The 57,671-nt window shown below is 51.6% G+C and carries 51 protein-coding genes and 2 pseudogenes (1 of these 53 running past the window's edge); 18 read left to right on the top strand and 35 right to left on the bottom strand.

Features of this window, described 5'->3' with window-relative positions:
- Positions 1–73, bottom strand: partial view of a GNAT family N-acetyltransferase gene (locus tag IPG80_RS21040; protein ID WP_345111465.1) — the 5' portion only. It extends 806 nt beyond the left edge of the window; only the first 73 of its 879 coding nucleotides appear in the window; the start codon lies at positions 71–73; its stop codon lies beyond the left edge, outside the window.
- Between the two features lie 13 nt (positions 74–86).
- On the bottom strand, positions 87–1,028 hold the full coding sequence (locus IPG80_RS21035; RefSeq protein WP_345111464.1) for an NAD-dependent epimerase/dehydratase family protein: 942 nt from the start codon (positions 1,026–1,028) through the stop codon (positions 87–89).
- Between the two features lie 53 nt (positions 1,029–1,081).
- On the opposite strand from IPG80_RS21035, the pseudogene IPG80_RS21030 reads away from it, so the two are divergent.
- A pseudogene (locus IPG80_RS21030) lies at positions 1,082–1,974 on the top strand (FkbM family methyltransferase).
- 100 nt (positions 1,975–2,074) lie between these two features.
- On the opposite strand, the gene IPG80_RS21025 reads toward IPG80_RS21030, so the two are convergent.
- Together IPG80_RS21025 and IPG80_RS21020 are read right to left on the bottom strand one after the other, a co-directional pair.
- A complete protein-coding gene (locus IPG80_RS21025; protein WP_345111462.1) occupies positions 2,075–2,452 on the bottom strand; it encodes a phage holin family protein in 378 nt (125 codons plus the stop codon).
- A 47-nt stretch (positions 2,453–2,499) separates the two neighbouring features.
- The gene (locus tag IPG80_RS21020; protein WP_345111459.1) at positions 2,500–3,471 is read right to left on the bottom strand and encodes a GNAT family N-acetyltransferase; all 972 of its coding nucleotides are present in this window, start codon (positions 3,469–3,471) and stop codon (positions 2,500–2,502) included.
- 97 nt (positions 3,472–3,568) lie between these two features.
- On the opposite strand from IPG80_RS21020, the gene IPG80_RS21015 reads away from it, so the two are divergent.
- The 4 genes from IPG80_RS21015 (at position 3,569) to IPG80_RS21000 (ending at position 12,172) form a co-directional block, all read left to right on the top strand.
- Positions 3,569–4,054, top strand: coding sequence for an HXXEE domain-containing protein (locus IPG80_RS21015; RefSeq protein WP_345111456.1), 486 nt, complete (start codon positions 3,569–3,571; stop codon positions 4,052–4,054).
- 173 nt (positions 4,055–4,227) lie between these two features.
- Positions 4,228–6,702, top strand: coding sequence for an AAA family ATPase (locus tag IPG80_RS21010; protein WP_345112240.1), 2,475 nt, complete (start codon positions 4,228–4,230; stop codon positions 6,700–6,702).
- Between the two features lie 112 nt (positions 6,703–6,814).
- Positions 6,815–8,839 carry a hypothetical protein gene (locus tag IPG80_RS21005; RefSeq protein WP_345111454.1) on the top strand — a complete coding sequence of 675 codons (2,025 nt, stop codon included), beginning with the start codon at positions 6,815–6,817 and terminating at the stop codon, positions 8,837–8,839.
- A gap of 117 nt (positions 8,840–8,956) precedes the next feature.
- Entirely contained in the window at positions 8,957–12,172 is a 3,216-nt protein-coding gene (locus IPG80_RS21000) for a substrate-binding domain-containing protein (RefSeq protein ID WP_345111451.1), read from the top strand.
- A gap of 43 nt (positions 12,173–12,215) precedes the next feature.
- On the opposite strand, the gene IPG80_RS20995 is transcribed toward IPG80_RS21000, so the two are convergent.
- From IPG80_RS20995 to IPG80_RS20985, 3 genes are all read right to left on the bottom strand, one after another.
- The gene (locus IPG80_RS20995; RefSeq protein WP_345111448.1) at positions 12,216–13,118 is read right to left on the bottom strand and encodes a methyltransferase domain-containing protein; all 903 of its coding nucleotides are present in this window, start codon (positions 13,116–13,118) and stop codon (positions 12,216–12,218) included.
- Between the two features lie 80 nt (positions 13,119–13,198).
- Positions 13,199–14,494, bottom strand: coding sequence for a UDP-glucose/GDP-mannose dehydrogenase family protein (locus tag IPG80_RS20990; RefSeq protein WP_345111446.1), 1,296 nt, complete (start codon positions 14,492–14,494; stop codon positions 13,199–13,201).
- 99 nt (positions 14,495–14,593) lie between these two features.
- A complete protein-coding gene (locus IPG80_RS20985) occupies positions 14,594–14,962 on the bottom strand; it encodes a response regulator (RefSeq protein WP_345112238.1) in 369 nt (122 codons plus the stop codon).
- Between the two features lie 87 nt (positions 14,963–15,049).
- Between IPG80_RS20985 and IPG80_RS20980 the strand changes: the two genes are divergently transcribed.
- Entirely contained in the window at positions 15,050–16,210 is a 1,161-nt protein-coding gene (locus IPG80_RS20980) for a glycosyltransferase family 4 protein (RefSeq protein WP_345111444.1), read from the top strand.
- Position 16,211: 1 nt separating this feature from the next.
- Here IPG80_RS20980 and IPG80_RS20975 read toward each other — a convergent pair whose 3' ends face one another.
- From IPG80_RS20975 to IPG80_RS20965, 3 genes are all read right to left on the bottom strand, one after another.
- Positions 16,212–16,433: a YtxH domain-containing protein gene (locus IPG80_RS20975; RefSeq protein ID WP_345111442.1), complete on the bottom strand. Its 222-nt coding sequence runs from the start codon at positions 16,431–16,433 to the stop codon at positions 16,212–16,214.
- A 130-nt stretch (positions 16,434–16,563) separates the two neighbouring features.
- On the bottom strand, positions 16,564–17,952 hold the full coding sequence (gene cysS / locus IPG80_RS20970) for a cysteine--tRNA ligase (RefSeq protein ID WP_345111439.1): 1,389 nt from the start codon (positions 17,950–17,952) through the stop codon (positions 16,564–16,566).
- Between the two features lie 119 nt (positions 17,953–18,071).
- A complete protein-coding gene (locus tag IPG80_RS20965; RefSeq protein WP_345111437.1) occupies positions 18,072–19,151 on the bottom strand; it encodes a PIN domain-containing protein in 1,080 nt (359 codons plus the stop codon).
- A gap of 174 nt (positions 19,152–19,325) precedes the next feature.
- Here IPG80_RS20965 and moaA point away from each other — a divergent pair, with 174 nt between their 5' ends.
- The 4 genes from moaA to IPG80_RS20945 all read left to right on the top strand — a co-directional run bounded on the left by moaA (position 19,326) and on the right by IPG80_RS20945 (position 23,056).
- The gene (moaA, locus tag IPG80_RS20960) at positions 19,326–20,330 is read left to right on the top strand and encodes a GTP 3',8-cyclase MoaA (RefSeq protein WP_345111434.1); all 1,005 of its coding nucleotides are present in this window, start codon (positions 19,326–19,328) and stop codon (positions 20,328–20,330) included.
- 9 nt (positions 20,331–20,339) lie between these two features.
- Positions 20,340–21,062, top strand: coding sequence for an HAD family hydrolase (locus IPG80_RS20955; RefSeq protein WP_345111431.1), 723 nt, complete (start codon positions 20,340–20,342; stop codon positions 21,060–21,062).
- A gap of 85 nt (positions 21,063–21,147) precedes the next feature.
- Positions 21,148–22,497 carry a malic enzyme-like NAD(P)-binding protein gene (locus IPG80_RS20950; RefSeq protein ID WP_345111428.1) on the top strand — a complete coding sequence of 450 codons (1,350 nt, stop codon included), beginning with the start codon at positions 21,148–21,150 and terminating at the stop codon, positions 22,495–22,497.
- Positions 22,498–22,621: 124 nt separating this feature from the next.
- Positions 22,622–23,056 (top strand): DMT family transporter, encoded by a 435-nt coding sequence (locus IPG80_RS20945; protein WP_345111426.1) that lies wholly within the window; start codon positions 22,622–22,624, stop codon positions 23,054–23,056.
- A 94-nt stretch (positions 23,057–23,150) separates the two neighbouring features.
- On the opposite strand, the gene IPG80_RS20940 is transcribed toward IPG80_RS20945, so the two are convergent.
- On the bottom strand, positions 23,151–25,028 hold the full coding sequence (locus tag IPG80_RS20940) for an ATP-binding protein (RefSeq protein ID WP_345111423.1): 1,878 nt from the start codon (positions 25,026–25,028) through the stop codon (positions 23,151–23,153).
- Positions 25,029–25,030: 2 nt separating this feature from the next.
- Positions 25,031–26,290 carry a hypothetical protein gene (locus tag IPG80_RS20935; protein ID WP_345111421.1) on the bottom strand — a complete coding sequence of 420 codons (1,260 nt, stop codon included), beginning with the start codon at positions 26,288–26,290 and terminating at the stop codon, positions 25,031–25,033.
- Positions 26,291–26,477: 187 nt separating this feature from the next.
- On the opposite strand from IPG80_RS20935, the gene IPG80_RS20930 reads away from it, so the two are divergent.
- Entirely contained in the window at positions 26,478–27,245 is a 768-nt protein-coding gene (locus IPG80_RS20930; RefSeq protein ID WP_345111418.1) for a hypothetical protein, read from the top strand.
- A 38-nt stretch (positions 27,246–27,283) separates the two neighbouring features.
- Here IPG80_RS20930 and IPG80_RS20925 read toward each other — a convergent pair whose 3' ends face one another.
- Together IPG80_RS20925 and IPG80_RS20920 are read right to left on the bottom strand one after the other, a co-directional pair.
- Complete coding sequence (locus IPG80_RS20925; protein WP_345111416.1) at positions 27,284–28,789, bottom strand: hypothetical protein; 1,506 nt, start codon at positions 28,787–28,789, stop codon at positions 27,284–27,286.
- Between the two features lie 2 nt (positions 28,790–28,791).
- A complete protein-coding gene (locus IPG80_RS20920; RefSeq protein WP_345111414.1) occupies positions 28,792–29,331 on the bottom strand; it encodes a class I SAM-dependent methyltransferase in 540 nt (179 codons plus the stop codon).
- A gap of 136 nt (positions 29,332–29,467) precedes the next feature.
- Between IPG80_RS20920 and IPG80_RS20915 the strand changes: the two genes are divergently transcribed.
- From IPG80_RS20915 to IPG80_RS20890, 6 genes are all read left to right on the top strand, one after another.
- Complete coding sequence (locus IPG80_RS20915; protein WP_345111412.1) at positions 29,468–30,709, top strand: MFS transporter; 1,242 nt, start codon at positions 29,468–29,470, stop codon at positions 30,707–30,709.
- Positions 30,710–30,766: 57 nt separating this feature from the next.
- Complete coding sequence (gene polX, locus IPG80_RS20910) at positions 30,767–32,494, top strand: DNA polymerase/3'-5' exonuclease PolX (RefSeq protein WP_345111408.1); 1,728 nt, start codon at positions 30,767–30,769, stop codon at positions 32,492–32,494.
- A gap of 267 nt (positions 32,495–32,761) precedes the next feature.
- Entirely contained in the window at positions 32,762–33,265 is a 504-nt protein-coding gene (locus IPG80_RS20905; protein ID WP_345111406.1) for a hypothetical protein, read from the top strand.
- Between the two features lie 252 nt (positions 33,266–33,517).
- On the top strand, positions 33,518–33,793 hold the full coding sequence (locus tag IPG80_RS20900) for a GNAT family N-acetyltransferase (RefSeq protein ID WP_345111404.1): 276 nt from the start codon (positions 33,518–33,520) through the stop codon (positions 33,791–33,793).
- 121 nt (positions 33,794–33,914) lie between these two features.
- Positions 33,915–35,789, top strand: coding sequence for an ATP-binding protein (locus IPG80_RS20895; RefSeq protein ID WP_345111401.1), 1,875 nt, complete (start codon positions 33,915–33,917; stop codon positions 35,787–35,789).
- A gap of 2 nt (positions 35,790–35,791) precedes the next feature.
- Positions 35,792–36,985, top strand: a complete 1,194-nt coding sequence (locus tag IPG80_RS20890) for a hypothetical protein (protein ID WP_345111398.1) — start codon at positions 35,792–35,794, stop codon at positions 36,983–36,985.
- A 60-nt stretch (positions 36,986–37,045) separates the two neighbouring features.
- On the opposite strand, the gene IPG80_RS20885 is transcribed toward IPG80_RS20890, so the two are convergent.
- Positions 37,046–37,495, bottom strand: coding sequence for a hypothetical protein (locus tag IPG80_RS20885; protein ID WP_345111395.1), 450 nt, complete (start codon positions 37,493–37,495; stop codon positions 37,046–37,048).
- Between the two features lie 46 nt (positions 37,496–37,541).
- Entirely contained in the window at positions 37,542–38,693 is a 1,152-nt protein-coding gene (locus IPG80_RS20880) for a hypothetical protein (protein WP_345111392.1), read from the bottom strand.
- 81 nt (positions 38,694–38,774) lie between these two features.
- Between IPG80_RS20880 and radC the strand changes: the two genes are divergently transcribed.
- Positions 38,775–39,482 (top strand): DNA repair protein RadC, encoded by a 708-nt coding sequence (radC, locus tag IPG80_RS20875; RefSeq protein ID WP_345111389.1) that lies wholly within the window; start codon positions 38,775–38,777, stop codon positions 39,480–39,482.
- A 1-nt stretch (position 39,483) separates the two neighbouring features.
- On the opposite strand, the gene IPG80_RS20870 is transcribed toward radC, so the two are convergent.
- The 19 genes and pseudogenes from IPG80_RS20870 to IPG80_RS20780 all read right to left on the bottom strand — a co-directional run.
- Positions 39,484–39,786 carry an acylphosphatase gene (locus IPG80_RS20870; RefSeq protein ID WP_345111386.1) on the bottom strand — a complete coding sequence of 101 codons (303 nt, stop codon included), beginning with the start codon at positions 39,784–39,786 and terminating at the stop codon, positions 39,484–39,486.
- Positions 39,767–40,996: a peptidase MA family metallohydrolase gene (locus tag IPG80_RS20865; RefSeq protein ID WP_345111383.1), complete on the bottom strand. Its 1,230-nt coding sequence runs from the start codon at positions 40,994–40,996 to the stop codon at positions 39,767–39,769. Before IPG80_RS20865 ends, IPG80_RS20870 begins: the two co-directional genes overlap by 20 nt.
- Positions 40,997–41,001: 5 nt before the next feature.
- A complete protein-coding gene (locus IPG80_RS20860) occupies positions 41,002–41,919 on the bottom strand; it encodes an AEC family transporter (RefSeq protein ID WP_345111381.1) in 918 nt (305 codons plus the stop codon).
- 61 nt (positions 41,920–41,980) lie between these two features.
- Positions 41,981–43,321 (bottom strand): tRNA (N6-isopentenyl adenosine(37)-C2)-methylthiotransferase MiaB, encoded by a 1,341-nt coding sequence (gene miaB / locus IPG80_RS20855; RefSeq protein ID WP_345111379.1) that lies wholly within the window; start codon positions 43,319–43,321, stop codon positions 41,981–41,983.
- Between the two features lie 88 nt (positions 43,322–43,409).
- Positions 43,410–44,033: a uracil-DNA glycosylase gene (locus IPG80_RS20850; protein WP_345111376.1), complete on the bottom strand. Its 624-nt coding sequence runs from the start codon at positions 44,031–44,033 to the stop codon at positions 43,410–43,412.
- Between the two features lie 319 nt (positions 44,034–44,352).
- A complete protein-coding gene (locus IPG80_RS20845; protein WP_345111374.1) occupies positions 44,353–45,786 on the bottom strand; it encodes an aminoacyl-histidine dipeptidase in 1,434 nt (477 codons plus the stop codon).
- Positions 45,783–47,228, bottom strand: a complete 1,446-nt coding sequence (locus IPG80_RS20840) for a serine hydrolase (RefSeq protein WP_345111372.1) — start codon at positions 47,226–47,228, stop codon at positions 45,783–45,785. The genes IPG80_RS20845 and IPG80_RS20840 overlap by 4 nt, the downstream gene beginning before the upstream one ends.
- Before the next feature lie 96 nt (positions 47,229–47,324).
- Positions 47,325–48,890, bottom strand: a complete 1,566-nt coding sequence (locus tag IPG80_RS20835) for an AMP-binding protein (RefSeq protein ID WP_345111369.1) — start codon at positions 48,888–48,890, stop codon at positions 47,325–47,327.
- A gap of 82 nt (positions 48,891–48,972) precedes the next feature.
- The gene (locus IPG80_RS20830; RefSeq protein ID WP_345111367.1) at positions 48,973–49,593 is read right to left on the bottom strand and encodes a TetR/AcrR family transcriptional regulator; all 621 of its coding nucleotides are present in this window, start codon (positions 49,591–49,593) and stop codon (positions 48,973–48,975) included.
- 63 nt (positions 49,594–49,656) lie between these two features.
- On the bottom strand, positions 49,657–50,640 hold the full coding sequence (locus tag IPG80_RS20825) for a uroporphyrinogen decarboxylase family protein (protein WP_345111364.1): 984 nt from the start codon (positions 50,638–50,640) through the stop codon (positions 49,657–49,659).
- Positions 50,641–50,670: 30 nt separating this feature from the next.
- The gene (speB, locus tag IPG80_RS20820; RefSeq protein WP_345111361.1) at positions 50,671–51,510 is read right to left on the bottom strand and encodes an agmatinase; all 840 of its coding nucleotides are present in this window, start codon (positions 51,508–51,510) and stop codon (positions 50,671–50,673) included.
- A gap of 59 nt (positions 51,511–51,569) precedes the next feature.
- A complete protein-coding gene (locus tag IPG80_RS20815; RefSeq protein ID WP_345111358.1) occupies positions 51,570–52,319 on the bottom strand; it encodes a dipeptide epimerase in 750 nt (249 codons plus the stop codon).
- Positions 52,261–52,677, bottom strand: a complete 417-nt coding sequence (locus IPG80_RS20810) for a hypothetical protein (RefSeq protein ID WP_345111355.1) — start codon at positions 52,675–52,677, stop codon at positions 52,261–52,263. The genes IPG80_RS20815 and IPG80_RS20810 overlap by 59 nt, the downstream gene beginning before the upstream one ends.
- A 93-nt stretch (positions 52,678–52,770) precedes the next feature.
- Positions 52,771–53,559: an enoyl-CoA hydratase-related protein gene (locus IPG80_RS20805; RefSeq protein ID WP_345111352.1), complete on the bottom strand. Its 789-nt coding sequence runs from the start codon at positions 53,557–53,559 to the stop codon at positions 52,771–52,773.
- Between the two features lie 68 nt (positions 53,560–53,627).
- Positions 53,628–55,168, bottom strand: a pseudogene (locus IPG80_RS20800) (CocE/NonD family hydrolase); the annotation flags it as partial.
- Positions 55,169–55,295: 127 nt separating this feature from the next.
- On the bottom strand, positions 55,296–55,493 hold the full coding sequence (locus IPG80_RS20795; RefSeq protein ID WP_345111348.1) for an alpha/beta hydrolase: 198 nt from the start codon (positions 55,491–55,493) through the stop codon (positions 55,296–55,298).
- A gap of 133 nt (positions 55,494–55,626) precedes the next feature.
- Positions 55,627–56,256, bottom strand: coding sequence for an alpha/beta fold hydrolase (locus IPG80_RS20790; RefSeq protein WP_345111346.1), 630 nt, complete (start codon positions 56,254–56,256; stop codon positions 55,627–55,629).
- A gap of 61 nt (positions 56,257–56,317) precedes the next feature.
- Positions 56,318–57,223, bottom strand: coding sequence for an MFS transporter (locus tag IPG80_RS20785; RefSeq protein WP_345111344.1), 906 nt, complete (start codon positions 57,221–57,223; stop codon positions 56,318–56,320).
- On the bottom strand, positions 57,168–57,671 hold a 504-nt coding region (locus IPG80_RS20780), incomplete at its 5' end, for an MFS transporter (RefSeq protein ID WP_345111341.1). The genes IPG80_RS20780 and IPG80_RS20785, both read right to left, overlap by 56 nt.

Here is a 57,671-nt window from a genome sequence, read left to right as displayed (position 1 = left end):
CCTGGCGCTGGAGTTCTTCAACGAGGTCCATTTCTTCTGGGGTTTCGAGCAGGCGGATGTTTGGAAGGGACATATTCTGTTGTTCTCTATGAAGTTGATCTATTGGTGAGGGCGCTCCATATGCGCTGATACCAACGTTTGTAGAAAAGGTAATCGAGTCTGTACGAAAAGCGGGCAGGCATTAAACCGAAATGGCGCGGCATGGAATCCACGGCGGTGGTGCGGTTGACGGCGAAGTAATCGAGAAAGAAGGAAGAGACCGGAAAATTTGGAAGTACGCCTTCAAGGAAAACGGTGATCGCTCGCAATGTGATGGGCGAAAGCGGCACAAGCAACCGACGCCGTTTTGTGACATCCATGATGATCTCGGTGATCTGCTGGAGCGTGAAGAATTCGTTGCCGCCGATCTCATACACTTTATTGAGCGTGTCTTCGTTTTGTAGTGCCCACACGATGCAGGTGGCGAGGTCTTCGACCCACACTGGTTGAACGACGACTCGCCCGCCTTTGGAAATGGGGAAGATACCCGGTGAACTGCGGATGAGCCGGGCAATATTATTGGTGAAATGATCTTCGGGTCCGTAAACCAGGGAGGTTCGAATGACCGTATACGGTGTACTTCCGGCGCGGATTGATTCTTCGGCGATGCCCTTTGCTTTGAACGCCGGGTAGCCTGAGGCGCGCGCGGCTCCGAGGTGACTTAGGTAGATGATTCTGTCCACGCCTGCATCGGCAGCGGCATCGACCAGATTCTGCGTGCCTTGAATATCGGTGAGGAGCAGGTTACCGCGTGAGCCTTGGTTCTCTGCGCTGGCAAGGTGGATGACAGTTTCAACGTCGCGCATGGCGGCGCGTAAACCGCGTGTATCGGCGAGCGAAACCACCGCCACTTCCACAGGGACGCCCTTGGGCAGGCGCGGGGTTTTAGCTGAAGGACGGATCAGGGCGCGCAATGGATAGCCGATCGCCGAAAGTTGACGAACGAGAGTGCGCCCTATAAACCCGGTTGCGCCGGTGATGAGGATCATGGCAAAGATTATACCCAGCGTGGTGGTAAATTGTTCTTTTTCAAAACTTTAAAATGCAATGTCAGGCAGTGGTAACAGGTGTAAAATCCGAAACAGTTTTAAGTGACCATATCGCAAATCGCAGGTTTTTTGGGTATGCATCCACCCCTTCTGGAGAATTTATGGAATTTCGTTTGCTAAATCAAAACCTGTTTCGATTAGTGCGGGCATTGGCTCCGTTACTTCATTGGCGCTGGGCAGGAGAAGCAACATTCGTGCAGCAACTTGACGCGCAAACAAAATTGAAGATGCGGACAAACCTATATGACCGTTGGGCTGTCTATGAGGTTTGGGGACGGCTGGAATATAAAGATAAACAATTTGTGATCGCACCGGGCGATGTGGTCGTGGATATTGGGGCGCATATTGGGGCGTTCTCGGTGTGGGCGGCATGTCAGGCGCCGCTTGGGCGGGTGTATGCTTTTGAACCAAATGGAGAGAACCATGCCTTGCTGGTCGAAAATAAGAATATCAATAACCTGAATAATTTGGAGGCTTTCAATATTGCCGTGTCAGACCGCGACGGAGAAGCTTCTTTTTTAATTCGGATCATTCAAGCATGTCACATTCCTTCTTTGAGTCTGGCGAGGAGAATACGATCAAGGTCCGCACGATTTCTCTGGCGGGGATCCTGGCAGAGAATCAGATTGACCGGGTAAACTATCTCAAGATCGATGCGGAGGGAGCTGAGTATCTCATCATCCTGAATGCGCCAGCAGATGTGCTTGATAAAGTGGATCGAATCTTCCTGGAATTTCATGATTATCTTGACCACGGGCATCACTATCAAGATCTGGAGAGACATCTCACAGCGCATGGTTTTCAGGTGATGACCGGAAGAAATTTTATTTCGCGGTTGTTCTTCAAGATCGGGTATATCAAAGCGGTACGTAACAAGAGTATATGATCGAGGCGTAAGTAAATAAGATGCACCCGCTAAAAAGTTTAGCGGGTGCATCTTTTCTTTTTGCATTCAATGATGTTGGGGTTAAAGCGGGCAGGACTTATTAGTTATGCTTGCCTTTTAATTCATCGCGGAAGATGACGCTCATCACAATGCTGACTGCGCTCATAACGAGGCTGCCAAGCAGGGCAGACCAGAAACCGTCCACTGTGAGAGGAATACCGAGCGACTGCCCAATGTTGCTGGTGAGCAGCAACATGGCAGTGTTGATAACGAGGGTGAACAAGCCAAGCGTAAGGATGATGAGCGGGCAGGTCAGAAACTTAAGTAAAGGGCGCACCAGGGCGTTTAACAAGCCAATGATGAGAGCCAGCCAGAGAATTCCTGTCCAGTTGCCGAGATAGTCGATGCCAGGGATGATCCACACGGCGGCGTATAACGCCACAGCATTGATGACCCAGCGGATGATGAATTTTGTCATTTTGACTCCTTTCTATTAATTACGGAGAATCTTGCATAGAGTTGCGCTTAAGTTGCCTGCATCCAGATCAAGGTGCGCAAGGACTTGAACCCTGCGGCTTGGATGGCATCATCGAAGAGACCGGCGGGGAAGTCGAGCGCGATATGTGGATAGGAGTAATGCATGTCTCGCCGCGCATGCAGTAACAATGCCGTCAACGCTTCAGGGTCAGACCTTTCGCCTGCGGCGGCAAACAAGCCATCTCCACGCCCATTTGGAATCCATGAGAGCGTGGCAAGCAGGGAGTCTTTACGGGTGGCTGCCCATTGCCGGACGTTTACGTCGATGAACATAAGATACATCCAGTTGAGAAAACCCGGCTTAAGCGTGGAAAAGTTCCAGTTGGCGTGCCAGCCTAGTGCGTCGGGGTAGAGGCGTGAAAGCCACTTGTTCTGAGTCAGCCAGAAGCGCGGCTGACGACTCGTGATGGCGATATCCGTTTCGAGTTTATCCAGCCGCGGATCGGTGGAAGCTTGCCAGTTGGTGCGCCGGGTACGTTCTTGAAAGCCGAGAGTTTCATATAGATGAATGGCTTCGGAATTATCAGCGCGAACGTGCAACCAGATGTCTTGCACGTTCTTTTCGCGGGCATGTTGCATGGCACGCTCAGTGAGAATGCGGGCTATGCCGCGGCGGCGATAATCCGGGTGAACGGCGACATTGGCGATCAGGTAGAGACGGTGCTTGTTGCGTTTGAACGGTACAAGGCTGACGTTGCCAACGATGCGGTGGTCCTGCTCCCAGATGTATCCAGTAAGCGGCAGGGAAGTGGTTTCTGCCACGCGGTTTGCCCATTTGAGAAAGGAGTTGTCGTTGCCTGCGCGACGCATGTCTTGCACGTAACGCCGACCGTCACTGTCCATGGTGGCGGAGAAACACGTCTCGATGAGGTCTGCCACAGCGGGCAGATCCCGCAGAATGCTGAGCGGACGCATGTAGGGGTGGTGTTCCTCGCGTGCAGGGATGGTAATGGAGGACATGCTGAGATTATAGATGCGGAATGTAGAATAGGGAATGGGGAGTTGTATAATGTTGGGAAAGGCTTGAACTCCTATCCACTTGGAATAGTTAAATACAATGGTAGACCTATGGTTGTTCTTTCCACTTGTCATCACTTTACATAATTTGGAAGAGGCGGTCTGGCTGCCAAGATGGTCGCGCCGTGCTGGAAAACTTTACCGCCCTGTTGAGTCGGATGAGTTTTATTTTGCCGCCCTGTTTGTGACCATTCTTGCTTATGTCGTCACTTTTATGGCTGTGGAATTTCCGTCAAGCCGGATCTTGAGCGGGGTCTTTCATGGTTTTCTTGGAGCCATGATCTTGAATACGTTCGTTCCTCATCTGACGTTGACCATTCTGCTGCGTAAATATTCGCCGGGATTGTTAACGGGATTATTCCTGATGGTTCCAGTGAACTCGATGATCCTTTACCAGTCTATTGCAGCTGGTGTCATAAGCCGGTCTGACCTGTTGATTTTCACTCTTGTAGTTTCCATGGCTCTTTTGAGCCTGCTTCCTCTGCTTTTCAAGATCGGCAGGTATTTAACTGCCATGTTAAAGTGACGGGACGCATCTTGTTCTGAAATCTAACACTCCTCTTATACCCCATTGACAAAACGTCGATGCGGCGTTTGTTATAATGCGACCATTAGGTGGACGTTGGACAATGGACGATAGACCATAAAACCGTGGTCTACGGTCCGTGGCCCGTGGTTCATCTGGAGGAACCCCCTATGATGCGATTTGACCGATTTACAGAGAGAGCCCAAGAGGCAGCCCAGCGCGCCGCGGAGATCATCCAACGCTATGGGCATAACCAAATTGATACTGAACATATCCTGCTGGCGTTGATCGAACAGCCCGGCGGAGTGATTCCCCAAATTTTAGAAAAACTGAATGTCAGCGCTCAGGCACTCACCGAACGCCTCGATGCCACCCTACGTGCCAGCCCGAAGGCGAATATTTTCGGCGGCGGAGCGGGGCAGATCTTCATCACGCCGCGCGTCAAGCGGATCATTGACCTTGCCAACGAAGAAGCCAATCGTCTGAAAGACGAATACATTTCCACCGAACATATCTTTTTAGCGATCCTGACCGAACGCAACACGCCCGCGGCTCGTATCTTGGAATCTGCCGGGCTAACTCGTGACCGCGTCTATGATGCCATTCAAGACTTGCGCGGCGGACAGCGCGTCACCGATCCGCAAGCCGAGACGAAATACCGCACCCTTGAAAAATACTCGCGTGACTTAACTCAACTGGCACGTGAAGGCAAGCTTGACCCAGTTATTGGGCGTGATAAAGAAATCTTGCGCCTGATTCAGATCTTGTCCCGCCGCACCAAGAACAATCCCGTTCTCATTGGTGAAGCCGGTGTCGGTAAGACTGCAATTGCCGAAGGGCTTGCACAAAAGATCGCGACCAATGACGTGCCGGAGATCCTCTCAGGCAAACGCGTGGTGGCGCTCGACTTGGGCGCGATGATCGCCGGATCCAGGTTCCGAGGCGAGTTCGAAGAACGTCTCAAAGCCGTGATGGAAGAAGTCCAGCGTGCGAAGGGTGATGTCATCCTGATGATCGACGAGTTGCATACCGTCGTCGGTGCAGGAGCCGCTCAAGGTGCGATGGATGCGAGTAACATGCTCAAGCCTGCGCTGGCTCGCGGTGAACTGCAATGCATCGGCGCGACGACTCTGGATGAATTCCACAAGCACATTGAAAAAGATGCCGCGCTCGAACGCCGCTTCGCGCCCATCTATGTGGATGAACCCAGCGTGGAAGATACCATCAAGATGCTGCACGGCTTGCGTGACCGTTACGAGGCACATCACAAAGTGCGCTTCTCTGACGAAGCCTTATCTGCCGCTGCCCATTTGGCAGATCGCTATGTGACGGATCGCCACATGCCCGATAAAGCCATCGACCTGATGGATGAGTCTGCGGCGAAATTGCGCGTGGCACTCTATTCCATGCCGCCCGATCTCAAGGTGTTGAAAACTGAAATTGACAAACTTGCAGCTGAAGAAGAGCAGGCTGGTTTGGAACGTGACTACGAACGCGCTGCGCAAAAGAAAGCTGAACGTCTGCGCATTGACCTCGAATACACCACCAAGCGCGACCAATGGGAAGCCGAACATCACCTCGATGAAGTGGTGGATGTAAACGACATCGCCGCCGTCGTGCATCAGTGGACGGGAATTCCCGTTACGCAGATGCTCGAAACTGAATCTGAAAAACTCCTGCATATGGAAGCGCGTTTGCACGAGCGCATCATCGGTCAGGAAGAAGCCATTCACGCCATCTCCGATGCCATTCGCCGCGCGCGTTCCGGTTTGAAAGACCCTGCTCGCCCGATCGGCTCATTCATCTTCATCGGACCTTCTGGCGTGGGAAAAACGGAACTTGCCAAAGCTCTCGCCTGGTTCATGTTCGATGACGAGGATGCGATGGTGCGCGTGGATATGTCTGAGTATCGTGAACAGCACACCGTCTCGCGTCTCTTCGGCGCGCCTCCCGGATACGTCGGTTACGAAGAAGGCGGTCAACTCACTGAAGCCGTGCGCCGCCGTCCGTATCGTGTGGTGCTCTTCGATGAAATTGAAAAAGCTCACCCCGAAGTGTGGAATTCACTACTTCAAATTTTGGATGACGGACGCCTGACCGATGGTCAAGGCAACGTGGTCGACTTCCGTAACACGGTTCTGATCATGACCTCGAACCTGGGTACTGAATACGTGAGAAAAGGCGGCACCCTCGGCTTTTTATCCGGCAAAGCGGATAGCTCTGACCGCGAAGCGCACGATAAGATCGACAAGGCGCTCAAAGCCGCCTTCCGTCCTGAGTTCATCAACCGTATCGACGAGATCATCATGTTCTCGCCACTCTCGCTTGAAGAGATGGAATCCATCGTCATCTTGCAAATGAAGGAACTGCAAGACCGGCTCAACGACCACAACATTGCCGTACAGATCACCGATGCCGCACGTTCCTGGCTGGCAAAGGAAGGCTACGATCCGGCATTTGGCGCACGTCCGCTGCGCAGGGCGATCCAGAAATATGTTGAAAGTCCGCTTTCAATGGAGCTGCTTGGCGGCAAGTTCAAAGACGGCGCCGAAGTCATCGTGGATGTGGATGAAAAAGAGAATAAGATTGTCTTCAGTTCATCTGCTCCGGCAAAGAAAAAGAAATCCAAGCAGGAAGTGGAAGTATAAGCAAAACAGCGCGGGCGAAACCCCGCGCTGTTTTTTTACTCGCCCAAATATACTAATCCTCTTTTCAGAGTAAGCGGGTATTATCGGGCAATCTTTTGAAAAAGGAAACTTTATGGAAACCCCTGAAAATAACAATTCTGGCAAAACGATCGGTATAGTGGTGGGTATCGTTGTCCTGTTGGGCTGTCTCTGCCTGCTGGCGCTCGGGCTTGGCGGATATGCGGTCTATACATTCAGCCAATCTACATCCACACAGGATTCGCCGATATTTACCGACCCGATTATCCCATCAGATACAACGGAACAGGAACCGACTGAGATCCAACGTCCGCCTGTAGATGCGAGCTTTAACGAAACCATAGAGACACTGGAGAAAGCCATCGTTCCGATCAATGATCCGCGTGAACTGGCATGTCGTTTGGGTGGTACATGTGGGGTTCCGCTGGTGATGTCGGAGTCCGCGGCGCCGCGTTCGTTGGGCGAGACTCAGAAATTCTGGGTGCATGACCTGGATTCGAATGAGAACAACGAAGTTCAAGCTACCCTGCTTTACATCACTCCGCATGTTTATTTCTGGGCACAGGATGGGCTTGAGATCGATCAGGATGAAATGAAAGCGTTGGTGGATACCTTCGAAGAAAAAATGTACCCCACCAACCGCGAATTTTTCGGTAGTGAATGGGCGCCCGGTATCGATGGTGATGAGCATATCTATATTCTCTATTCGCGCGGGCTGGGTTTTTCGGTGGCTGGGTATTTCTCTTCCTCCGATTCTACTCATCCCTTGATCCAGGAATTTTCGAACGCACATGAAATGTTCCTGTTCAATGCTGATAACACGCCTTTGGGTGGCGACTATGCCTATGCCGTGCTTGCGCATGAGTTTCAGCACATGATCCATTGGAACAATGACCTGAATGAAACATCCTGGCTGAACGAAGGTTCATCTGAATTGGCGGTGTTGCTTAATGGGTATGAAACCGGCGGCTTCGACTCGCTTTACATTTCCAACCCCGACCTGCAATTGAATGACTGGCCCAATGATCAGGATGCCACGTCTCCGCACTATGGTGCGGGCTTCCTGTTCATGACCTACTTCCTCGACCGTTTTGGTGAGGAAGCTACTCAACTGTTAGTAAAAGACCCCGCCAACGGACTGGACAGTGTGGACGGCGTACTTCAGTCTGTCGGCGCAACCGATGCGTTGACTGGCAAGCCCATCACGGCAGACGATTTCTTTATGGATTGGGCGCTGACCAACCTGTTGCTTGATCCCTCTATTGACGATGGACGCTATGTTTATAACAACTATCCTGCTGCCCGGCGTGCTTCTGCCACCGAGACCATTTTCAATTGTCCGCAGGAGCCGCTGACCCGCTCCGTCCATCAATATGGTGTGGACTATATTGCCATCGAATGCGCTGGAAACTATACCCTCAACTTCACCGGCTCCACCGTGACCGGGTTACTACCCGCCGACCCTTATTCTGGTGACTACGCCTTTTGGTCAAACAAAGGTGATGAGTCGAACATGACGTTGACTCGTGAATTTGATCTCACCAATGTAAGCGGACCGGTTGAACTCTCTTATCGCACCTGGTTCGATATTGAAGAAGATTGGGACTATGTTTATCTTGAAGTGTCTGAAGATGGCAAGGCGTGGGAGGTTATTACCACGCCTTCAGGCAGAGGTACCGACCCGAGCGGAAATTCCTACGGCTGGGGCTACACCGGCGTGACGAATGATTGGATCGAAGAGAAAATCGATCTCTCGGATTATGCCGGCAAAAAAATATTCATCCGCTTTGAATACATCACCGATGCAGCGGTCAATGGTGAAGGCTTTATGCTGGATGACGTCGCGATTGATGCAGCGGGTTACAGCTCCGATCTTGAAGCGGATGATGGCGGCTGGGTCGCCGAGGGCTTTGTTCGCATTCAGAATGTTCTGCCGCAGACCTTCAAGCTGGCTCTCATCAAATCCGGCGATTCCAAAGTGACGATGATCCCCCTTAACCCCGATCAGACTGCTGAGATCCCCGTGTCATTGAACTCTGGTGAGACGGCATATCTTGTGGTTTCGGGCACAACCCGCTTCACCCGCGAGTTGGCGTCCTATCAGATTGAAATACGCTAGGTTCGTATATGCGCCGTGCCCAGTATGGATGTACTGGGCACGGTTTTACTCGGGGGAGATAGTCTTGCAAAATTGCAACTTTCCATGCAAATAACCTGACTTATAATTTGTCATTCTATGATGAAAAAACTCGTAAATCCCTCGGGTAAACGAAAAACCATTGCGGTGTTGAGTGCACAGTTAAGCCGTGTGTGGGGCAGCGAGTTCATGTCTGGTGTGCTGGATAGTGCGCGAGCTGCAGATGTTAATGTGGTTTGTTTTGTAGGTGGTAAGCCCACTGCGATCGGAATGCCAAAAAATGAGGGACATTCTTACGGGCTGTATGACTTGATCAGGCCGGGGCAGTTTGATGGGATTCTTCTTTCGGCAGATGTGGCACATGGGTTGACTGCGGAAGAGATCCAGAATTTTTGCCAATTCCTTGCACCAGTACCAATCGCATCCTTTGCGGTCCCTGTAAAAGGTATTCCGACTGTAATGGCGGACAATGACGGAGGGATGCGCTCCATTATCAAGCATCTGATCGAAGCGCATGGATATGAACGGATCGCTTTTGTGCGCGGTCCAGTGGGGCAGAGTGAAGCGGATCAACGCTACAAAGCTTTTCTTGATGAATTGAAATCACATAATATCCGCCATGATGCACATATGGTGGTAGAAGGCGATTATTCTGCCGAAAGCGGACGCGCTGCTGTGCGTACCCTTTTAGATGAGCGCGGCATGGCAGTACAGGCGATTGTCGCTTCGAACGACCGGATGGCTTTTGGTGTGCTGGAAGCGTTGCAAGGGCGCGGCATCCACGTGCCGGATAAAGTTGCTGTGACCGGTTTCGATGATGTCAGTGAGTCGCAGTCAATGGGTGTGCCGCTAACGACGGTACGGCAATCTTTTTATGATGGCGGTGCCAGGGCTTTTGCCGCTCTGATGAATAAGATCGATGCTCAGGAAAGCAGCGACCTTGACCTGCTTCCCTCCAAGCTGGTGGTACGCTGGTCGTGCGGATGTCTGCCGGAAAGTATCCATCGCGCCGTTGTCCTGCCGAGGGAAGTGGCGCATACGGGCAGGCTGGAGAATAAACGTACAGCAGCGATCAATGCCTTGCTGGCAGCCGCCGGGATAGCGGATGTTGATTCAGGACGCGAGGAATATGTTGAAATATTCGGGCGTGCGTGGGATGCCTTTCTCACCGGGCTGCGTGAAGCGGAAAATAGCGGTGGATTTTTAAAAGCGGTGCAGGGCATGGTGGAGGTCCTCCAACGGCACGGCTACGATTTCAATACCTGGCAAAATGTAATCTCTACCTTTCGCAAATATGCGCTTGGGGGGATATCCAGTAACACCACCACCCTGCGTGCGGAGAATCTTTTTCAACAGGCGCGCATGCTGGTGGGTGAGCTTTCCCAGCGGGCGCAGGCGTATAACCGACTTCAATTCGTGAAGCAGGAAGAATTGTTGAATAACTTTAGCTTCTCCATGGCTTCAGCGGTAAGTTTCAATGCCATTGGCGATGCAATTGCGCAGCATTTCCCGCTGTTCGGTATCAGCCGCTGGTATGTGATGTATTATGGCGACACAGACGCGCCAGGTTCCATTTCTTCGCCTCCGCCGCAAAGTTACCGCTTGTTGATGCAGTACGATGACAAGCAGTTTGCCATGCCGACGGATGCCAGTTCGCGCCTCGCCACCGGACGCCTGGTTCCGCGCGGCAAGACGCCTGAGAACCGTCGCTACGATTCTGTGGTGATGCCGCTTTCACTGGCGAGCAATCGCTTTGGCTTCATGTGGGTGGAAATGGGACCGGATGATTGGGATATCTATGTGCGCGTGCGCAACCTGCTTTCCAGTGCGTTGCTGCGCACCATGTTGGTCGAGCAGCGCGAACAGGCACAGCGTGAAGTGGAACGACTTTTGAGCGAAGCACGCGAGCAGGCTGGTGAACTCAGCCGTGCGCGCGATGTGGCAGAAAAAACTGCCAGCGAAAATGCACAGCTATTTGCGTCCGAACAGGAACGGCGTCGGGGAGCGGAGGCGTTGGCGCGTTCTTTGCGCCAGCTTTCCTCTTTGAAAACCGTCGAACGGTTGCCGGATGAGATCCTCGAGCAGTTGAATCAGACCCTGCCTTATGACCGTGGTGTTCTGGTTATGGAAGATGTCAACGGGGAGCCGGTAATCCAGGCACAGCGCGGCATGCCACAAGGCGCGCAGATGACCACCTTCCGGCTTGGGTTTAAGGGACACGAGTTATACAAGACCATTTCACGCAAAGGCGAAACACTGGTCATCAAGGATGTTAATGCGGTGGAGAATTGGTCACAGCCTGATTGGCTTCCGCACGACCTTTCGTGGATGGGTGTGCCTTTGTATTCCAAAGACAACGTCGTTGGGCTTTTGCTGGTCAGCCGTGCGAAGACATCCTTTACTCAAGATGATGGTTTGCTTGCCACGACCTTTGCCTTACAGGCAACCGTGGCGCTTGAGAATGCGCGCCTGTATCACGAAGTGACGGGTATCAGTCAGGTGATGGAACGCATGGTCGCGGAACGCGTGGAAGAGCTGAATAAAGCGTATACCTCCCTTGAGAAGCATGATAAGAACAAGTCCGCGTTCATTCAGGTTGCCGCACACGAACTACGTACACCGCTAACCGTGGTAAAAGGCTTCCTCGGTATGTTGAAGGCAGACCCGGGCATACAGAACAATGCCATGCTTTCCGAAGCGATCGAAGGCGTAACCCGCGGCACGAACCGCCTGCACCAGATCGTCAATAGCATGTTGGATGTGGTGCGGCTTGAGAGTCAAGTCATCATGCCGCATGTAGAATCGGTCAGCCTGGGCTTGATCCTTAGGTTGATCCATAAGGATTATGTGGATGACCTTACGGCTCGCAACCTGACCTTGACCCTGGACGAAACCATCAAAACGATCCCACCGCTGTTGGCGGATTCGGAGCTGCTGAAAAAGGCACTTGATCAAGTGATCGTAAATGCCATCAAATTCACTCCAGATGGCGGTTCTATCGACGTTTCTGCCCGGGTGGTGGAAGATGCCAAGCGTGGTCGAATGGCGGAGATCGCCATTAAAGACACGGGCATTGGTATCGATGCCGAACATCACAAGGTCATTTTCGAGAAGTTATATCAATTGGGAGAGGTGCAATTGCATTCTTCCAGCCGTACGAACTATAAAGGCGGCGGTGCAGGGTTGGGGCTCGCCATCGCTTCTGGCATTGTCCGCGCCTTGCAGGGAACCATCTGGGTGGAAAGTATCGGTAAAGATGAAGAAAAATTCCCCGGCAGTACTTTCTTCATACGCCTGCCATTGGTGAAAGACTAACATTCGAAAACAGGCTCCAATTGGAGCCTGTTTTTTTTATTTTCTATTTCATTCTTTCCCTAAAGTCATAGATCCCGTTTTGAACAGACCATTTTGCCCCGCAAGAGGGGCAGGCAACGTGTTCTGCTTTTTCTTGTAAATTGCCGCTGTTGCAATCGGGGCATTTGAATAAATCGATCACACCTGAAGGAATGGTCACATTTGAACTGCCAGGAAGGACGGCTTTAACAAACACACTTGGTGTGAGTTGAAAGAGGGCGCCTGTCGGCTGAAAGAGACCGTCTACGGCGGCGAGCAGGCTGGCAGGGACCAACCGCTTTAACAGACCAAGGCGGAAATGCGATACGGTCAATATTTTTTCGATGTTGAAGCCAAGTCCGCTCAGCCATTGGTGAATGGCTTTGGGATGAAAGTCAAAGTTGAGTTTTACAAATTCCACCGGCTCAAGCGAAAAGGGACTCCATGATTGCTTGCCGAGCCAGAAGCGCAGGATCGCTTTCAGGTTCAACTTGTTCGCAAACTCAAGGATGAAGGTCGCACCGGGTTGCAGCGTTGCTTGAATTTGTGCAAGTGCTTTGGGTGCATCTGCCATATGGTGCAGCACACGGATCATTGTAGCGGCGTCGAACAATCTGCTCTGAAAGGGGAGGCGGTATACATCTGCGGCAACATAGATGTACTTATCGGAGCGTCCAAGTCTTTCCTGTGCCTGGGCAAGCTGTGTGGTCGAATAATCCAGAACCACAATGCGTTCGAACCCGGCATAGCGCGGGGTATTGCGCCCTGCGCCAGCGCCCAGTTCGAGCATCAGCTTTCCGCTTTTTGGGAGCATGCGTTTCAGTGCAATGGCTTCGGCGCGGTCTTCATAGGCGCGCCCGCCCTGATCCCAAAAGGATTGCTGGTAATCGGAACCTTCATAGTTACAAACGGGAGGGGTGTTAGTCATATTGTCTATTAGTCAAATAGTCGGATAGCCAGTTAAACCGACTATCCGACTACCATTCTACAAATTTACCAATTCCTTAATTATCGTCCAACAGCCCGGTACGTGAAGCCCATATCCTTCATGCGACCGGGTTCGTAGATATTGCGTCCGTCGTAAACGACAGGAGACCTGAGCAAACCCTTTACCTTGTCGAGGTCGAGTTGCTTGAATTCATTCCATTCGGTGATGACCATTAATGCATCGCAACCTTCTGCCATCTTGTACACTTCTTCGAACATCTCCACAGCCGGGAGGATGGGGCGCGCTACATGCATTGCAACCGGATCATATGCGCGAACCTTTGCGCCTGATCCGATCAATTCTTCAGAGATATCGATGGCGGGTGCATCACGCATATCGTCGGTGTTGGGTTTGAACGCCAGACCCAGCAAGCCAATGGTCTTGCCTTTCAGGCTGCCACCCAGCATGACTTCCACGCTTTTAACAGCCTCTTTGCGGCGGTCATAGTTGACATCCATGACGCTGTTGAGGATCTTCGGGTTGAGTCCTTTTTCTTTTGCCATGAAGGCGAGCGCTTCCACATCTTTGGGGAAGCACGAGCCGCCCCAGCCGAGACCTGCATCCAAAAAGTGACGTCCGATGCGCGCATCGTAGCCCATGCCAGCCGCTACTTCCTTCACATCCGCGCCGACACGTTCACATAAATCAGCGAGTTCGTTGATGAAAGAGATCTTGGTGGCAAGGAAGGCATTGCTGGCGTACTTGATCATTTCTGCGGTACGCAGGTCAGTGATGACGATGGGGGCGCGCAGGGGTAAATGCAGTTGAGCTACTTTATTTGCTGCATCGCGATCCAATGAACCGATCACGGTGCGGTGCGGGCTCATGAAGTCGCCGATGGCGGAACCTTCACGCAGGAATTCAGGACACGAAACCACGGCAAAGTCGATCGGCTTGGGCTGGGCACCCTTTACGATGTCGGCAACCCAGTCGCCGGTCCCGATCGGAACCGTGGATTTGTTGATCAGCACCAGCGGTGCGGTCATGTTCTTTGCAATGGAAGTTGCTGCTGCAGCAACATATTGCAGGTCTGCCGAACCGTCTGAACCGGATGGGGTGCCCACGGCGATGAAGGCATATTCCACGCCTTTCAGCGCTTCAGCATACGAGGTGGTGAAAGTAATACGTCCCGCTTTTACATTGCGCTTGACGAGTTCATCCAACCCCGGTTCGTAAATGGGCATGATGCCCTTTTTGAGATTTGCAACACGTTCCTCGTTTACATCCAATGCAGTTACACGGTTGCCAAGGTCGGCGAAGCAGGCAGCGGTCACCAGACCGACGTATCCCACGCCGACAACACAGATTTGTTTCATAGTAGTTCCTTTTGATTGAAAGATTTGGCTCAGTTCAAAATGGCCCCGCAATTTTGCTTGTGTGCGGTTTCATGAGCCAGGAGATTGACCCAACCTGATCTATTGTTTGCTTGTCCAGGTTTTGACGGTGTCCAGCAGGTCAAGCAGATCCATGGGCTTGGTAACATATTCATCGCAGCCCGCATCGAACGCACGTTTACGGTCGCTGGGCAGGGCATGAGCGGTGAGCGCGATCAGAGGGATGGTGGAAGTTGTCGTATTACCTTTGATGAGGCGGGTTGCCGTCCAGCCATCCATTTCGGGCATGGAGAGATCCATAATGATCAGGTCGGGAAGTTGCTTGGTGGCGGCATTGACCCCATCGCGACCATTCATGGCAAGGAAAGTTTCAAACCCGTTCTTTTCCAGGATGAACCGAACCAGTTCATAGGTATCCATGTTGTCTTCAACGATAAGGATGCGTCCAATGCTCATGCCCTTAAATATACTACAAAGTAGGTGGTGTTAACTCGTTATTTTTGTTTGTTACCCAGACCCTGTGGGTATAATCACCCCATGAGACTGCTTTTTGTCACGGATGCCCGCTCGCCGATCTCCCAAAATTGGATACGTCATTTCATAGAACGCGGCGATGAGGTTTATATTGCCTCTACATTTGAATGGGATGTAACCGGAATCCCCCCCGAGCAGGCGGTTTTCACGCCAGTTGCCTTTAGCGCTGCCAAAAAGCGCACCTCTGCGCCATCCAGCGCTTCTTCCCGAACCTTGAGCCTGCGTACCAAGGTCAGACAATGGCTTGGTCCTGTAACCATTCCCGCATCCGCGCGCAAATTACGTAATTTCATTAAAGCAGTTCAACCGGATATTATCCATGCCATGCGCGTGCCGTATGAGGGCATGCTGACTGCTTCGGCTTTGCAGGGACTCGCACCCTGCCCTTCATTCCTGGTTTCCATCTGGGGTAATGACTTCACGCTACATGCTCCATCTACACCGCTGATGAAATATTACACTCGTAAGACCATGAGGTTGGTGGATGGTTTACATTCTGATGTGGAGCGCGATATTCGGTTGGCAAGAGAATGGGGTTTGGGCGAAGAGAAGCCTACATTAGTGGCACCCGGTAACGGTGGAATCAGAGGTGATGTTTTTTATCCGCCCAAAGATCTGGTCAAGAGCCCGGTCATTATCAATCCGCGTGGTGTGCGTCCGTATGTGCGCAACGACTCATTCTTCAAAGCCATTCCACTAGTGTTGGCGAAGAGACCCGATGCAAAGTTTCAATGCACAGGCATGCAAAACGAATCGCAGGCACTGAGCTGGGTGCGCGAGTTGAATATAGAAAGTGCGGTGGAGTTGTTGCCTTCGTTTCCGCATGAAAAGATGGGGGAGGTCTTTCGCGGCGCGCAGATCGTGGTTTCGCCGAGCATCCACGATGGCACGCCGAACACGCTGATCGAAGCGATGGCGTGCGGATGTTTTCCCGTGGCGGGTGATCTCGAGTCCATTCGCGAGTGGATCACACATGGGCAGAACGGTTTGTTGTTCGATTCGAATTCCCCGCAATCAATAGCAGATGCAATATTATTGGGGTTGGAAAGAGAAGACCTGCGAACCGACGCCGCAGGTCTAAATAGAAATATTATCTCCACTCGCGCAGAGTTTGAAATGAATATGAAGAGGGTGGAGGAATTCTATGAGTTGGTGACTCGATAAATTAGAACTCTTCCCTTGGTGCGCGCAGTGACTCAAGTCGTCCGCGCAGTTCGATGCGGCGGGCATCGGCGGAATGACGCACATCGTTGAGGAAGTTCTGTCCGCGATCGCGAAGCTGTCCGCGCAGGTTTTCGCCGGATTCGGGGGCAAGTAGTATTGCTATTACACCGCCAACCAGAGCGCCGGTAAAGATTCCGATCATAAAGCCGAACATTCTACGCATGGAATTTCTCCTTGAAAAAAATCGTTATGATGGTTGAATTATACATCTGAAAGTAGTCACAATTAAAAACTTCCGAGAAATGTTTCTCGGAAGTTTTTCTGTCCAATTGCTTGATGATCAAACTAAGAAACTAACTCCACTTCCAAGTGGTGCCGTCTTTGCTGTCTTCGATGGTGACGCCCATCGCTTTGAGCTGGTCGCGGATCTCGTCGGAGCGCTTCCAGTTTTTGTCTTTGCGGGCTTGGGTGCGTTCGGCGAGGAGGGTTTCCACTTCGGCTTCTTTTTCACTGGAGCCTTTTTTCTCTTCGAGCTTCAACCCGAGCACACCAGCCAATTGTTTGAAGGTTTCTTGCGCGGGTTTGAGTTGGTCTGTGTTTGCGCCGTTATCGCGAGCAGTGTTAATTGCTTTCGAGAGCTCGAACAAGGCTGCGACGGCTCCGGCGGTATTGAAGTCGTTGTCCATGGCTTCGGTGAAGTTGGCGTTTGCGGATTCGATCGAAGCGGACAAGGTATCAGCGGAGAGTCCGCTTGCGGAGGGGGAGGCAGGCTTGAGCGCGGATTTGAGGCGTTCGACGTTGCGTTCGGCGGCATCCAGTGTTTCATCGTTGAACATCAGCGGAGCGCGGTAGGTTCCATTCAAGACCAGCATGCGCATCACGTCTGAAGAACGTTTTGAGAGAAATTCTTTGATGCTGATGATGTTGCCCAAGGACTTGGACATTTTCTCGCCGCCGAGTTGCAGCATGCCATTATGGATCCAGTAGCGCGAGAATTCCTTGCCGGTGTAGCTTTCGCTTTGGGCGATCTCGTTTTCGTGGTGGGGGAAGATGAGGTCGTTGCCGCCGCCGTGGATGTCGATCTGTTCGCCGAGTTCGGCGAGGTTCATGGCGGAGCATTCGATATGCCAGCCGGGGCGACCTTTGCCCCAGGGGCTGTCCCAGGAAATTTCACCGGGCTTGGCGGCTTTCCAGAGTGCGAAGTCCATAGGGTGTTCTTTTTGTTCGCCGATTTCGATGCGCGCACCGGCTTGCATGTCTTCGAGCTTGCGACCTGAGAGGCGACCGTAATCATCGTCGCTGTTCACACGGAAGTAGACATCGCCATTTTCCGCGGCGTAGGCGTGACCTTTTTGGATCAACCCTTCGATGAATTGAATGATGAGCGGCATGGTGGTACTGACCTGCGGGTTGGAGGTAGCAGGCAAGACGTTCAGGCTTTTCAGGTCGGCGGCATAATCTGCGATATAACGTGCCGAAAGTTTGAGCGGGTCTTCGCCGAGTTGGTTGGCGCGGTTGATGATCTTGTCGTCCACATCGGTGTAGTTCATGACGTGTTTGACGGCGTATCCACGATACTCGAGGTAACGGCGGACAATGTCGAACACGATGGCAGACATGGCATGCCCAACATGCGCGTCGTTATAGACCGTGACGCCGCAGACGTACATCTTGACGAGATTGGGTTCAAGGGTTTGGAATTCTTCGGTTTTGCGAGTAAGGGTATTATAGATTTTCAACATGTTATTTACCACAAAGGGTCACCAAGATACACAAAGGATTTTTTGTAAACGGGTGTATTTTACCGCATAAAAAAACAGGGCGTCGAGAGGCGCCCTGTTCACTCGTTACTTGTTACTCATTACTTACTTTTAATGCGTTTTCCGTTCTCTTCTTCTACACGTCCGAAGATCATACGTCCGGCGGCGGTTTGCAGGACTTTGGTGATATTGACATCCATGTATTCGCCGATGTAGTCGCGTCCATTCTCGACCACAACCATCGTGCCGTCGTCCATGTAACCCACACCCTGACTGTGTTCCTTGCCTTCCTGCATGATGTTGATGCGCAGGGCTTCGCCGGGGAGAACAACAGATTTAACGGCATTCGCCAGTTCGTTGATGTTGAGCACGGTCACGCCTTGCAATTCGGCAACACGGTTAAGGTTGTAGTCGTTAGTTAGGATCGGGCTTTTGAGCTGTTTGCCGAGCACAACAAGTTTATCGTCCACTTCGCGTACACCGTCAACATTGATATCTGAAATACGTACGAGGATGTTGGGCAGTTTTTGCAGTTCAGCAAGTACTTCCATGCCGCGCCGTCCACGTTGACGTCGCATGCCATCGGGAGAGTCTGCGATGTATTGCAGTTCGTTCAGCACAAAGCGCGGAATGAGCAGTGTGCCGGGTAGAAAGCCGGTCTTGGCGATATCACCTACACGCCCATCGATGATGACACTGGTATCGAGCAGGATGTTGCGGTTGAGGTTGCTCCAGGAAGAGGAACCGCCGCCTTCCCCGCGTCCGCTTAGGGCGCTAAGCAGCCCCATGATGTCGCCCTGACGCATGACGAAGAGAGAAACCCCAAAGTAGGAGAAGATCAACACGCCAATGAAGGGCAGGATCTGACTGAACGGTTGGGGCAGCATGGATAGCGGAAATGCCAGCAGAGCGGCAATGAGCAAACCCACAACCAGACCCGTCAACCCGGCAAAGAGGCTTTCGGCGGTCATGCGCCCCAACAGGGAGCGGAAAGCTCGAGCTGGACGAGTAGTGAAGTAGGGGGTCAGAATCAAGCCTGTCAGTGCGCCAACCAGGCTGAAAATGAGGGTGGTGCGTTCAGTGTTTTCGGGAGTGAACCTGGAAAAATCAAATCCCCAGTACCCCCCAGCAACTGCAAGAACAATCATGCCAATAAGGCGAAGAATCAACTCAACACTCATAAATAACTCCTGAAAAAAAAGAATAATGACCATGCCATAATAGCATGGCTGGAACAGCCCGTCAATTGCCCGAAGATTCTCCTCATAATGTTGATATAATCGCCTGACAACTCTTCTGGTTCCTTGTATATTTTTCCCTGAAACACACAACATTTTTCAAAGAAAATTGAACCTATGACCCTATTGGATACCCTTAATCGTCCCCTGCGTGACCTGCGCATCTCGGTCACTGACCGGTGCAATTTCCGCTGTGTGTATTGTATGCCAAAGGAAGTCTTTGGACCCGATTACCAGTTCCTGCATCGTGACAAAGTGTTGACCTTTGAGGAAATCACCCGGCTGGCGCGTTTGTTCGTTTCATTCGGAGTTCGGAAGATTCGCTTGACTGGTGGTGAGCCGCTCGTGCGCAAGGATTTTCCCGACTTAATCGCCATGCTTGCACAGATCCCAGACCTTGATCTGACGATGACGACCAATGGTTCACTCCTGCCCCGGTTTGCAGAGCAGCTCAAAAAGGCGGGGTTGAAGCGGGTCACGGTCAGCCTTGATTCGCTTGACAATGCAATATTCAAATCCATGAACGATGTGGATTTCCCAGTCGAAAAAGTGCTTGAAGGCATGGATGCCGCCAAAGCCGTTGGGTTGGCGCCCATCAAGGTTAACATGGTCGTCAAGCGTGGTGTAAATGAAGACAGTATTTTGCCCATGGCGCGCTTCTTCCGTGAAAAGGGATATATTCTGCGTTTTATTGAATATATGGATGTTGGTCATACCAACGGTTGGCGAATGAATGAAGTGGTTTCTGCCAAGGAGATCGTCAAGATCATCAGCGCGGAAATGCCGCTTGAACCGGTTGACCCGAATTATCGCGGTGAAGTGGCGGAACGCTGGCGCTACAAAGATGGCAGCGGCGAAGTAGGCATGGTCGCCTCGGTGACGCAAGCCTTCTGTCGCGATTGCAATCGCGCACGCCTTTCTGCTGAAGGTTCACTTTATACGTGTCTATTTGCGGTCAAAGGACATGACTTCCGCGACCTGTTACGCAGTGGCGTCACGGATGAAGAGATCGTTCATAAGATTGAAAGCATATGGGGTAAACGCGCTGACCGATACTCCGAGATCCGCTCTGAAAATACGATCCCACTCCCGAAAGTGGAAATGTCACACATTGGCGGCTAAACATAATCCATGGACCCGAAAATAAAGAATATCAAAGCCATCCTTTTTGACCTCGATGGAACTCTGCGTCACCATATCCCCAGCGGCGGCGCAGTTTTTGTTGAATACCTAAAGAGTATAAATATTCATGCTTCTGAGGAAGATCGAACCCGCGCCGAACGCTGGGAACATTTTTATTTTGCCCACTCGCTTGAGATCCAGGCTGATATAAAGACCTTTACTCATCACTCCAGGGAATTCTGGATTAATTATTCGAGGCGGAGGCTGGTGGCGCTGGGGGTCGACCCAAAGCGGGCACAGGAACTGGCACCGGAGGTTTCTGCTCATATGGGGACGAACTATAAACCTGATGTGTACGTCCCCGAAGAAGCGCCGCGTTTGCTCGCAGGTTTGAAGCAGGCGGGGTACATACTGGGTGTTGTCTCGAACCGTGAAGAACCATATCATGAAGAATTAAAAACCCTCAAGCTTGATTCTTATTTCAAGTTTTCACTGGCGGGCGGCGAGGTGCCATCCTTTAAGCCTGAACCGCGAATCTTTCAGCGCGGTTTGGAATTGGCTGAAGTTGCTGCGCATGAGGCGATATATGTTGGCGATAATTACTTTGCCGATATCATCGGTGCGCATCGCGCCGGGCTCATGCCTGTTCTCTACGACCCAACCTCCCTCTTCCCTGAAGCCGACTGTGCCGTCATCCGTTCATTGGATGAGTTGCATGGACTGCTGATATAAATTCAACCCTGTCTGACCTTCACAATACCGCGGAGACATCTTCGCGGTATTCGCGTTAAAATGAGGAGGAGTAAAGGAGATAACCATGGCTTGGGATCAAAAGATTTTCCGCATTGTACGAGTGCGCAACTCGCAGAAAAAAGGGGTACTGGCTAAACTATTAACCGCCATCGCGGAGGCGGGGGGGAATATTGGCAGTATGGTGCTGGTAACCGAAACCTCACTGCATGTGGTACGCGACCTGACCATTACGGTCGAGAGCGAATCGATGCTCGAAACCGTACTGGAGGCAATGCGTGCCAATGAAGGTACGAAGATCATCGAAGTGCGTGATGAGGTGCTTGAACTGCACCAAAAAGGAAAGATCGCCATCCGTTCGCGCTACCCGATCGAATCATTGACCACGCTGCGGCGCGTGTATACCCCTGGGGTGGCGGAAGTCTGTTTGCGTATTGCAAAGGACCCTTCGCAGGCGCGGCTTTATACAAGCATCAGTCATATGGTTGCCATTGTTACCGATGGAACGGCGGTGTTGGGGCTGGGCGATATCGGTCCGTTGGCGGGGATGCCGGTAATGGAAGGCAAAGCCATGTTAATGGAAACCCTGGTGGGGCTTTCGGGCATTCCGATTCTATTGAACACAAAAGATACAGATGAAATTGTCAACACCGTTGCCGCGATCTCGCCGACCTTTGCCGCGATCCAGCTTGAAGATATTTCTGCGCCGCGCTGCTTTGAGATCGAAGAACGCCTGCAAGCCATGCTGGATATCCCCGTGTTGCATGATGATCAACACGGTACTGCGGTGGTTTGTACTGCGGCGCTGATGACTGCCACGCGCGAAACTGGCATGGACTTGAAGAAAGCTGTCATCGGGCAGATCGGGCTTGGGGCGGCCGGGCAGGCGATTGGTCAGATGATGATGCGTCTGACGGGCAATCCCGTTCACGGTGCGGATCTGAGTCCCGAAGCGCTGAGTCGCTTTGAGAAACTGGGCGGCATCAAATCCAACTTAAAAGATATCATGGCGAATTGCGATATCGTAGTGGCGACGACCGGTGCGCCGAACCTCATCAAACCGGAGATGGTGCGCAAGGGACAGATCATCCTCGCGCTTTCGAACCCGAATGCCGAGATCGACCCCGAGGTTGCCATGGAACACGGTGCAGCATTTGCTGCAGACGGCAAGTCAGTGAATAACGTGTTGGGTTTCCCCGGCATCTTCCGCGGCGCAGTGGATGCGAACGCCCCGCGCATTACGCAGGAGATGTTGGTGGCTGCGGCAGAGACCATTGCCAGCATGACCCCGCCCGGTGAATTGGTGCCCAGCCCCTTGAATAAAAAAGTTCATCGTGCCGTGGCGCGTGCCGTGGCTGAGATGGCGATCAAGCAGGGTATTGCCCGTGCTGATTATGTTCCGTACGTGGAAGAATAAAAAAATTATGTCACTCTGAGCGCAGCGAAGAGTCTCTTACTATGTTGGTAGAGACCCTCACCGCACTGCATCCGCAACGCGGTGCATGTGTCGCTGCCGCTCAGGGTGACAAACATAGGAAAAAATGGATACTCTCTTTATCATTATCTTGATCGGTCTTGCAGGCGGCATGGCGATCGGATTGCAAGGTCCGCTTTCGAGTATGATCACGCAAAAATTAGGCTCGTTGGAAAGTGTCTTTATCATTCACCTTGGCGGTGCGATTGCGGCATTGATCCCCATGCTGTTTTTTGGGTCAAAACTGGGTCAATGGAAAAGCGTGCCGTGGTATGCGCTCGTAGCAGGTGCCTTTGGCTTGATCGTCATCACGGCGATGGGATATATGATTCCCCGTATCGGCGCGGCGGGCGCGTTGATCACTTTATTGGCTGGGCAGATTTTGGTGGCGTCTTTCCTCGACCATTTCGGTCTGCTCGGTATGACTCCGCGGGCGATCGATCTTCAACGCATTATAGGCTTTGGTGTGGTGATGGTAGGGGTGTGGTTGACAGTAAGATAAGTTCTTAAAAGACGATGGACGATAGACCATTGACCATGATCTATCGTCCATTTTTTGTTTTCTATCGTCCATCGTCAATGGTCTATCGTCTGTACTACTCCATCGTCACGATATGCTCGTGGATCAAATGCGAGTACCTATTCTGCAAGCGGATGAAATGATTCTGGATCGCATCCGCCTCGGAGCCTTCGAGGACGAGGAAACGTCCCTTCTCGACGCCTTCGCGGGCGATCTCGCGGCACACGGCTTCAGCGACGAGTTCCGCTAAAAGCACCTGACCCGGCATGGTAGTGTCGAGGCGGTTATTCTCGTCCAAATACCGTTTTACCGAAGGCGCGTTCGTGGCGATGACGATGCTCGAATTGACGCGGTCAAAGTACACGCGCTGACGTGGGTCCATACGGTCATCGAAGCGAATGTCGTTGAAGAGTGCATTCTTGCTTCGAGTGGGTGGCGCGGGCAACGCTTCTTTTTTGGAATGCACCTGTACCATGGCTTGGGCGTGCATCTTGTTGACTCGTGCAATGATCAAGCCCTCCCCACCGACCTGACGACCCTCCACCCGCACGATCGCTTCACCCACACTCGGGTCTGCCTTGTGCGGTTTCAGTTTCACCTTGGGGGTCAGCACGATCACTTCATCGCTATTGGATTCGATCGCGACGACATCGTTTGGTTTGGCTTTCTTGGTAATGTCTGCTCGTAAAATGAGTGAAAGGGTGCGACCCGTTTGCACATAGGCACGCTCAGGGAAGAACAACATACCAGAAGCAGGCAATTGAATGCGCGACTCACCGTCCTTGCGATTGCTGAGTTCGTTCAACGCAATATGATTTAACTCATGCAAGGCGCGGTCGATCTTATTTCTTAATTGCTTGTCGAGCTTGGTTTGCTCCTCACGGATCGCATGCTTGCGTTCCTTTTCGATCAACGGTTCGATCTTGGCTTCCACGGCAAGGCGCAGTGCCTTCGCGAACGGATGTGACCAGTTGATGCCATCACGGGTGGCAGTGAGGACCGGCTCATCGTTCTTCAATAGGTCATGCAGATAATCGCATTGCATCGAGCCGTAGAAATATGCCGCCACCGGATCATTCTCGTACTTGAGCATGGTCAGCGACAAGACCATGCCCTTGCTGATAACCAGCAAGCCGCCATCGGCGTAATCGCCTTCCTCGCCGCGTGTGGATAACTGGATCGATGAGCGATTTAGTTCCAACTTCACCCAAGCGGGGTAATCGGGAATCTTGATGCGTTCACTCAAGACCTTTACGCCCTTGGGCGCTTTGTAGCTAAGTTCATGCTCCTGCTTTACCGTCCACTCCGCGGTCATCTCGCGCAAAATGATCTTGCGCTTGGGGTTGCTCATGATCGGGCGCAGTTCAAAATGACGCTGTAAATAATTACGGAAGTTATCGAACTGCGGCACTTTCACATCATCACGTGAGACGATGATCTCAATGATCGTGCCGTTGCCTTCAAGAATCCCATACTGTTGGCGCACCGGCACCAATGCCCGCACGGGTTCATCCAGAGAAAAGGTCGGCACGCCGTTTTTAACCAGCAGTGAACACGAATAGAAATTGCCGCCTTTGAACGAACGCACATACCCATGCCCCAGCCCGAAGATCGAATCCTTCAAGCCGCGCCCCCACATGCCGCGTACATTCTTATCTTCCTTAATACCGCTGGTCGCCTCGCCGTAGGTACCCACTACTTTATCCATGCGTGAGTCGTTCATGCCTTCGGCATTGTCCCAAATGCGAATGGTCGAATTCTTATGCCTGCGCAGCACATCAATATAAATTTCGCCGCTTACAGACCAGCCTGCCTGTTCGAGGCGCAGATAGCTGTCGTTGCTATTGGTGATGATCTCGACCAACGCGCGGAACGCATCCTTGCGAATCGCCTGATCTGCCTGCTGAATGGCAACGCGGTCGGCGTATTGTAATTTTCTACTGCTTCCTGCCATGACTATTTTTTACCTTTAACTTTTGAAATCAATAAATTCGAAAAACTTTCTTCACAAAATTCCAGGAACGCGATCAAGTCCGTGCGGAAGTGGATACCGGCGTAGCGCTTGAATAACTCAACATTCCGTTTCAAAGTCTCTGCCGAGGATTCCATCGTGGCGAATAGCATATTTCTGAAATCGAATTCGCCGATCTGGGCACGCTTGCCGTTGCGCCGATACAGTTGATACGCATCTGAACGTTCGATCTGTTTGATGACCTTGGCGGCTTTATCTTTTTCTTCCTTGGATGCTGCCACCGGAGCCAATACTTCTACTTTGACGGGCTGCTTCGCTTCTTCCTTAACCTTGGGCTTGATTGCCGGAGCCTCAGCTTTTTTCCACGCTGCGGGCGGCGGAGTGAGCGCCATGGTCATTTGGGTCGCTTGGGCGTTTTTTGTTTTTTGCACCTTTGGCGTTTCGATCTTCGCCACAGGCGCCGCCTTGACCTGTTCCTTCTTTGGCACTTTTGCCTTCACCTTTACGGCAGGTTTGCTAATCTGCCCTTTGGATTTGGGCGCAGTCTTGATCTGGTTTGGCTTGGGCTGTGCTTTTACTTTTGCTGCAAGCTTTACCGTCTTCTTTAAAGATGGTTTTGGTTTGGGCGCTGGTTTCTTCTTAACCGGCGCAATGACTTTGGCGGTCTCCGCTTTTGGTTTGACCTTCGGTTTCGCAGTCGGTTTCTTTGTCTTTTTAACCTGCTTCTTTTCAATCGTTTTTGCAGGTTGTACTTTCTTGTCCGTTTTTACGGATTGAATTGGCTTTTCTTTCAAACGTGGAGCCGCTTCAACTTTTTCTTCCACCTTGACGGGCACAGGCGTTTCTTCTTTTTGGATGACAGGTGCGGGTTCTTCCACTTTGGGTGGCATGGGCAGAGACACCCTCAGCGCCTTTGCGGTTTGTCTGGCAACCTGCCTGCCCTTTCCCTTAACTTCGAATCCCTCTGCCGGGCTGCCTTTGAGGAGTCCCTTTTCTTTGGCGTCATGCAGACGGCGGGTCACCAGGGCTGAGTCGGGCCAGTAGAAGTAGTTTTTTAGTGCAAAACTGTGCGGGAAGAAGCGGAAGCAGGTCGAAACGATCTCTTCGACCGCGACCGGAGCGGCGTCGGCTTGTAAAACTTGAACGGCAAAAACGACCAACTCCCCGGCGGGGATGGATGCGTAAGCGTCCAGTTTGAATTCGGACGAGCTTTTCGTAATAACAGGTAACGCCTCGGATGACATAAGTCGATGTGCCTTGTTGAAGGGTGGAATTTTGTAATTTTACACTGGTTATCTGCCAAAGGACCATGCGGATAGTACCAAAGGCATGCTAGTTTACACGATAAATCAGACCTTTGTCCTATTTCATAACGATGTTCACATCCATATAATTTGGCGAGTTGTTCAAATTACACAGGAGTTATCATTCATGTATACCTATCCCCTCAAGTTTGAGTTTCCGATGATCAGCATTGGTCGTCAGGTGGATGTCACCAATGGCGATGGCAGATTTATTATGCGTGCCATTGATCCATTCTTTTCTTTCAAAGATTCCATTCAGATCATTGATGGCAGCGGCAATGAAGTGATGCGGGCAAATGGAGATACCTCCTTTCGTTTCATGTTCAGACTGTTCAGCTTCTCATTTGATTGGTCGATTACCACACCCGATGAAAAGATGATTGCCCATATTGACCGTTACTGGGCGCGTATGGAAGAATTCAAGAACGTAACTGATATAGGTCCTTCATATGGTGATGCCGGTTTGTCTGTAGGGAAAATAGTAGGCGCCATGGTTGCCACAGATGTTAATTACAATATTCGAAATAATATTCCGCGCAGATTAGTGTATGAAGTTTTGGATCGCGAAGGCGGCAGTGTACTCGGTTGGATCGTCCCCTCACGCGGCACTGGGTGGGTTGACTATTTGGAAAACTTTTTGCCCTATGCCACCCGCAGGCAGATTCTAAACCTGCCATTTATATCGCGGGCATATGCACCTTCGTATGAATTTAAAATTGGTGACCTTTATTCACCTACTGTATTGGTATTAAAAAAGCAACGCGACCTGTTCGTGGACAAATATGTCCTTGAGAAAACAGGCGAGCTGACCGATCAGCAGGAACGTTGGGCGATCCCGGCGTTGACACTTGCAACCATGTTCGAACGTCAGCGTTTCAAGGATATGACCAATTAGAAATAAAAATACAGCCCGATATTGATCGGGCTGTATTTTTATTGACCCTTATAACCATAGACCCTGACGTTGTTCTCGCTGTCTTCAAAGGCTGGCACAAATATTTCTGGTGAAGTCTCAAGGATAAGCAGGATCTCTTTTACATCTTTAGTCAACTCTGTAGATTTGGGGGATTGCAGTAACGGCGCAATAATAATGTAGTCAATTCCCTGATTATCAAGATACTGCTGCAAGTCTTGTCCGTTCTTTGGGAAGTTGATGGTCTTGCGCTGCACATGTACATAGGCTGGCACAGGTTCATTCACCATCACGAGCGCATCTGCCGGGGCGTTCTCTGCCACCCAGCTTGCACCAATGGAGAGATCTGTCATCTGTTCGCGGATAGGGGAACGCCAGTCTTGTAGGTTGCGTGCGATCATTACAACCGAGATAAAAAGTGTGACGGCAAATAAACTGCGTGTAGTCGTGGTTGTGTTTTGCGTGAACAAAGTGCTTAACAACCACTGAACCCCACGTAAAAAGTAAAAATATAGCAGGGGCAAGATCGGGGTCAAGAAGCGTGCTTTCACGCTTCCCACTTGCGGATTCCAAAATGCCAAAATACCAGCCATGTAAATGACAAAATAAATATGCATCCACTCGAACTTGAGTTTGGTGGTGAGCATGCCCAACACAAGCAAGAACAAGATGGCGATATTTAATAGAAGGAACAGCCAACTGAACATCGTATCCAGCCGCGTGCCGAAGATCGGAATTAATGATCCTGCAAGAACCTGATTCAAGTAGCCGGATGCATTTGACCAGACTTGCCCAGCCTTCTCGATCATTGACCCGCTCAACACCTGCGCCTCATAGCCCGATGAGATGACGGTCCCGCCGTTGCGGAGGTTGATTCCGGCTTGGATGAGGAACCCAATAACGAATAGGGCTGCCACGAAACTCAAATCTTTGAACCGACGCTTAAGCAGCAAAAGGATGAGCAGCGAGGCGATAAGTGCGATCCCGATCGTGCGGACCTGCTGCGTGTAAAAAGCGAGAATTGCAGCAAGGATAAGCCAGCCAAGTTTCTTATCATCAACTTTGTCAAAGGTGAGCAATGCCAGCAGAGAGAAGAACAAGTACGCAGACTCAGACATCACCGTGACCGATGTGCCGATCAGCAGCGGATTCAATGCTACCAGTGCGGTGAGAATTTCAAGGTAGGGAGAATTCAGCCGTTTCGAGAACAGCTTATAGACCCATAAAATAGATACCAGCCAAAGCACAAGCGAAACGACCTTGAGCGCATCATAATTTTTTGGGAAGGCCAATGTGAACGGCGCAAGCACAAGCGGCCAGCCCGGCGGGAAGTTCCGCTCGATCTGCGGGCGTGGGAAGTTGATGAGCTCATAGCCCTGTCCGCTGGCGAGGCTTTCGGCAAGGATGATGTACTTGGCGTCGTCGTAGGAAGTGCCGATCTGGAGAGAGTCAAAACGCAGAATGGCAAGGGCTGCGCTTGCAAGAATAAGCCCCATCACGAAGAGGTTTGAGTTTCGTTGAGACATATCTATTGATCAGCCTTGGTGGTCAGTGCGGAATAGAACTCGCGCAAAAAGCTAGAGGGGTGGGTGGCAAGTAGAAGCGGATCTGAGTAGCCAGCTTCTTTTGCCAGCTTCCCGAATGTTTGGAGTGTGAATGGGTATGGAACCCACGGGTTGCCCGAATCTACGTTGTATTCGATGACGATGAGTTTGCCGTTTGGTTTTAGAAATGTCTTGATGTGTTCCAAGACCTTCACCCTATCTTTGAAGTAATGTAGAGAGTTGGCGGCAAGGATGCCATCGAGCGGCGGAAGGTTGATGCTGCGAGAAAAATCCCCAACTTGTGTTTGCAGATTTTCGAGACTACCAAAACGCGCTTGATACGACCGCTTCAATTGTTCAAGGCTGGATTTGTCCTTATCCACGGCATGGATGGTGGTGGCGGCACCCAGCACCTCGCGTAAGGCAAGGGTAAAGGCGCCGGAGCCCGCTCCGAGGTCCGCCCAGGAGCCGCCTTTATCCAAAGAAGCCGGGCGCAATAGGTTAACATGGTCTGTGTGATCCATAGGTGAATCGTATCATACCCATGATCCTGAGGGTTGTCATGAAATTTAAGACTCCCTTTTCAATCTTATGAAAAGGGCTAAGTCTTTAAATCTACGAATGGTATCATACACACCATCTCCGAAAATAGGATTTGAAATGGAAAACTCTACGTACCACGATCCCTATGCGCCGCTGCGTTTTAGAGATTATCGCTTGCTGCTCAGTGGGCGCTTTATCAGCTCATTTGCAAATGAGATGCTGTCCTTTGCCATCAGTTGGGAGCTATGGCTGCGTACACACAGCGCTTTTGCCTTGGGCATGGTGGGATTGGTGCAGGTGGTGCCGGTGATTCTGCTGTCTTTGCCAGCCGGACATGTGGCAGATCAATATAATCGTCGTCGTATTGTCATTATCAGTGAAGTTTTGATCGCCCTGTGTGTGATTGCTTTGGGCTGGCTTTCCTATACCGAAGGGTCGCTGGTTTTGATTTATATCTCATTATTGGGAATTGGCATCGCTCGCGCTTTTAATGAACCAGCTTCTTCAACGCTGACTCCAGAGACCGTGCCGCCGGAATTATTTTCGCAAGCCGCCACATGGGGCAGCGGAGTCTGGCACTTCGCCTCGATCACCGGACCGGCATTGGCTGGCTTGCTCGTGGGCTTTTTCCACTCTGTCACTTTTATCTACATCTATGCGGCGCTCTCTGCTGTAACGTATTGTGTACTCATTTCTTTGATCAAAGGTAGGCAGTTGCCGTTGGCAGAAAAATCTGCCACACTGGATTCGGTCCGTGAAGGTCTGCGCTTTATGTGGACCACAAAAGTGATCCTTGCTGCGATCACGCTGGACATGTTCGCTGTTCTCTTCGGCGGAGCCGTGGCATTACTGCCCATCTACGCTACTGATATTCTGAATGTGGGCGCACAGGGACTGGGCATTTTGCGGGCAGCGCCGTCGCTTGGCGCTTTGGCGATGGCATTTCTCATTGCACATTTACCGCCCATGAGGAATGCAGGCAAGACCTTATTGTTCGCTGTGACTGGTTTTGGTTTGGCGACCATGGTCTTTGGTCTTTCAACTAACTTCTTACTCTCGGTCATTATGCTTGTGCTGCTTGGCGGCTTTGATAACATTAGTGTGGTGATTCGCAGTACCCTCATGTTGACCCAAGTGCCCGATGAAATGCGTGGACGTACTTCAGCAGTGAATAATATCTTCATCGGCGTCTCGAATGAGCTTGGCGCTTTTGAGTCGGGCTTTGTCGCGGCACTCGTAGGACCCGTAATCACAGTAGTGGGTGGAGGCATAGGGACCATTCTGGTCGTGCTGGCAATTGCCCGCATTTTCCCTGAGATGCGAAAGTTGAAATCGTTGGATGTGCCAAAGCAACCATAAATCGTATAAAGGTGCTAGCCGCTTGTTGCCTTATAATTGACCTATTAGAGGTGCCCCATGATGAATAACAAACAACTTGCTGGTGTATTTACGCTCATAGCCAATTTGCTTGAGATCAAAGGTGAGATCATTTATAAGACGCTTGCCTATCGCAAAGCATCAGAGAGTCTCGATACGCTCGGGCGTGAAGCCAGTGAGTATTGGAAAGAGGGGAAACTGGCTGACATCCCCGGTGTGGGCAAAGCCATTGCCGAAAAAATTGACGAGTTGCTCAACACGGGCAAACTTGAATTTCTTGAAAAGTTGAAGAAAGAAGTGCCAGAGAGTTTGGCGGGCTGGTTGCAAGTCCCTTCGTTGGGACCCAAGAAGATCGCCATGATCTGGAAAGCACTGAACATCACCACGCTCCCTGAACTGGAAGCGGCGGCGAAAGCGGGTAAACTAAAAGACCTGCCCGGCATGGGCGCCAAATCAGAAACTGCAATTCTCGAAGGAATCGCTTCGTTGGCACGACGCTCGGGAAGACTCCCCTTAGGCAAGGCGTATCCACTGGTACAGGAGATCATCAAGGTTCTCAAAGCTGTAAAAGGCGTTGTGGATGTGCAACCCGCTGGCAGTTTAAGAAGGATGCGTTCGACCGTTGGTGATCTTGATATCCTTGTCGCAGCCAAAGATTCGGCGCCAGTGATGGATGCCTTTGTCAACTTAAAAGGTGTGGAGCGTGTGCTGGGGCGCGGTGAATTCAAAGCCAGTATTGAATTCTTTGATGGCGTGCGCGCACAGGTTTGGGTGCATCCGCCACAGGAATTTGGAACCGCACTGCAATATGCCACTGGCTCGAAAGACCATAATGTTCAATTGCGGCAAATTGCGTTGGATAAGGGGTTGTCGCTTTCGGATCATTCATTTAAGAAAATAAAAGGTGGGCAAGAGATATTCTGTGCCACCGAAGAGGAAGTGTATAAGACGCTCGGCTTGCAATATGTCCCGCCGGAGATGCGTGAAGACCGCGGCGAGGTGGAGGCGGCGAAGGCGAATAAACTTCCCAAGCTGATCCAGGTCAAAGACATCAAGTCTGATCTGCATATGCATTCGACATATAGCGACGGCAAACTATCCATGCTCGATATGGCGCGTGAAGCCATCAAGCGCGGATTGAAGGTCATCACGTTCACCGATCACTCCGTCAGCCTTGGCGTGGCAAATGGTTTGTCCATTGAAAGACACAAACAGCAAGCCGCTGAGATCAAAAAGATTCAAAAACAACTTGGGGATGAGATTCTGATCTTGCACGGCAGCGAAGTGGAAATTAAAGCCGATGGGTCATTGGATTATCCGGATGAATTCCTCGCCTCGCTCGACCTCGTAGTTGCCTCTCTCCATTCGAGTTTGCGCCAGCCGAGAGAGAAGGTCACCCAGCGCTTGTTGAATGCGATCAACAATCCGCATGTCGATATCATCGGTCACCCTACCGGACGCGAAATTCCTGATAGAGAAGGTGCAGACCTGGACATGGAAGCCGTCTTTCAAGCCGCCGCGAAATCGGGCGTGGCATTGGAGATCAACGCCCATCCCTCACGCCTCGACCTCGATGATGCTTTTGCCCGCCGCGCCAAAGACTTGGGTGTGCTCATCAGCATCAACACCGATTCGCATGCAGGTGATGGCTTTGACGTACTTCCTTATGGTATTGCCACCGCACGCCGTGCCTGGCTCGAACCGAAGGATGTCATCAATACCTGGACGCCAAAGAAGTTAACAGATTGGTTGAAGAAGAGAGGATAGGATGTTTTCGTTTCTCAAACCATCGTTATTAAAGGTCGTCCTGTTTATTGCATTGTTTATGCTCTCTGGCTGGTTTTGGAGCATTTATGTCATTTCTCGAATTTCGGATACTTTTCCGTTCGGTTTCCCGTTTCAATTCTTCCTTGCCTGGGGACCCTGTCGACCTGGTGAAAATTGTTCAGAGTTCAATGGGTTGTATCTGGTTTTAGACATTCTGATTTGGTATGTCGTTGGTGCTTGGATCGTGAGTCGCTTCAAGAGGAATGAATGAGCGAATCGAAGGAAGTCAAACCGTTGCCGCCCTGGGTGAGTGGTTGTGTCGTTCTGATCATGTCCCTTTCCTTTTTTGGGATGGGGCTTTTTATTATGTTGATCTCGTTTGATGTCATCCCAACACCGCCGGAAAATTTCAATGCGCCGCGTATTGTTGTTGCGGCGGCAGGGTTGGTTTTTGCGCTGGCGGGATTAATGATCTTTCTTGGCGGTAGTTTTTCAGAAGAGGAAATGAACAAGCCTTTTCTGGCTTGGGTCTGGTTTTTGCTGCGTTTGGCAGTGATGGTTGCATTTTCAAGTGTATTTTTATGGGTGGGGTTTGGTCCGGGTGAGCGGGAATTTCAAACTACATCTTCATTTGGAGGCATCACTTCAACTGGGGAAGGGAGTTCCTTCTTTGGTCGGTTCTTGTTCGGTGGGGCAGGTGCGTTATTTGGCTTGGTCACTTTGTGGGTCTCCTATGCGAGTTTTCGCAAATTGATCCAAAAGTCACTTTAACTTCCATTCAATTGCGAAATGATGAGCAGTAAGGAATGCCAATAAGGGCGGCGCCTGGCGGAAAACTTTCACAATGAAGGATGAGGATGCGCAACATGGATGCTACGATTCGCACAGTTACCAAGGCCGATCGGGATGATTGATTCAAAATGCGCAAAGGCATCTGTCCCGAGGCTCCCGATGAATATCTACTATCTGATATGGACGTAATCCTTGCCAGTGAGGAAAATGCTGTCTTTGTGGTAATTGTAGATGGCACGGATGATCGAGGCGTGTTTACGGGATTATGGTGAAGGTTGTACGACCAGCCCGGTGGGGTATATCGAAGGGTGGTATTTATATCCACAACTTAGACGCCAAGGGCTGGCAGGGCTGTTGGTAGATGCAGCAGAGAATTGGGCACGAAATTTGGGATGCACCGAAATGGCATCGGATACCTGGCTGAGTAACGAGGAGAGTATCCGTGCGCACCTGAAACTGGGCTATTCAGAGGTGGAGCGTTTGGTGCATTTCGTCAAGCGAATTTAAGCTACAAAAAAGAGAAAGTCACTTATTTTTAGCCCTTTCTGACATTATAATAATGTTACATTTTCGATCTTTTTGGAGCCAAACTGTATAATGCCTCTGGCAATTTTGTACAGGTTTTCACATGAGCATTCGCCTCAAGGTAGCTCTGCCATTCCTTTTACTAACCGTGGTCGTTTCAGTGATCGGGGTTTATGTTGTTACGCGCCTCGTCACCGGGACTTTGACAGAGCGTTTGACCAATCAACTCCTCGAGTCGGGCAGGGTGGTCTCTGATAGTTTTATCCGGCAGGAGGGGCAACATGTTAAAGAAGCTATCCGCATCATCTATACCGCAGGGTTGGCAGATGCCGTGGATAATGATGATCGTGAAACCGTATTGAAGATCGTGGAACCGGCATTCGGCTCAGGCACAATCGAAAATTTGATCATTGTGTCACCGCAGGGGAAAGAGATCCTGCATTTGCTCAGGGATACCACGGGGGAGATTATTGTCGTTGAGCAGGATACGGGGGCACCTCAGTCGCCGATCGTGATTCCCTTTTTAGAAGAACGTAATCCAGACGATCCTCCCCGGCGCGCATTGGGAGGGAATCAAGTTGATGATGAGGTTTATTACTATACTGCCATGCCGATCTCGGTGGATGGCAGGTTTGGTGGGGTTATTATTCTCGGAACATCGATTAAAACACTTTTACCTGCTTTCAAACAAGTGGCACTTGCAGATATTGTCCTCTATGGGAATACCGGGCAGGCGATCTCCACAACGATCGGCGCCGCAGATGAAGAAATGCTTTCATTGTTGAATATCCCGGAGGACCAATACCTTGAGATCATCAACACCAAAGAGAACCTGGTCACAGGTGTAAATATCGAAGTGTCGGGTCGGCAATTTACAATTGGACGTGCCCCTATACAGATCGGAAACGACCGGATCGGGGTCTTTGCCGTGGCATTGCCGACCGATTTTGTAGTTCAATTCGGCGCGAGCAATCGTACCGTTTACGTGCTCGTTTTTACTGCCTTGATGCTGGCAGTGGTTGTCATCGGATATTTTGTTTCACGCATGATCATTGTCCCATTGTATTCATTGGTAAATACTTCACAAGCCATTGCCGGAGGTGATTTAAACCGAAGGACCGGCATTCGCACCGGGGATGAGATCGGGGCATTGGCGAACACATTTGATGAAATGACTTCCCGCTTGCAGGATCGAACCATCGAACTTGAAGAGAAAAACGAGACCCTTCGTAAGATGGATAAGACCAAGACCAATTTCATTCAGATCTCGGCGCATGAATTGCGAACCCCGTTGACCCTTATTATGGGGTATTCCCAAATGCTTGAACAGGACCTCAAGAACAACCCTGAATTACAAAACCTCGCCCAGGGAATCCTGGAGGGGGCCGAACGCATGACCGATGTAGTGGATAGCATGTTGGATGTATCTCGCATCGATAGCAATTCCCTCGTGTTACGCAAGATCGATACACATGTGAATCTCATCATCCGTAAAGTGTACAAGGAATTTGGATCTGCGTTTGAAGAACGGAGCATCAGGTTTGATACCGAAAACCTGGAGAAACTTCCGTCCGTATGTGCCGACCCGGAGATGCTTCAAAAAGTCTTTTATCATTTGGTAATGAATGCGATCAAATACACACCCGATGGCGGGCAGGTGAAGGTTTCAGGACGATATGTCAATGGCGTTGTGCCGCCTCAGTTGGAGATCACTGTCTGTGACACTGGCATTGGTGTGGACCCTGGCATGCACGAAATGATCTTCCAAAAATTTAACCAGACCGGCGAAGTGCTTCTGCATTCCTCGGGTAAGACCAAGTTCAAAGGCGGCGGTCCCGGTCTTGGGCTTGCCATTGCGCGTGGTATTGTGCATGCACACGGCGGGCGCATCTGGGTGGAAAGTTCCGGGCATGATGAAGAGAAATTCCCAGGCAGTAAATTTATTGTTTCGCTTCCAGCTCAAAAGAAGGAGAGCTGACCATGAATACAGGAAACCATGAACGGCGCGATCTAACCCTGCTTATCTTTATTATTCCTATTGGCATTTTTCTGATCGTTATTGTTGGGCAAATGGCGGTTCGTTTGGTTCCGATCTGGAGTGTGAATGCAGATATGCACTCGAACCTGGAGCCAAATGTTGGTTCTGCCCGTCCGTTCGCATTGCTTGAACCGATTCTGCCTCAAATTCTCACACCGATGGCATGGGCGGAGAGTTACCTCACCCCCGGCGCGGAAATATCTTTTCCTCCCTTCCTTTCTTTTGAGCCAAGTGCCACCCCTTCCGCGCCATCTGCTGCAGCTACAACAGAGACACCAACGGCCTCCGCCACACCCGTGCCAACTGGAACGAGCGCTACAGCTAGTGTTACCCCCCCAACTTCCTCCTCCATATGTGAGGATGCAAATGCTTTAAATTATGGCGACTCTTTGCCGTGTGATTATCCATCTACCTCTCCGCCGCCTACAACTTGCACAGATCCATTGGCAAATAATCAGGGACAGGCTCTGCCGTGTACATATCCGCCGCCTCCACCGGTTTGCCCTGGAGCAAACAACCCGAATGGACCCCTGCCATGCGATTATGGTGATGTTTCAACAGTGGATACAGGTATGTATGGAACGCCAGTCTCGCCGCTCCCTGCAGAAATTGCAGTTGGCGGCCCGCCTGATAACGTTACTGCTGAGTTGGCAGATGAGACTTATATAGTGATTAGCCTGCGTGTACGAGTGGAAAGTATTCCGGATAATAATTACGATCTTGTTCTATATGAATATAACAATTCGGAAATCGTATACTTGGATCGGGTCGTTGTTGGTATATCAAAAGTGAACACTGGCAGCTACTATGAGGTTTTTAACTGGGGGAACCCCGACAGAGATACCAATACCAATGTGGATACTGCCGATCTGGTAGCCAGCGCAGATTGCCCCACAAACACTGAGTGTGATGACCGTCACTTTAACAATAACCCTGCCAGTCCGGCGGAACCTGGGAACCCGAATTCCCTTTATAACGGAACTGGTATTCTGATCGATGTGGACACTGCATCAAGCAGCCCGCCGCCGGGTGATTATGACTTTGTGTATATCTTTTCACCTTCGGGTGGTTCGGCAGGCGGCACACATGTTGATGCAGTTCAAACGGTTGAAGTGCCTACTCCGCCAACCCCATAGATAAAAAAACTCCCGCAGTCTAAAATTTGAGCGGGAGTTTTTTTATTTGTATTGATGTTTTTAATTTTCAATGAAAAAGGTATTTATTTTATCCATAAGAGCGGGGTTGAGTTTGGGCATCCTGCCGCTTTCACTGGTGACAGCGAGCAGCAGGCTGGCTATCAAGGTTACGAGAATGAGAAAATTGGAAAAATGTAACATAGTCTTTTTGTAATGTGACCTGCGCAGGATCAGCCAATATCCGAAAATTGCCAGCAGGGTGATCTGCGAAATGACATCCACAAGGAAGCGCATTTGACCATAGTAATACAGCAGCAGGGAGGTCAAGCTGATGAGGAAGGACCCGCCCAATAGATAGATCGTCAGGGGTTGTGCACTAAATGGAGAGCTTGCTCTCTTTTTCAGGAAAGGCAGGATGGCGAGTACTAGGAATGGTGCGAAAGCCAGAATGCCTGTGACATTCCCGGCTGCATAGAGTTTGGGTTCGGTAATGCCCCGGCTTTGTAACATGGCGGAATACCCAATCGGGCGAATGAAGGGGAAGCTAGTAATAAAGTCAAACGGCTGCAATATATATGCACCGATATTGTATGGCAGGTAGTCTGCCTGAAAGGCGAGCGGCATGTCGCGGTTCAGGTTGTAGATGGTGATCTGGTAACGCAGACCAAATTCGAGCGGAGAGTCGAAGCGCGCCCAGTTGTAAGCTCCGAGGAGAAGCGCTCCGGCAGCAAGGGGAGTCAACAGGGCAGCGGCAAAGGTCATCCAGTTTTTGGGTTGGTCTTTCCAGAACCAGAATGCAGTCAGCGCGATCAGGAACAATATTGGGATGACATTGATGGCTCGCGAACCAACGGAACATGCCCAAAAAAAGACCAGCCAGGAATAGATACCGTTTTTTTACTTCATTTTCGAAGGCAAGGATGATGAAATAGATCCCACCGATGAGGAAAAATTGCCCCGCGCCGATCGCCGCTTCGTACACATCCGGGATGCTGAGCGACCAGGGAATAGGCAGCACCAAGCCGACGACGAAGATCGAAACGATGATGTTCCATGCAGGAATGTCTGTAAAGAACTTCCGCCAGATCTTCACGATGATGAGCGAGTTAAATATAAGCAGCCCACACAGGAAAAAGAAGACGGGGTACATATCAGCCAGGCGGGTCTTCAGCACAAGTTGCACCGGCGTCATCAGCACTGCAGGGACGGGTCCCCAATATAAATATAATTTGCCTTTGTAGAGGGATAAATCCCAGACATCGTCATCGAAGGCGGGGCGTCCTTCTGAGTTGTAGGGGTCGGCTGCGGCGAGAAGTGCAGCGCCCGGCTCTACATCCACATGCAATTGCCCTTTGCCGAAGGCATCTGCTAAAAGCGAATAGTAATGCGTGGATGCCCGCCATTCTGTGAAGGTGCCGAAGGTGATGTACCAGGTGTAAATAATAAAAATGAATGCCCAGAGGTGAGCAAACAATACGACCGTCTTGGTTGTTTCAGCTGAGGTGAAAGATGTGCGTTGTTTAAATAGAACGAGTGCGGTAATGATGAGTGCCATGCCAAGCAGGAACAGGAAGAGACGCGAACGACCCCAATCGGGAGTTGGATCCATGCCCAGCGTGTGAGCAAAGATGGCAAAACAAACACTTACCAACCCATCTGCGAATATTAGGATCGGAATGTAATGGTTTGGGATGGAGTCTCGCTGCATGGCTGGGATTCTAACCGAACTTGGTACCCGCCTGTTGAAAATGGTTGTAAAATTGGATATTCTGATCATTAGGGAGGCGACATGACCGAACCCAATTCCAAACCTACATATCGAATTTCAGACTTGCACGAATCGGATCGTCCGCGTGAGAGATTGGCGGCGTTGGGTCCGCAGGCGTTGACCAATGCCGAGTTGTTGGCGATCCTGCTGCGTGTGGGTGTACAGGGCGAGAATGCGGTGGAGGTGGGGCAGCGGCTCTTGCATGAGTTTGATGGTCTGCGGGGGTTGCATCGCGCTCCCTTTAAAGACTTGATGAACCAGCATGGCATGGGGGAAGCCAAGGCGTCGCAGATCAAGGCTGCCATTGAACTGGGCCGGCGTCTGATATTGGAAGCGCCGGAAGAGAAACCTGCCATCAACAGCCCGGCAGATGCGGCAGCGCTGGTTCAATATGACATGTCTGCGCTGGAGCAGGAACATTTGCGGGTGATGCTTTTGGATCGGCGTAACCGCGTCTTGGAAGTGGTGGAGGTCTATAAAGGCTCGGTGAATTCTTCTCAAGTGCGGGTGGGGGAATTGTTCAAAGATGCGGTTCGTACCAACGCCTCGGCGATTATTGTGATCCATAATCATCCCAGCGGTGACCCGACGCCCAGCCCTGACGATGTGGCAGTGACCCGCGCCATTGTACAGGCAGGAAAACTAATGGATATCGATGTATTGGACCATCTGGTGATCGGCTTGGGAAAATGGGTTTCTTTAAAAGAAAGAGGTCTTGGGTTTGCGTGAGCTACATGCTTCTCTTAACGCCAAACTCACTGAACTCGCCTGTTACATCTTCGTATTCCACTCTTGACTCATCCACCCGTGAAGCACGGGGACCTTCCTTCATTTTCTCAATAAAGCGTTCGATATTTTCGCGGCTGCCCTCGGCAACGGCTTCGACCGTGTCGTAGCCGACATTGCGCACCCAGCCAGTGATGCCGCCAACTTTCCGTGCGTGATATTCGACATGCGCACGAAAGCCCACGCCTTGCACACGTCCCTTGACCCAAATGTGGGCGCGGATGATCTCATTTGGATTGGGCTGCATGTTTCCTCTTCTGGCGCACCAGGTCAATGGCTCCCCATATGGGAACGATAAGCACCAACACGAGTAATAATAAAAATGGCAGCAGGTTGCGCAGGGCAACCCCAGTGCGATTTTGACCGAGGACATTCTCGCGCCAGCGCGCGTCCAATTGATTGAGCGATGCACCGAGGGCTTTCGTTACGCCGAGGTCGCATTCGAAGCCTTCGCTGTATGTGCCGGTCAGGCGTGAGAGACCGGAGAGCCCGAACGAATCGCGAATGTAGGTGACAAAGGATTGGGATTGGGCGTATGCCAGAAATGCCGAACCAGAATCGGCGGGGAAGGAATCGCATAAGTCCACGATGGGGATCAGGGTATTGTTCGCACTGGCAATCTCCAGTGCACGGTCATAATCGGGGTTTGGGTAAATTTCCACCATCGAGGCGATGCCCTCGATCAACCATGCCGGTTGTTTTTCATATTGATCGCCAAGTGCGCGGTAGAGCATGATGTGTGCGAGTTCGTGGGGAATCTTTGATTCCATTTCGGTGAGTTGACTTGGTCCGGGCGGGATCGCCACCAGTACCACGCCAAGATCGGCGTGTGCATGCCCGCCAGACCATTCCCGTCCGCCGAGCAGCATGGTATCGCGTAAATCGGTGACATTGGAATAAATATAAATGTGCAGCGGTTCGGTTAGTGAGAGCGGAATGAAATCTTTCATTGAGAGCATGCCTGCACCAGCGCTGTTCAATGCCGATGTGCCGAAGGAGTCATCACCGGCATACCAGTGGACCGTGACATTCGCCTGCGAAACTTCGCGCCAGGGAAAACGATTGTCGTTATATTGAATACGGTTTGGTTCGCTGGTATAGGTTTTTCCGTCGCTTAGGGTTGCCTGAAACCAGTAGACTACCCAACTGAAAGGCGGAAAGACATTCAACGAAGCATCATAGACAAAATTCACCGAGCCATCTTCCGCTACTTGCAAGGTTTCCACACGGGTGGCTTCTTCGTTGATGCCGCGGAATAAAAGTGAAGCCTGCTGGATGGGACTCGACGCCTTGATCTTCGCTGTGAAAGTGATCGACCTGCCGAAATCTGGCACTGCCTTTGGGTTTTCCACCACGATCCCTTCCTGCGCCTGTGCCTGTTTCGGTTTCAGAGACAGGGTCGCCACGAGAAGTGTGACCACAATGATTTGCAATATTCTGTTGCGTGTGGCAGTCATATGGATTACCTCGTTAGGAATACGATCAACGGCGTGAGTGTGAGCGGACTGAGCACAGTGCCAAAGAAGACGATGGCGGTGACGAGTGAGGGTTCGAGTTTATATTCAGTAGCGACCACGGTAGTGGCCACGGCGGCGGGCATGGCAGCTTCGATGGCGCTGCCCTGACGGGTATGCCCTTGTAAACCGAAGAGACTGGCAAGGAATAGTCCGACCAATGGACCAATAAGCAGCTTGGCTGCAACGCCCAAACCAGTGGCTCGCAAACTATGTGACCATTCGATGCGGGTCAATTCCAAGCCGAGCAAAATGATCATGGCGGGGATGGCTCCATTCGCGGCGATCTCAATGGTGCGTGAAAGGGGCAGGGGAATTTCGATGCCAAAGCCTTTGACGAGCAAAGCAACCGTCACCGCATAAAGAATGGGCAACTTGAACACTCCCAGTATAGCGGATTTCAAATCCAGATGTCCGAGCGAGGCGATGACTACACCGACCGTGTTGAACAGAATGGTGGTGGTGACGTAGAAGATGGATGCGACCGCCAATGCCTCGTCACCGAATGCGAATTTGACCAGTGGTAAGCCATAATTGCCGGTGTTCCCAAAGGCAACTGTGAGAACGACAGCGAGCAAGTGGGAACGTTCCAGGCGGAAGAGTTTGCCAAGGATGAAGGCGATGCCTCCCATGATGGCAATGACTGCTGCTGTGTATTTGATCGTAGTGAGTGCCTGCTGTAAATTTAGACGGCTGGTGACCATTAGATTGAAAACGAGCAGCGGGCTGAAGATATAAAAAACCATGCGCCCAATAGTGCGCGAATCGACGGTGAGGGTTTTGCCAAGGATATATCCCGCTGCGGCGATGAGCATGATGGGCAGCAAGTTGTTGGCGAAGGTATTGAACAGTTCAATGAAGGACATATGGAATGAAATTATAACCCCCGAAAAACGTAGGGGCGGATCGCGATCCGCCCCTACAAAATTACAACGAAATCAATTCGGCAGGCTGCCTGACCAAATTTGCCTGCATCGACCACGGACCGGTCCAGGTGACGGTGACGGGCAGGACTTTGCCGCGCAGGTCTTCTGTACTTTCCACGAAGACCAGTTTATTGGTGGGGGTGCGTCCGCGCCAGCGACCTTTGACCTGGTTTTCGAAGAGGACTTCCACGGTTTCGCCCAGGTACTTTTTGTTGATCTCGCCAACGATCTGTTCTTGCAGATCGTCGAGCATGTGCAAGCGACGCATCTTCTCTTCTTCAGGCACATCATCCACCATGCGGCGGGTGGCGACGGTGCCTTCACGGATGGAGTAGCGCGCTAAATGGGCTACGTCCAGTTTTAGGTCTGATAAGACGCGATGCGTTTCCATGAACTGTTCTTCGGTCTCGCCGGGAAAGCCAACGATGATGTCGGTTGCGATGGAGCAGTTCGGGATGTGCTGGCGGATCTTTGCCACGAGGTCGCGGAATTGCTGCTGGGTATAGCCGCGTTTCATGTTTTCGAGAACGGTGTCATCACCAGCTTGGATGGGCAGCTCGATGTGCGGCATGACGCGCGGCAACTCGGCAATGGCATGGATGAGGTCATCGTCGAAGTAGTTGGGGTGCGAAGTTAAGAAGCGGATGCGTTCAATGCCTTCCACTTCATGGAGAATGCGAAGAAGATCGGCGAGTTTGGGTCCGTCTGGAATGTCCTTGCCGTAGCGGTCTACGATCTGACCAAGCAGGGTGATTTCCTTCACGCCTTGTTTCGCCAGCGAGCGGACTTCACCAACAATATCGCCGACTGGACGTGAACGCTCCACACCGCGCTTGTAAGGGATGATGCAAAAGGTGCAGGCGTGCGAGCAGCCGTACACAATGGGGACATGTACGCTGACGGTCTTGCCTTGTTCAGCAACCGGCAGTTTGAGCTCTTCGTCCATCATCAGGAAGCGGCGTGTGGTCTCAGCATCTTCCAGTGATTGGATCTCACCCTGAGTAAGATGTGCGATCAATGGACCCGGGTCAGAGGGGGGTGAGAAGACATCCACGTAGGGCATTTTGGCGCGAAGTTTCTCTGCGCCACGCACGCCGACCATACAGCCCATTAAGTTGATGACGAGGTTGGGATTTTTCTTCTTCAAAGGTGCGAGGGACGAAACGCGCCCGATCGCTTTATCTTCGGCAGATTGCCGGACGACACAGGTGTTTAAAACAATAACGTCGGCTTCTTCGATGGTTTCAGTAAGGGTATAACCGAGGTGCTCCAGCGACGCACCGACCCGCTGTGAGTCGGCAACGTTCATTTGGCAGCCTTCGGTCCAGATGTGGTATTTCATGCCTGCTCCTAAAATAGAGCCGAATTATACCAAGAGCAGTCTGGATTTATAAAAGCGGCTGCCACCTTCAAGGTGGCAGCCGCTTTTATTACTTACCGCGAAGTTCATCATACTTCCGCTTCACTTCGCGAATGTCCTCCCACATCAGCGACTTGGGTGAGCCGGGCTCACGTGATTGATTACGCAGTAAATAAGAAGGATGAAAAATGGGCATGAGCCAGCGACCGTCCAGTTCTGTCCATTTACCGCGCAGGGAGGTGATACCGGTCTTTTGCAGGACAGATTGACACGCCACATTGCCAGTGAGCAGGATCACGAGAGGGTCGACCAGGCGGATGATCTCGAATACGAACGGACGGTAATACTCGATCTCTTTATCGTTCGGTTTACGGAAATTCGCGCCGTTTTCGCCCGGGGGCATACGGAAGACCGAGTTTGTAATGTACACATCGTTCTCTGGGTCTATCTCGCCTGCTTGCAAAATTTTATCGAGCAGCTGTCCGGCGGGACCCACAAACGGTTTGCCTTTGATGTTTTCCTGCGGACCAGGTGCTTCGCCTACCAGTAATATTTTTGCCCTGGGGTTGCCCCGGCTGATAACCACGTTCGTACCCGCGTTTACCAGCGGGTCATCTTTCATGCCGTAGATGGCAGCAAGGGCTTCATCGAGCGAGTTATATCGAGGAGAGTTGGATAAGCTGGATGGTTTCATCTTTGGTTCCTTGAAGAATAGTTCTCAATATTTTACGGCATTTTTACTCTATGGAAGCGCCGTTATTTTTCTTCCAACGGTCAAAGCCGCTGCTTAAGGGGTCGGTTAAAAAATTTCCGTCATTGGGAATTTCTTTTTTAGGCTTGTTAACAGAATTTTTCTTTCTGGATGATGAACCGCTTCTTGCTTACTGGCAAGCGGTTTCTATTTCTATTTTTTCTACACTGCGAATGAAAATTAAACTTGAAAGAAAAATCCCTGTTCAAGCTGCCATCTTCGGCGATTTGAACAGGGAGAACATCTTTATCTCCAACCTGCTTTACGAAGCCAGTATTCCTCTTAGAAATTCCCAAGTACTTGCAAGCGACGGAATAAACAACCTCTCTTCAGGTGAGTGCAGATCTCTGATCGTCGGTCCCATTGAGATGGTATCCAGTCCGCCGCAGCGATCGCTGATGATGCCGCATTCGAGTCCGCCGTGAGTGAGCTCGATCTTGGGGTCTTCTTCGACGATGCCGCGATAGGTGTCTACGCATTGCTTGAGGAGCGGGGATTCCATGTTCGGCTGCCAGGGCGGGAACATCTTCGTTCGCTCGGTCTTTGCGCCTGCCAGCCATGCGACAGTTTCGACTCGTCTGGTAATTTCATCCAATCTCGAAAAGACCGCGCTGCGATTTGTAGAGACGACTGACAGCCCATCCTCTTTCAATTCCATCACGCCAATGTTATTGGACGTTTCGACGAAGGCGGGCATATCCGCAAACATGGATGTGACTCCATGCGGCAATGCCATCAGCAAGCGGATTGCTGCCTGTGTTTCAGTGGGATTAATGGTGCGAACAGGCTCGCCGCTGATTTCGTTCAGCGTGAGCACCAGCCCTGTCTCTGTTTTGGCGAGTTCACTTTTGATGGTGGCTTGAATGGTAGAGAATTTTTCCTTGCATAGTGTCGCATTTTCTTTTGCACACACAAATACTGCTTCCGCGTCGCGTGGGATGGCGTTGCGTGCCGTCCCACCTTTGAGCGTGGACAGGCGAATTTCCATATCTCGTTGAATAAAGTCCAGTACGCGGGCGATGAGTTTATTGGCATTCGTGCGGAACTTGTTGATGTCTTCACCAGAATGTCCGCCTTGCAAGCCGCGGACTTTCAACTCAAAAGCGACTTCATTTTGCTTTTGTGAATCCCATGTGACGGGCAAGGTCATGTACACATTACCGCCGCCTGCACAGCCGACCGTAAAAACGCCTTCGGTTTCGGAATCCACATTGATGAGCGTTTTGCCTGTGAGTAAGGCTGGGTCAAGTGTATCTGCGCCGACAAGCCCCGACTCTTCTTCGACGGTCAGCAGCAACTCAAGCGGCGGATGTTTTACGGACTCATCTTCAACCAGCGACATCATCAACGCAATGCCAATGCCGTTGTCTGCACCGAGGGTGGTGCTGTTGGCGCGAATCCAATCACCATCACGGATGAGTTGAATGGGGTCTTTTGTGAAATCATGCGTGGATTCAAGCGTCTTCTGGCAGACCATGTCCATGTGACCTTGCAAAATTAACGTTGGGCGGTCTTCGTAGCCTTGGCTGGCAGGAACGTAAATAACGAGATTGCCTGCCGCGTCGGTTTTGGAGGTGCAGTTGTGTTCAGCCGCCCATTTGATGAGCCAGTTGCGAATTGCCGCTTCGTTCTTCGAACCACGCGGGATGGATGATACTTTTTCAAAATTCTTGAGGATGAGTTCGGTGGGGTTCATGATGTTTTCCTGTATTCCGCTCTGTCATTGAGTAATGTCATTGTCTTGCCATTGGGGCTGAAAGCAATCATCGAGTCGTCCATCAGACCTTTGAGATTCCAATGGGCGAGGAAGGTATCACCTTGCCAGTGTTCGAGCGTGGCGGTGTTGACTCCGTACTTCAAGTTGAGCGAGTCGTCTTTGATAATCACGGTCATTTCGCCGAAGAGGTCGTTGGAGAATGTCCCAGTGTAGGAATCCAGCTTATTGGACAGAGGCAGGTTCGGGTCACGTTTGAGGCGCATTTCGTCCACTTGACCTTTGACTTGTGCCATGTATCCCTGTGCGACCATCTGAAATTCAGTTGACCAGTCGCGGTCTTTTTTGTCGAGCAGAATATCTGAAATCGCATAAAAAAGTGCGGCGTGGGCGAGGGTTTGATGGACGTTGACCATGACGGCAAGCGCGAGTTTGCGCTGCGGAAAAAACGCGACAGCGGAATTGTAGCCAGGCATTTGACCGCCGTGCATGAGAACTTTTTCGCCGCGATAATCCATTGCCCACCAACCGAGCGCGTACGTCCAGAAGTGCGTGGCGGGTTGAAGATAAGCGAGCGGCGCGAGTTCGGAGTTGAGCACATCCTGCATGACGACTTGCGGCGTGGTGAGTTCGTTGAAAGTGTTGGGTTGCAAGAGCGGCGCGCCGTTGTTGAGTAATGCTTTGAGCCATTGCGCGAGGTCGTTGGCGGAAGTATGAATCGAGCCAGCAGGTTCGTGCGTAAGTTTGAAATTTTCGATGGCGCTCATCTCGCCAAGAAAACGCACGCCCGCGGGATACGTTTCATTGAGCACAGCGTGAGGTGAGGCGAAGTTTTTGTTATCGGTGATTCGGTCGTGTCCACTGAACGAGCGTGACATGTTCAGCGCGTTAAAAATTCTTTCGGTGATGAAATCGTCCCATGACTTGCCAGTGACTGCTTCGACGAGCAGACCTGCCACGCCATATTGTTGATTGGCGTAGTTGAAGCCTGTGCGAAAACCCACGGCAGGCTTGAGATATTTCATGCGGCGGATGATCTCGCGCTGGTCGTATCCGCGATGATAGTATATCTTTTGGGCACGTTCCAAGCCGAGACGATGACAGAGCAAATCGCGCACGGTGACATGACGAGCGACCCAATCATCATATAGTTCAAACTCAGGAATGTATTGAATAACGAGGTCATCCCATGCCAGTTTGCCTTCATCCACCAACATGCCGATCAGCGCGGATGTGAAGGCTTTGGTGGTGGAGCCAATTGCAAAGATGGTATCCGCGTTCACGGCTTCGGGCTTGCCCGCTTCGAGCACGCCGTAGCCTTGCGTGAAAACATCATCACCTTGCACTACCGCCACCGCCCCGCCAGGGATATTCCATGCAGCGAGCGTTTTTGAAATTGTTTCGTTGAGTTGTTGTGTGTTCATAAATTCCTTCTTTACACCACAAAGGGTCACAAAGTGTCACTAAGGAAAACAAAAGGCCTTTTGTTCTTTCCTGGTGACCTTCGTGGTTGAAGATTTTTACCGCCAAATTTTTTCCACAGCGTCGTAACTTCCAACGCGCAAGTCCGCTTTCAACTTCACCAACTTATGCTTCTCCACCCGTTCTGATGGTGTTCTCGGCAAATCATCAGCATACTCGATAAACCTCGGCACTTTGAAATATGCCAACTGCTCACGGGCATAATCCAAAATAGATTCAGGCGAAGCGTTTTCTTTTGTGTATCCATCCTTCAACACGATATACGCCTTCACTTCTTCACCGCGCAACTCGTCAGGGACAGGTACCACCGCCGCCACTTTTACAGCGGGATGTTCCATCAGCACACCTTCCACTTCCACCGATGAAATATTTTCACCCGCACGTCGAATCGTATCTTTCAAGCGCGCCTGCCAATGAAAATATCCCTTCGCATCTTTTGTGACCATGTCACCTGTATGCAGCCAGCCATTCTTCATGACTTCCGCCGTCGCTTCGGGTTTGTTCCAATACCCCAACATCATCGGCTCGCCGCGCAGAATCAACTCACCCACGCCGCCCTCGGGCACATCATTTCCGTTTGCGTCCACCATGCGCGCTTCCTTCGTCGCAATCGGTTTGCCCATCGCGCCACTGCCCACACTCTCCACATCCTCGAACGGAATCAACAAGTCCACGCCTGTTTCGGTCATGCCGAACGCTTCGCGCCACGGCACATTCCAACGCCGCTCAAACTCCGCATGGAACTTCGGATGAATCCCCGAGCACAGAATCATTTTCAATTTATGTCCGTGCTCTAAAGAAACATCCTCTGGCATCTTCAACAAAAAGAAAGGCATGGTGCCAATCAAATACAGCACGGTCACATTATGTCGAATCACTTCGCCCCAAAAATGTGACGGTGAGAATCTCGGCAAAATCACCAACGGCGCGCCGCCAATCAAACACGACACCGTGTTCCACTGCGGGTCCATATAATAAAAAGGCTGTGCGGTCAGGTCGCAATCCGCTGGCGTCAGCCCGAAATAATCCGCCGCCACCTGCCCGAGCATCATCCAATATTTTTGGGTCAACATGCAGCCCTTTGGAAAACCCGTCGTGCCTGATGTATATTGGATATTGACCAAATCCTCCGCTGAAACATTGGATGACTCGAACGAGTCAGATGACTCATCCACCAAACGCATCCACTCTGACCTGTTAACTGATTCAGTCACGAGAAGCGTTTCCTTCACCGACGGCAAGTGCGCGCGCACCCGCTCCCATTGCTCCAGATAATTTTCGTGGACAACAAAGAATCCCGCCTGTGAATCATCGAGCGTATAAGTCAGGTCATGGTCATGGTAGTTGATGTTGACAGGCACGATGACCGCGCCCAACTTCGCCAGCGCAAACCAGACGATGGGGAAGTCCACGCCGTTGGGCAGCATCACCGCCACGCGTTCGCCCTTCGTCACGCCGAGAGATTTCAGCGCATTCGCCGTTTTGTTCGCCCGTCGATCCGCTTCCGCGAACGAAAGCGGCTTGTCTTCAAAGATGAACAACGGTTTCTCTCCAAACCGCTCTGCCGCGCTCTCCACCAAATGACCTAAACTCTTCCACTCCATGCACACTCTCCTTTTTCAACCACAAAGGGTCACGAAGGTACACGAAGGTTTTTCCTTTGTGACCCTTTGTGCTCCTTCGTGGTTAAGATTTTTTCAACCGCTTCACAAACATCTCACTCAACTCACGGCTCGACTCTTGCAAATCCACTGCCTTCGGGTCAAAGACCCATTGCAGCATGATTCCGTCAATTGCGCCTTGAATCACTGACGCCATACTCTGCTCATCGAACTTCGTAAATTCCTTCTGCTCCACACCAATGCGGAAAATTTTCTTGAGATGAGCACGGCAAGGGTCATACGCGGAATCACTGAATGCCTTCTTCTCTTCAGGTGACGTAAAACTGCCCCATAAATCCACCAACGCCACGAACTGCGAACGGTTCTGCGAAATGTACTCAAAACTGGCTTCGATATACACGCGTAGTTTGGCACTGCCTTTTGTCTCTTCTTCCACCCGCCCGCGGATGTATGCGCCCTGTCGATTCAGAATGGTGTGAATGGCAGAGGTGATGAGGTCATGCTTGCCGTTGAAGTGATAGGCGATCAGTCCCTTGGTGATTCCCAGACTCTTGGCAATCTCCGCAAAGGACGTTTGGGTATATCCATGCTCGGCAATTGTCTGCAACGCCGCGTCGATGATTTGTTTGCGGCGGGCTTCTTCGATGAAAGTAGGCTGTTCTGATTTGCTAGGTTTTTTAACCATCTTATTTTCCTTTTGCGCGGGTTGGTTTCACCACAAAAAATCTCTGTGCTGTGGTGGTAAAAATCATTCTCCGCCAAATTCTACCTGACAGCGGAAGAACTCGCGCACGGCTTCGGGATTCATCCCAGGGTAAATGCTATTGCAAGAAGAGAGCATGAAGCCTTCCCTGCCGCCTTGCTCGTAACTGCGCTTCACATCGGCGCGGATGAGTTCGATGTTTGGCTCAAAAAATAGATTGATGTCCACGTTGCCCATCAAAATTAATTTGTCGCCGTAGTCGCGTTTGATTTCATCGAGTTTGTTGCCAGATAACGTTTCGAGTCCGTGCATGCCTGCAAAGCCTGCTTCAACGGCGAAGGGCAGAAGTTTGTCAATTTTTCCATCCGTGTGCCAAATGACAGGGACAGACAACTCGCGCACCACGCGCTGATGATAGGGCAGTACCAACTCACGCCACATCGTCGGGGAAATCATCGAGCCGCCGCGGTGTGCCGAATCATCGCCCATGATGATGACTTCCGCGCCGAGTTCGATGGCACGCTGGAAGATGGCGATACACCAATCTGTCCGCGCTTGCATGACCGCATGGACGAAAGGCTTGTCTTTGCGATACATGGCGAACATGTGCTCCATGCCCATTGCCATATACGTCCCCATGAACGGACCGATATGCGTGCCGAAGAAAAGGCAAAGGTGCGGATAATTCGTCCGAATGTCAGCGACCCGCTTCACGTCGAAGAAACGATCCGCGTAACTCAATGGCGGCGTGTACTGTTTGAGGTCATCCGCTGTTTGCACGGCGCCGTAAAAATACATCCCCTTTTTCCACACGCGCCCGAATTCATCCACGCCATCTTTCCAGGCGTTGCTGTCTGTTGGGGTTTGGTATGGCATGAGGATTCCATCCTGCCCCAATTCGGCATACGCGCGATAAGGGTCAGTGACACCGAGTTCATCGAACATGCCATCGATCCAGACCTCGAAGCGCGGCACGCGGTCTGGAGTTTTTCGTTGGAACACTGCTTGAATTCGTTCGCGTGAGTTCATATTTAAAACCCTTATCATGAGTAGAGTGAGCTAATTTACTCGTGTGCCCTCCCTTTCCAACATCTTCGCCACAATCTCTTTGAACACTTTCGCCGCCACCATCTCAGTGACACCCGAAACATCTTGTGTTGGATTTAATTCCACCACATCCGCGCCGATGATGTTTGCATTGAGCGATTGAATCACGCTCAACGCTTCACGCGTGGACAGCCCGCCAGGTTCGCGGTGCGATATGCCAGGCGCGAAAGCGGGGTCGAGACAATCCATGTCGAAGGTGATGTAAAGCGGCGAGTCAAATTGCAGGTTGAATACATCACGCCAACGTTGCATGGTCAGCACTTCCACGCCGAAACGCTTGGCTTGCTCGCGCTGATGTCCGTTGATGGTGCGAATGCCCACTTGCACGAGCCGCTTTGCCAAGCCCGCTTCCATGATCCGCGCAAAGGGGCTGGCGTGCGAGTGCGGATTGCCTTCAAAGTCATCGTATAAATCGGGGTGCGCGTCGAAGTGCAAGATGGTGAGATTGGGATGATTCTTCGCCGCAGCCTTTACCAGCGGATAGGTGACGGAGTGGTCGCCGCCAAATGCCATGACCTTCAACCCCGCTTCATATAATTTACCTGCGGCTTGCTCGGTCTCTATGGGCATTCTCTCCGCTGACGGTGTGATGTCGCCCGCGTCTGCGAAGAGTCCATCCGCGCCGAGATAGGTTTCGTTCTCCGTCCACAGATTGGACGAGTCACAGAAGAAGGCTTCACGGATTCTCTGCGGAGCCAACGCCGAGCCGCGTTTATAAGATGAGTTCTCATCGAACGCCACACCGAGTAAGCCAATGCGGGCGGGGGTGGGGAAGGGAGGGAAAGTGGGCATAAGTTCCTTTTATGCACAAAGAACACGAAGTTTCACGAAGGAAAGCCACTGTTTACTTTTCAACTGATTACTATTCTCTTGCTCTTCTCCATCCACTCAGGGCTCACATCCGCGCCGTGACCGTGAGCGTCGGAGAGAGTCACTGTTCCGTTGGGTTGGAAGTCCACGCCGCCAATGGAGGGTTCTTCGGCAAAGTGAAAGGGAGAGTCGAGGTCGTGCAGAGAAATATTCGGGCAGGCACAGACCAAATGCGCGCCCGCGCTGACTCCGATGAGCGACTCGGACATGCCGCCGAGCATACATTTGATTCCAGCCGCTTCGCCGATGGCGTTGATTTTCAGCGCGCCATGAATGCCCGCGGACTTGGCGAGTTTGATGTTGAAATAATCCACGGCACCGAGGGAGGCGAGACGGAAAGCGTCATGCGCGTCGAAGATGGATTCATCTGCCATGATGGCGATGGGACTGCGCTCACGGACTCGCTTCAAACCTTCGATGTTCCAATAGGGCAGCGGCTGTTCGCAGACTTCGATTTCGTATTCTGCCAGTGCGGTGAGGATGTTGATGGCGGTGATTTCGTCCCAGGCTTGATTCGCGTCGAGCCGCATGGGGACGCCGCTCCCGACTGCTTCACGAATGGCGCGAATCCGCGCGAGGTCTTCATTACGTCCCGTGCCGACCTTGACCTTCAATGCCTTCACGCCGTTCTCAACGTGCTGTTTGGCAGTTTTCGCCATTTTATCGGGCGAGTCAATGCCGATGGTGCGGTTGGAGTACAGGACTTGCTTTGTCGCCGCCGAGCAAGGCATACAGTGGAAGTTCCGCATGTTTGGCAAGCAGGTCGTAGAGCGCGAGGTCATACGCACAGCGGATGGCGGGATTCTTGAGCATGTACTGTTCAAGTTCGCGCAGGCGTGTGTCAATCTCTAACGGATTTTTGCCAATGAGCAGTTGCGCATACAGTTTGGCGGATTCAAATCCGTTGTCGGCGTCTTCGCCTGTCACAAAACGCGATGGAACGCCTTCGCCCACGCCAATCAATCCGTCGCTGTCATGCACGCGGACGATGATGTTGTGGGCGCTGTTCATCACCGCCAAAGCAATCTTGAACGGGTGATTGAAGGGGATGTTGAGGTCGATGATTTCGATTTTGGTGATGGTTGGCATAAAACTTTTTTTACGCGGATTTCACGGATGAACACGGATTTTTTTTTAAGAAATCCGTTCTTTTATCAATCATCCGTTAACCGTGTATCTGGTTTATTTTCCTTTATAAATCGGCGCGCGTTTTTCCACGAATGCCTTCACGCCTTCGCGCATGTCTTCGCTGGCGAAGCATTCGAGCGTGCCTTCGGTTTCGAGTTGCATGACGGCTTCGAGGTCGAGGTCGTAGGACTTTTGCAAAACTTCTTTCACCAACCGCACAGAGATGGGCGCGTTCGACGCGAGCGTGCGGGCGATGTCCATGCCTTCTTGAATAATGGTTTCTGCCGATGTCACTTTCGTGACCAAGCCCATCTCGAAAGCTGATTGTGCGGAAATGCGTTCGCCTGTCATCATCACATGCGCGGCGCGTCCCATGCCGATGAGTCTCGGCAGGCGGTGCATGACTCCGTTGGTTTCAAAAATGCCGCGCTTCACTTCGGCGAATTGAAAATAGGCGCTCTCCGCCGCAATGCGGATGTCGCTCGCAATCGCAATCTCCGCGCCCACGCCAACCGCAACGCCATTGATGGCAGAGATAATCGGCTTGCGCAAATTCACCATGCGGCGCGTGAGTTCCTGCATTTCGTCCAACTCGGCGCGCGCCTGCTCTGCCACCGTCGAACCGTCGAAGAGGTGCGACAGTTCTTCGAGGTCAATGCCTGCCGAGAACGCGCGTCCATTGCCCGTGATGAGCGCGGCACGAATCGAATCGTCGTTTGCAATCGTATCGAGCATGTCGAGCAATTGCTGGAACATACTGCGCTTGAACGCGTTCAACACGTCGGGGCGGTTGAAGGTGATAACGGCTATATTTTCTTGGGATTGGAAAAGGATATCTGTCATTTGATGGGAATCTCGATGAAGGAGGCTTGGTCTCCGCCAATCATAATCTCCACGCTCGGACTACCCGTGAGCGGGATTCTGGCAAAGGTATCTTTGTCTGCGCCTGAGAGGGATACTCGTAAACTCCACCCGCGGCGAATCAGCGCCGAGATGGGATTCAACCCGAAGGTGATTTCTGCCACTTCACCAGGGACAAGCGGCATGGCGTCGGCGCGTTTGAAGGAGTGATAGGGGACGAATTGTTTATATGGCGGCGTGTCTGTTGAAACTTTGCGATGGATGGCGCGCAACATTCCTTCGGTGAGGTAATGCGCGTTGCCTTGTTCATCAATCGCTTCGAGATAGACGAAGAAGTTGCCATCGTCATGTGTTGATTTGACGAACAATGTCACGATGGGATAGCCTGTGATTTCGGTATCCTGTTCAAGCGGCGCGGATGTGTACGCGAGTTGTCCTTTGATGGGCGCGTACTTTACAGGGCGCTGGTCGAGTTCAGTTTGCCAGCGGTTGTTCAATCCTGTTGAGGCGTTGAAATCGGTCTGGTAGTGGTCAGCAGGCTGGGGCGGGGGAGAAGCGAGGAGAGTCCGCTTTGGGGTTGGAAAAAGAATCGGGTGGAGGTCAAACCCGCAGGTGGAAACTCAGGCGTCGATTTCCATTCATTTTCAAAGATGGTGAAGTAATGCAACTCGCGGGTCGCGGGCGGATTGTCGAAGAAGCGCAGGGACTCTTTCATTTGCGCGAGCAATGGAAATGGATTTTCCTTCGCGCCGACGTGTTGGGTTGCGCCGTGATTCCACGCGCCGATGACGGCGCGCTGCGGGCGGGGATTGTTCGCGAAGCGATGAATGACGGCGCTGGCGGTGGCGGCGTCGAACCAACTGCCCCAATGGTCGAGCGCGTGCGTGGTGGGGCGAGTGAACATGCTGATGTCGTCCATGCGGATGTTGAGCTCGGGGTCGAGGTCATCGCGGAAGGTGATGTGACGCAGGGCGGAGTCCACTTGCTGGTTGGTGTGTTTGGGAATGGGATTGTTGCCAACAGGCTTGACACCTTTGACGAGAATCTTTTCGAGCGCGCTCATGCTTTTGGGAAGTTGATTGGCGTCGAGGGCGCGGTTGTACTCTGCCCATTGCGTGAGCATGAACTCGTTGGGCACGCCGCCAGGGAAAGCGATGTCGGTGTAAACGTCGAACTCGTTGAAGCGCACGAGCGCGGAGGTGACGGCGGGATGTCCGCACGCGCCGAGCATTTCAGCAGTGGTGGCTTGATACGAGTTGCCGAAGCCGCCGACTTGCCCGTTGCTCCACGGTTGTTGTATGACCCATTCGGTCAGGTCGTAGAGGTCGGTGAGGTCGGTCGCTGACCACGGGTGCGGATGATTGCCTTCCGACGCGCCCGTGCCGCGCATGTCAATGCGGAGGATGGCGTAACCAAAGGCGGTGAAAAAGTTGCGGGCGGAGTCGGGCAGAGAGAGAAACCATGAGAACGGCGCTTTGAGTTGTTGATTGCGCCAGTAGCGTGTGGCGGCGAAGAGCGCGGGGATTTTGGTTTCGGGCGTAAGTCCGCGCGGGAGGTAAAGGTCAACGGCGAGACGAGTCCCATCGCGCATGGGGATGTACAAAGTCTGCTCGGTGGAGCCTTTGTATGAAGGAGGGCGGAGGGAGTTCAGGAGGAAAGTCATTTTCCCGAAGGAAAGGTCATTTTGAAATGAAGAATGCAGAATGATGAATGCGGAATTAGGAATTGGGAATTTTGTTTGAAATAAAATCATTTATTACTTGCTGAAATTTTTCTGGTTCTTCGAGGAATGCCCAGTGTCCGCTTTGGGTGAATTCTACGGATTGGCAATTGGGGAGCGTGGCGCAGAGTTCATCGGCGACGGGTTTGCCTGTGTATTGTGAGTCCGCTGTGCCGTAGATGAAGAGGGTTGGCACTTGCAACTGGCTGAGTTCTTTTTTGTAATCGTAACCTGTGAGCGAAAAAGAAATTTCACGCCACGGGGCGAAGGAGACTGTGCCTGTATCTTTGAGTAAATCTGTTTTTGTTTTATCAAATAATCTTTGTGGATTATCTTTTTCGGATGATTTGGTAAACCATGCGTCTGCGGATTTTGAATCCGCGGGAGGGAAGCCGAGGGCGGTGGAGTACAGCAATCCGCCAAACTATTTCCAGATGAAGCGGTTGCTCATGCCGTTGTTGATCTGAGATCCCGCCCGCGATGACCATCTTCTCGACGTGTTGCGGATACTTGAGTGCGTAGCGTTGAACCAACGCGCTGCCGAAGGAATGACCGACGAGGATGACCATATCCGCTTTGACCACGTCACGACGCAGGGCTTCAAGTTCTTCCACGAGTTGCTCGATGGTGTAGTCCTCGGGATTGGGCTTGATTTGCGAATTGCCCGAACCGCGCTGGTCGTAGAAGATGACGCGAGTCTGCTCGGCGAGGAAGTCGAATCCGTTCTTGAAACTCAGGCTCGAGTGACCAGGTCCGCCGTGGACGAGGATGACGGGCGGAGCGCCTTTGTCCGTGCCGAGTTCGCGGTAGTACAAGTCATAGCCGTTGATGTGGACGGGAGTGGCACAGTCCACGCAGGGGCGGGATTGGGGTAGGACGCGGTTGTAGAGATAGTATGCAATCGCTACATACAACGCGATTAAAACCAGAACAGCGAGAATAACGTAAAGGACAAGCATGATGAAATAATCTCCAATTACCAATCTCTAATATTCGAGATTAGTAATTGGAGATTGGTAATTACGCCATTTCTTTCTTCGCTTCACCCTTCGTAACAGGCAGAATCGCAACAGTGGCGAGGACGAGGAAGACGAACATGATGAGCCAGACCCATCGGTAGTCATTGCCCATCGCTTCGACGAGAGTCCCGCCGAGGATGGGCCCAATGATGAAGCCGAGGGTCACGGCGATTTGGCGTAGACCTGTGTAGGTTCCCATCAGTGTTTCGACGGGGGCGCTGTCCACGATCATGGCGACTTGGACGACGTTGGCGAGGGGCCAGGTCAAGCCGCAGATGAGCAGTCCTACATTGAGCATGGTCGCGTCGGGGAAGAGGTAGATGACGAGAGCGCCGATGGCGTACCCGACCAAGCCGACGATCTGGGTGTTCTTGCGTCCGATCTTGTTGGAGATCAAACCCGAAGGCACAGCCATGATCATGAACGCAATTGCTGGGATGGCAACCAGCATGGCGGCGGAAGATTCCTCCATACCGAGCGAGAAGACGCCATAGGAGCTGAGGAAGGCTTGCATTTGCGCAAGAGCTACGTACGCGAGCAAGTTGCTCAGGAGTAGATACTTTAAACTGGATGCGTGTTCTTTGGGGAGTCCGCGCAGGAAGGTGATGATGCCTTTTAAATTGAACGGCTCACCTGCAAGTTCCTTGGCACTGGCAAGTTCTTCGGGTTCTTTGACAAATGCCCAGGTGAGGATAAAGATCAGAAGTGCAAGACCAGCTGCGATCCAGAAAGGAAGCGGTCCGTACACGTCATAGAGCGCAGCGCCAGCCAGGGCGGTGATCACCACCAGCAGACCCGCAATCGCGCCCGCAATCCCATTGGCGGTGGCGCGTTGGGGCGAGGGAGTCACATCAAAGAGGAGCACATCCGCAACGGGGCGGACGACAGCGAAGGCGAGCAAAGACAATGAAGAGCGAGATGATGAAGGGGACAAGCAAGCCTGTGAGTTGACCCGTCTGCCCGTTGAGTTCGGGGGCGATACCCATCGGGACAAGCGGAATAAAGACGAAGGCGGCGATGGCAACAGGTACGCCAAAGAGAATGAACGGCATGCGGCGCCCCCATTTTGAGCGCAGGCTGTCGCTCCACGCGCCGACAATGGGACTGATAAACAAGCCCGCAATGTTATCGAAGACGAGGATGAAACCCGTCAGGGCGGGTCCGAGCCCGAAGCCGACGGTGGTGGCTCCCGCTTCGGTGAAGGCGGGGTTGCCTGCCTGCAAATAGACAGGGACGTAGGTGTTATACAACTGCCAGATCACTTCCATCACGGCGGGCAGGGTCGCGGCGATGATGATGTTGCGCCAACTCAACTTGATGTGGGACATTTTCTCTTCTCCTGTGAGGTTTTGAAC

The organism is Candidatus Villigracilis vicinus (assembly GCF_016702885.1).
Classification (GTDB): Bacteria; Chloroflexota; Anaerolineae; order Anaerolineales; family Villigracilaceae; genus Villigracilis; species Villigracilis vicinus.
Note: the sequence above shows the minus strand (reverse complement) of the source record. Positions and strands in the feature narration are given on the sequence as shown.

What these genes read in the sequence shown, in the direction of transcription:
- IPG80_RS21035 (WP_345111464.1), bottom strand. Translation starts at nt 1,028, where the DNA reads ATGATCCTCATCACCGGCGCAACCGGGTTTATAGGGCGCACTCTCGTT.
- IPG80_RS21025 (WP_345111462.1), bottom strand. Translation starts at nt 2,452, where the DNA reads ATGACAAAATTCATCATCCGCTGGGTCATCAATGCTGTGGCGTTATAC.
- IPG80_RS21020 (WP_345111459.1), bottom strand. Translation starts at nt 3,471, where the DNA reads ATGTCCTCCATTACCATCCCTGCACGCGAGGAACACCACCCCTACATG.
- IPG80_RS21015 (WP_345111456.1), top strand. Translation starts at nt 3,569, where the DNA reads ATGGTAGACCTATGGTTGTTCTTTCCACTTGTCATCACTTTACATAAT.
- IPG80_RS21010 (WP_345112240.1), top strand. Translation starts at nt 4,228, where the DNA reads ATGCGATTTGACCGATTTACAGAGAGAGCCCAAGAGGCAGCCCAGCGC.
- IPG80_RS21005 (WP_345111454.1), top strand. Translation starts at nt 6,815, where the DNA reads ATGGAAACCCCTGAAAATAACAATTCTGGCAAAACGATCGGTATAGTG.
- IPG80_RS21000 (WP_345111451.1), top strand. Translation starts at nt 8,957, where the DNA reads ATGATGAAAAAACTCGTAAATCCCTCGGGTAAACGAAAAACCATTGCG.
- IPG80_RS20995 (WP_345111448.1), bottom strand. Translation starts at nt 13,118, where the DNA reads ATGACTAACACCCCTCCCGTTTGTAACTATGAAGGTTCCGATTACCAG.
- IPG80_RS20990 (WP_345111446.1), bottom strand. Translation starts at nt 14,494, where the DNA reads ATGAAACAAATCTGTGTTGTCGGCGTGGGATACGTCGGTCTGGTGACC.
- IPG80_RS20980 (WP_345111444.1), top strand. Translation starts at nt 15,050, where the DNA reads ATGAGACTGCTTTTTGTCACGGATGCCCGCTCGCCGATCTCCCAAAAT.
- IPG80_RS20975 (WP_345111442.1), bottom strand. Translation starts at nt 16,433, where the DNA reads ATGCGTAGAATGTTCGGCTTTATGATCGGAATCTTTACCGGCGCTCTG.
- cysS (WP_345111439.1), bottom strand. Translation starts at nt 17,952, where the DNA reads ATGTTGAAAATCTATAATACCCTTACTCGCAAAACCGAAGAATTCCAA.
- IPG80_RS20965 (WP_345111437.1), bottom strand. Translation starts at nt 19,151, where the DNA reads ATGAGTGTTGAGTTGATTCTTCGCCTTATTGGCATGATTGTTCTTGCA.
- moaA (WP_345111434.1), top strand. Translation starts at nt 19,326, where the DNA reads ATGACCCTATTGGATACCCTTAATCGTCCCCTGCGTGACCTGCGCATC.
- IPG80_RS20955 (WP_345111431.1), top strand. Translation starts at nt 20,340, where the DNA reads ATGGACCCGAAAATAAAGAATATCAAAGCCATCCTTTTTGACCTCGAT.
- IPG80_RS20950 (WP_345111428.1), top strand. Translation starts at nt 21,148, where the DNA reads ATGGCTTGGGATCAAAAGATTTTCCGCATTGTACGAGTGCGCAACTCG.
- IPG80_RS20945 (WP_345111426.1), top strand. Translation starts at nt 22,622, where the DNA reads ATGGATACTCTCTTTATCATTATCTTGATCGGTCTTGCAGGCGGCATG.
- IPG80_RS20940 (WP_345111423.1), bottom strand. Translation starts at nt 25,028, where the DNA reads ATGGCAGGAAGCAGTAGAAAATTACAATACGCCGACCGCGTTGCCATT.
- IPG80_RS20935 (WP_345111421.1), bottom strand. Translation starts at nt 26,290, where the DNA reads ATGTCATCCGAGGCGTTACCTGTTATTACGAAAAGCTCGTCCGAATTC.
- IPG80_RS20930 (WP_345111418.1), top strand. Translation starts at nt 26,478, where the DNA reads ATGTATACCTATCCCCTCAAGTTTGAGTTTCCGATGATCAGCATTGGT.
- IPG80_RS20925 (WP_345111416.1), bottom strand. Translation starts at nt 28,789, where the DNA reads ATGTCTCAACGAAACTCAAACCTCTTCGTGATGGGGCTTATTCTTGCA.
- IPG80_RS20920 (WP_345111414.1), bottom strand. Translation starts at nt 29,331, where the DNA reads ATGGATCACACAGACCATGTTAACCTATTGCGCCCGGCTTCTTTGGAT.
- IPG80_RS20915 (WP_345111412.1), top strand. Translation starts at nt 29,468, where the DNA reads ATGGAAAACTCTACGTACCACGATCCCTATGCGCCGCTGCGTTTTAGA.
- polX (WP_345111408.1), top strand. Translation starts at nt 30,767, where the DNA reads ATGATGAATAACAAACAACTTGCTGGTGTATTTACGCTCATAGCCAAT.
- IPG80_RS20905 (WP_345111406.1), top strand. Translation starts at nt 32,762, where the DNA reads ATGAGCGAATCGAAGGAAGTCAAACCGTTGCCGCCCTGGGTGAGTGGT.
- IPG80_RS20900 (WP_345111404.1), top strand. Translation starts at nt 33,518, where the DNA reads ATGGCACGGATGATCGAGGCGTGTTTACGGGATTATGGTGAAGGTTGT.
- IPG80_RS20895 (WP_345111401.1), top strand. Translation starts at nt 33,915, where the DNA reads ATGAGCATTCGCCTCAAGGTAGCTCTGCCATTCCTTTTACTAACCGTG.
- IPG80_RS20890 (WP_345111398.1), top strand. Translation starts at nt 35,792, where the DNA reads ATGAATACAGGAAACCATGAACGGCGCGATCTAACCCTGCTTATCTTT.
- IPG80_RS20885 (WP_345111395.1), bottom strand. Translation starts at nt 37,495, where the DNA reads ATGTTACAAAGCCGGGGCATTACCGAACCCAAACTCTATGCAGCCGGG.
- IPG80_RS20880 (WP_345111392.1), bottom strand. Translation starts at nt 38,693, where the DNA reads ATGCAGCGAGACTCCATCCCAAACCATTACATTCCGATCCTAATATTC.
- radC (WP_345111389.1), top strand. Translation starts at nt 38,775, where the DNA reads ATGACCGAACCCAATTCCAAACCTACATATCGAATTTCAGACTTGCAC.
- IPG80_RS20870 (WP_345111386.1), bottom strand. Translation starts at nt 39,786, where the DNA reads ATGCAGCCCAATCCAAATGAGATCATCCGCGCCCACATTTGGGTCAAG.
- IPG80_RS20865 (WP_345111383.1), bottom strand. Translation starts at nt 40,996, where the DNA reads ATGACTGCCACACGCAACAGAATATTGCAAATCATTGTGGTCACACTT.
- IPG80_RS20860 (WP_345111381.1), bottom strand. Translation starts at nt 41,919, where the DNA reads ATGTCCTTCATTGAACTGTTCAATACCTTCGCCAACAACTTGCTGCCC.
- miaB (WP_345111379.1), bottom strand. Translation starts at nt 43,321, where the DNA reads ATGAAATACCACATCTGGACCGAAGGCTGCCAAATGAACGTTGCCGAC.
- IPG80_RS20850 (WP_345111376.1), bottom strand. Translation starts at nt 44,033, where the DNA reads ATGAAACCATCCAGCTTATCCAACTCTCCTCGATATAACTCGCTCGAT.
- IPG80_RS20845 (WP_345111374.1), bottom strand. Translation starts at nt 45,786, where the DNA reads ATGAACCCCACCGAACTCATCCTCAAGAATTTTGAAAAAGTATCATCC.
- IPG80_RS20840 (WP_345111372.1), bottom strand. Translation starts at nt 47,228, where the DNA reads ATGAACACACAACAACTCAACGAAACAATTTCAAAAACGCTCGCTGCA.
- IPG80_RS20835 (WP_345111369.1), bottom strand. Translation starts at nt 48,890, where the DNA reads ATGGAGTGGAAGAGTTTAGGTCATTTGGTGGAGAGCGCGGCAGAGCGG.
- IPG80_RS20830 (WP_345111367.1), bottom strand. Translation starts at nt 49,593, where the DNA reads ATGGTTAAAAAACCTAGCAAATCAGAACAGCCTACTTTCATCGAAGAA.
- IPG80_RS20825 (WP_345111364.1), bottom strand. Translation starts at nt 50,640, where the DNA reads ATGAACTCACGCGAACGAATTCAAGCAGTGTTCCAACGAAAAACTCCA.
- speB (WP_345111361.1), bottom strand. Translation starts at nt 51,510, where the DNA reads ATGCCCACTTTCCCTCCCTTCCCCACCCCCGCCCGCATTGGCTTACTC.
- IPG80_RS20815 (WP_345111358.1), bottom strand. Translation starts at nt 52,319, where the DNA reads ATGCCTTGCTCGGCGGCGACAAAGCAAGTCCTGTACTCCAACCGCACC.
- IPG80_RS20810 (WP_345111355.1), bottom strand. Translation starts at nt 52,677, where the DNA reads ATGCCAACCATCACCAAAATCGAAATCATCGACCTCAACATCCCCTTC.
- IPG80_RS20805 (WP_345111352.1), bottom strand. Translation starts at nt 53,559, where the DNA reads ATGACAGATATCCTTTTCCAATCCCAAGAAAATATAGCCGTTATCACC.
- IPG80_RS20790 (WP_345111346.1), bottom strand. Translation starts at nt 56,256, where the DNA reads ATGCTTGTCCTTTACGTTATTCTCGCTGTTCTGGTTTTAATCGCGTTG.